52 protein-coding genes and 1 pseudogene (1 of these 53 cut by a window edge) are annotated in these 57,671 nt (G+C 58.0%); 44 read left to right on the top strand and 9 right to left on the bottom strand.

All coding sequences use genetic code 11. The features are described from left to right. Positions 1-1,018: the 5' portion of a tripartite tricarboxylate transporter substrate binding protein gene (locus FSY59_RS13780; protein ID WP_003050972.1), read on the bottom strand. Its footprint begins 17 nt before the window's first position; 1,018 of the gene's 1,035 nt are visible here — the first part of the coding sequence; it begins with the start codon at positions 1,016-1,018; its stop codon lies beyond the left edge, outside the window. Positions 1,019-1,316: 298 nt separating this feature from the next. Beyond that, positions 1,317-2,438: a 4-hydroxyphenylpyruvate dioxygenase gene (gene hppD, locus FSY59_RS13775; protein WP_003050974.1), complete on the bottom strand. Its 1,122-nt coding sequence runs from the start codon at positions 2,436-2,438 to the stop codon at positions 1,317-1,319. Between the two features lie 219 nt (positions 2,439-2,657). Here hppD and FSY59_RS13770 point away from each other — a divergent pair, with 219 nt between their 5' ends. The 10 genes from FSY59_RS13770 (at position 2,658) to FSY59_RS13725 (ending at position 11,814) form a co-directional block, all read left to right on the top strand. After that, complete coding sequence (locus tag FSY59_RS13770) at positions 2,658-3,140, top strand: Lrp/AsnC family transcriptional regulator (RefSeq protein ID WP_003050977.1); 483 nt, start codon at positions 2,658-2,660, stop codon at positions 3,138-3,140. Positions 3,141-3,283: 143 nt separating this feature from the next. Next, on the top strand, positions 3,284-4,006 hold the full coding sequence (locus tag FSY59_RS13765; RefSeq protein ID WP_148729143.1) for a GNAT family N-acetyltransferase: 723 nt from the start codon (positions 3,284-3,286) through the stop codon (positions 4,004-4,006). Positions 4,007-4,194: 188 nt separating this feature from the next. After that, positions 4,195-5,076, top strand: a complete 882-nt coding sequence (locus FSY59_RS13760) for an HlyC/CorC family transporter (RefSeq protein WP_003050982.1) — start codon at positions 4,195-4,197, stop codon at positions 5,074-5,076. Between the two features lie 206 nt (positions 5,077-5,282). After that, a complete protein-coding gene (gene lnt / locus FSY59_RS13755) occupies positions 5,283-6,872 on the top strand; it encodes an apolipoprotein N-acyltransferase (RefSeq protein ID WP_370458235.1) in 1,590 nt (529 codons plus the stop codon). A gap of 218 nt (positions 6,873-7,090) precedes the next feature. Then, a complete protein-coding gene (fabA, locus tag FSY59_RS13750) occupies positions 7,091-7,615 on the top strand; it encodes a 3-hydroxyacyl-[acyl-carrier-protein] dehydratase FabA (protein ID WP_003050986.1) in 525 nt (174 codons plus the stop codon). Then, positions 7,612-8,835, top strand: coding sequence for a beta-ketoacyl-ACP synthase I (fabB, locus tag FSY59_RS13745; RefSeq protein WP_148729142.1), 1,224 nt, complete (start codon positions 7,612-7,614; stop codon positions 8,833-8,835). The genes fabA and fabB overlap by 4 nt, the downstream gene beginning before the upstream one ends. A 79-nt stretch (positions 8,836-8,914) precedes the next feature. Then, entirely contained in the window at positions 8,915-9,502 is a 588-nt protein-coding gene (locus FSY59_RS13740) for an HAD-IIIA family hydrolase (protein WP_003050990.1), read from the top strand. Between the two features lie 131 nt (positions 9,503-9,633). Then, complete coding sequence (locus FSY59_RS13735; protein ID WP_003050992.1) at positions 9,634-10,374, top strand: 1-acyl-sn-glycerol-3-phosphate acyltransferase; 741 nt, start codon at positions 9,634-9,636, stop codon at positions 10,372-10,374. Positions 10,375-10,387: 13 nt separating this feature from the next. Further along, positions 10,388-11,371, top strand: coding sequence for a M48 family metallopeptidase (locus FSY59_RS13730; protein ID WP_043375300.1), 984 nt, complete (start codon positions 10,388-10,390; stop codon positions 11,369-11,371). Between the two features lie 26 nt (positions 11,372-11,397). Next, entirely contained in the window at positions 11,398-11,814 is a 417-nt protein-coding gene (locus tag FSY59_RS13725; RefSeq protein WP_148729141.1) for a rhodanese-like domain-containing protein, read from the top strand. A gap of 24 nt (positions 11,815-11,838) precedes the next feature. Here the strand turns inward: FSY59_RS13725 and galE are convergent, their stop codons facing one another. Both galE and lysM read right to left on the bottom strand, forming a co-directional pair. Beyond that, a complete protein-coding gene (gene galE / locus FSY59_RS13720; RefSeq protein WP_148729140.1) occupies positions 11,839-12,861 on the bottom strand; it encodes a UDP-glucose 4-epimerase GalE in 1,023 nt (340 codons plus the stop codon). Positions 12,862-12,943: 82 nt separating this feature from the next. Continuing rightward, complete coding sequence (lysM, locus tag FSY59_RS13715; RefSeq protein ID WP_148729139.1) at positions 12,944-13,414, bottom strand: peptidoglycan-binding protein LysM; 471 nt, start codon at positions 13,412-13,414, stop codon at positions 12,944-12,946. A 170-nt stretch (positions 13,415-13,584) separates the two neighbouring features. Here lysM and FSY59_RS13710 point away from each other — a divergent pair, with 170 nt between their 5' ends. The 5 genes from FSY59_RS13710 (at position 13,585) to rfbC (ending at position 17,897) form a co-directional block, all read left to right on the top strand. Further along, on the top strand, positions 13,585-14,358 hold the full coding sequence (locus FSY59_RS13710; protein ID WP_148729138.1) for a type III pantothenate kinase: 774 nt from the start codon (positions 13,585-13,587) through the stop codon (positions 14,356-14,358). Between the two features lie 67 nt (positions 14,359-14,425). Further along, positions 14,426-15,496, top strand: a complete 1,071-nt coding sequence (gene rfbB / locus FSY59_RS13705; RefSeq protein ID WP_148729137.1) for a dTDP-glucose 4,6-dehydratase — start codon at positions 14,426-14,428, stop codon at positions 15,494-15,496. Continuing rightward, entirely contained in the window at positions 15,493-16,398 is a 906-nt protein-coding gene (gene rfbD, locus FSY59_RS13700) for a dTDP-4-dehydrorhamnose reductase (protein ID WP_148729136.1), read from the top strand. Before rfbB ends, rfbD begins: the two co-directional genes overlap by 4 nt. 60 nt (positions 16,399-16,458) lie before the next feature. Beyond that, positions 16,459-17,349, top strand: coding sequence for a glucose-1-phosphate thymidylyltransferase RfbA (gene rfbA, locus FSY59_RS13695; RefSeq protein WP_148729135.1), 891 nt, complete (start codon positions 16,459-16,461; stop codon positions 17,347-17,349). Further along, positions 17,346-17,897 carry a dTDP-4-dehydrorhamnose 3,5-epimerase gene (gene rfbC, locus FSY59_RS13690; protein WP_148729134.1) on the top strand — a complete coding sequence of 184 codons (552 nt, stop codon included), beginning with the start codon at positions 17,346-17,348 and terminating at the stop codon, positions 17,895-17,897. Before rfbA ends, rfbC begins: the two co-directional genes overlap by 4 nt. Here the strand turns inward: rfbC and FSY59_RS13685 are convergent. After that, positions 17,894-18,760: a LysR substrate-binding domain-containing protein gene (locus tag FSY59_RS13685; protein WP_148729133.1), complete on the bottom strand. Its 867-nt coding sequence runs from the start codon at positions 18,758-18,760 to the stop codon at positions 17,894-17,896. The two genes, rfbC and FSY59_RS13685, sit on opposite strands and share 4 nt — an antisense overlap. A 346-nt stretch (positions 18,761-19,106) precedes the next feature. On the opposite strand from FSY59_RS13685, the pseudogene FSY59_RS13680 reads away from it, so the two are divergent. From FSY59_RS13680 to FSY59_RS13665, 4 genes and pseudogenes are all read left to right on the top strand, one after another. After that, a pseudogene (locus FSY59_RS13680) lies at positions 19,107-20,155 on the top strand (putative 2-aminoethylphosphonate ABC transporter substrate-binding protein). Positions 20,156-20,334: 179 nt separating this feature from the next. Then, the gene (locus tag FSY59_RS13675; protein ID WP_148729132.1) at positions 20,335-21,411 is read left to right on the top strand and encodes an ABC transporter ATP-binding protein; all 1,077 of its coding nucleotides are present in this window, start codon (positions 20,335-20,337) and stop codon (positions 21,409-21,411) included. A 2-nt stretch (positions 21,412-21,413) separates the two neighbouring features. Then, positions 21,414-23,174 (top strand): putative 2-aminoethylphosphonate ABC transporter permease subunit, encoded by a 1,761-nt coding sequence (locus FSY59_RS13670; protein ID WP_148729131.1) that lies wholly within the window; start codon positions 21,414-21,416, stop codon positions 23,172-23,174. 97 nt (positions 23,175-23,271) lie between these two features. Then, on the top strand, positions 23,272-24,387 hold the full coding sequence (locus FSY59_RS13665; RefSeq protein ID WP_148729130.1) for a TIGR03364 family FAD-dependent oxidoreductase: 1,116 nt from the start codon (positions 23,272-23,274) through the stop codon (positions 24,385-24,387). Between the two features lie 106 nt (positions 24,388-24,493). Here FSY59_RS13665 and FSY59_RS13660 read toward each other — a convergent pair whose 3' ends face one another. The 3 genes from FSY59_RS13660 to FSY59_RS13650 form a co-directional block, all read right to left on the bottom strand. Beyond that, complete coding sequence (locus FSY59_RS13660; protein WP_148729129.1) at positions 24,494-25,588, bottom strand: TFIIB-type zinc ribbon-containing protein; 1,095 nt, start codon at positions 25,586-25,588, stop codon at positions 24,494-24,496. An 88-nt stretch (positions 25,589-25,676) separates the two neighbouring features. Then, on the bottom strand, positions 25,677-26,060 hold the full coding sequence (locus tag FSY59_RS13655; protein ID WP_050873941.1) for a VOC family protein: 384 nt from the start codon (positions 26,058-26,060) through the stop codon (positions 25,677-25,679). Between the two features lie 29 nt (positions 26,061-26,089). Then, a complete protein-coding gene (locus tag FSY59_RS13650; protein ID WP_003051020.1) occupies positions 26,090-27,199 on the bottom strand; it encodes an SPFH and helix-turn-helix domain-containing protein in 1,110 nt (369 codons plus the stop codon). Positions 27,200-27,590: 391 nt separating this feature from the next. Here FSY59_RS13650 and glyQ point away from each other — a divergent pair, with 391 nt between their 5' ends. From glyQ to FSY59_RS13590, 12 genes are all read left to right on the top strand, one after another. Next, positions 27,591-28,529: a glycine--tRNA ligase subunit alpha gene (gene glyQ, locus FSY59_RS13645; protein WP_003051022.1), complete on the top strand. Its 939-nt coding sequence runs from the start codon at positions 27,591-27,593 to the stop codon at positions 28,527-28,529. Between the two features lie 97 nt (positions 28,530-28,626). Then, positions 28,627-30,741, top strand: a complete 2,115-nt coding sequence (glyS, locus tag FSY59_RS13640) for a glycine--tRNA ligase subunit beta (protein WP_148729128.1) — start codon at positions 28,627-28,629, stop codon at positions 30,739-30,741. A gap of 83 nt (positions 30,742-30,824) precedes the next feature. Beyond that, positions 30,825-32,252: a mannose-1-phosphate guanylyltransferase/mannose-6-phosphate isomerase gene (locus FSY59_RS13635; protein ID WP_148729255.1), complete on the top strand. Its 1,428-nt coding sequence runs from the start codon at positions 30,825-30,827 to the stop codon at positions 32,250-32,252. Then, positions 32,253-33,533, top strand: a complete 1,281-nt coding sequence (locus FSY59_RS13630) for a lipopolysaccharide biosynthesis protein (RefSeq protein ID WP_148729127.1) — start codon at positions 32,253-32,255, stop codon at positions 33,531-33,533. It begins immediately after the preceding gene. Continuing rightward, a complete protein-coding gene (locus tag FSY59_RS13625; protein WP_148729126.1) occupies positions 33,512-34,858 on the top strand; it encodes an oligosaccharide repeat unit polymerase in 1,347 nt (448 codons plus the stop codon). Before FSY59_RS13630 ends, FSY59_RS13625 begins: the two co-directional genes overlap by 22 nt. Beyond that, on the top strand, positions 34,855-36,036 hold the full coding sequence (locus FSY59_RS13620) for a glycosyltransferase family 4 protein (RefSeq protein ID WP_148729125.1): 1,182 nt from the start codon (positions 34,855-34,857) through the stop codon (positions 36,034-36,036). Before FSY59_RS13625 ends, FSY59_RS13620 begins: the two co-directional genes overlap by 4 nt. Continuing rightward, positions 36,026-37,063: a glycosyltransferase gene (locus FSY59_RS13615; RefSeq protein WP_148729124.1), complete on the top strand. Its 1,038-nt coding sequence runs from the start codon at positions 36,026-36,028 to the stop codon at positions 37,061-37,063. Before FSY59_RS13620 ends, FSY59_RS13615 begins: the two co-directional genes overlap by 11 nt. Continuing rightward, entirely contained in the window at positions 37,053-37,913 is an 861-nt protein-coding gene (locus FSY59_RS13610; RefSeq protein WP_148729123.1) for an SDR family oxidoreductase, read from the top strand. The genes FSY59_RS13615 and FSY59_RS13610 overlap by 11 nt, the downstream gene beginning before the upstream one ends. A 24-nt stretch (positions 37,914-37,937) precedes the next feature. Continuing rightward, the gene (locus FSY59_RS13605; protein ID WP_148729122.1) at positions 37,938-38,981 is read left to right on the top strand and encodes a polysaccharide biosynthesis protein; all 1,044 of its coding nucleotides are present in this window, start codon (positions 37,938-37,940) and stop codon (positions 38,979-38,981) included. 4 nt (positions 38,982-38,985) lie between these two features. Next, entirely contained in the window at positions 38,986-40,116 is a 1,131-nt protein-coding gene (wecB, locus tag FSY59_RS13600; RefSeq protein WP_148729121.1) for a non-hydrolyzing UDP-N-acetylglucosamine 2-epimerase, read from the top strand. Between the two features lie 15 nt (positions 40,117-40,131). After that, positions 40,132-41,322, top strand: coding sequence for a glycosyltransferase family 4 protein (locus tag FSY59_RS13595; RefSeq protein ID WP_148729120.1), 1,191 nt, complete (start codon positions 40,132-40,134; stop codon positions 41,320-41,322). A 2-nt stretch (positions 41,323-41,324) separates the two neighbouring features. Then, positions 41,325-41,825 carry a WbuC family cupin fold metalloprotein gene (locus FSY59_RS13590; protein ID WP_148729119.1) on the top strand — a complete coding sequence of 167 codons (501 nt, stop codon included), beginning with the start codon at positions 41,325-41,327 and terminating at the stop codon, positions 41,823-41,825. Here FSY59_RS13590 and FSY59_RS13585 read toward each other — a convergent pair. After that, entirely contained in the window at positions 41,811-42,920 is a 1,110-nt protein-coding gene (locus FSY59_RS13585) for a glycosyltransferase (RefSeq protein ID WP_148729118.1), read from the bottom strand. The genes FSY59_RS13590 and FSY59_RS13585 overlap by 15 nt on opposite strands. 150 nt (positions 42,921-43,070) lie before the next feature. Between FSY59_RS13585 and argB the strand changes: the two genes are divergently transcribed. From argB to FSY59_RS27540, 13 genes are all read left to right on the top strand, one after another. Next, positions 43,071-43,970 (top strand): acetylglutamate kinase, encoded by a 900-nt coding sequence (gene argB / locus FSY59_RS13580; protein WP_043006795.1) that lies wholly within the window; start codon positions 43,071-43,073, stop codon positions 43,968-43,970. Positions 43,971-44,127: 157 nt separating this feature from the next. After that, positions 44,128-44,847, top strand: a complete 720-nt coding sequence (locus FSY59_RS13575) for a response regulator transcription factor (protein ID WP_003051054.1) — start codon at positions 44,128-44,130, stop codon at positions 44,845-44,847. Between the two features lie 129 nt (positions 44,848-44,976). After that, positions 44,977-46,476 carry a sensor histidine kinase gene (locus FSY59_RS13570; protein WP_043375252.1) on the top strand — a complete coding sequence of 500 codons (1,500 nt, stop codon included), beginning with the start codon at positions 44,977-44,979 and terminating at the stop codon, positions 46,474-46,476. 175 nt (positions 46,477-46,651) lie between these two features. Next, a complete protein-coding gene (slmA, locus tag FSY59_RS13565) occupies positions 46,652-47,347 on the top strand; it encodes a nucleoid occlusion factor SlmA (RefSeq protein WP_019044025.1) in 696 nt (231 codons plus the stop codon). Between the two features lie 186 nt (positions 47,348-47,533). Then, positions 47,534-48,340, top strand: a complete 807-nt coding sequence (locus FSY59_RS13560; protein WP_043375246.1) for a TetR/AcrR family transcriptional regulator — start codon at positions 47,534-47,536, stop codon at positions 48,338-48,340. A gap of 75 nt (positions 48,341-48,415) precedes the next feature. Further along, positions 48,416-50,212, top strand: coding sequence for an acyl-CoA dehydrogenase C-terminal domain-containing protein (locus FSY59_RS13555; RefSeq protein ID WP_003051062.1), 1,797 nt, complete (start codon positions 48,416-48,418; stop codon positions 50,210-50,212). An 88-nt stretch (positions 50,213-50,300) separates the two neighbouring features. After that, a complete protein-coding gene (locus tag FSY59_RS13550; protein WP_003051064.1) occupies positions 50,301-50,744 on the top strand; it encodes a DUF2147 domain-containing protein in 444 nt (147 codons plus the stop codon). 192 nt (positions 50,745-50,936) lie between these two features. Then, complete coding sequence (locus FSY59_RS13545; protein ID WP_148729117.1) at positions 50,937-53,339, top strand: 3-hydroxyacyl-CoA dehydrogenase/enoyl-CoA hydratase family protein; 2,403 nt, start codon at positions 50,937-50,939, stop codon at positions 53,337-53,339. Between the two features lie 180 nt (positions 53,340-53,519). Beyond that, a complete protein-coding gene (locus FSY59_RS13540; RefSeq protein WP_003051067.1) occupies positions 53,520-54,716 on the top strand; it encodes an acetyl-CoA C-acyltransferase in 1,197 nt (398 codons plus the stop codon). Positions 54,717-54,730: 14 nt separating this feature from the next. Next, a complete protein-coding gene (locus FSY59_RS13535; protein ID WP_148729116.1) occupies positions 54,731-55,696 on the top strand; it encodes an alpha/beta fold hydrolase in 966 nt (321 codons plus the stop codon). A 37-nt stretch (positions 55,697-55,733) separates the two neighbouring features. Next, positions 55,734-56,567: an acyl-CoA thioesterase II gene (locus FSY59_RS13530; protein ID WP_003051071.1), complete on the top strand. Its 834-nt coding sequence runs from the start codon at positions 55,734-55,736 to the stop codon at positions 56,565-56,567. Positions 56,568-56,613: 46 nt separating this feature from the next. Further along, on the top strand, positions 56,614-57,408 hold the full coding sequence (locus FSY59_RS13525; RefSeq protein WP_148729115.1) for an enoyl-CoA hydratase: 795 nt from the start codon (positions 56,614-56,616) through the stop codon (positions 57,406-57,408). A gap of 34 nt (positions 57,409-57,442) precedes the next feature. Further along, positions 57,443-57,671 (top strand): hypothetical protein (locus tag FSY59_RS27540; protein ID WP_222864295.1); only part of this gene is annotated, 229 nt, incomplete at its 3' end.

Genomic DNA, 57,671 nt, shown 5'->3' with positions numbered 1-57,671 from the left:
GGGTGCGTTTGACGAGCTGTCCGTAGCGGGCGTGCTCGGCCTGCACCAAGCGGGCAAAGTCCTGCCGGCGCAGGTCGTCGCGCACCACGCCCATGGCATCGAAGTACTGCTGTACCTCGGCTCTTTGCAGCGTCTGCGCAAAAGCGTCCGACCAGCGTCTGGCCTGGCTGTCCGTAATTCCCGCGGTGGCAAAGAGGCCGAACCAGGTGGTCAGATTCATGCCCTTGATGCTGTCGTCCAGGCTGGGGACCTCTGGCAGAGCCGGCAGTGGCGAGCGCCAGGTCACGCCAATGGCCTTGAGTCTGCCGGCCCGCAGATGCGGCAGGGCCGAGGCAATATTGTCGAACATCAGATCGGCCGTGCCTTCGAGCAGAGCCGACAGAGCCGGTCTGGCCCCGCCGAACGGCAGATGCTGCAGCGGCACCTGGGTCAGCGACTGGAACCACTGGCCCGCGATATGGCCGATGCTGCCATTGCCCGCCGACGCATAGCGCAGTGCTTGCCGGTGCTTGGACATGAAGCGCAGCAGATCTTCGGGCGTATAGATGCGCCACTGCATGGCCAGCTCGCTGCGCATGACCAGCACGTGGGGCATGCGTGCCACCAGTGTCAGCGGCTGAAAGTCGCGCAGCGGATCGTAGGGCAGCTGGGGGTTGAGCCAGGGCAGGATGGCATGTGTGGCCACAGCGCCCATCAGCAGCATGGGTTCGCGCGCTCCCGCTCTGGCCACCATGGCCGCGCCCGTGGCGCCCCCCTCGCCCGGTACATTGAGCACATTGATGTTGCCCAGGGCCGTGGTTTCCTGCGTCAGCTTGCGCGCCGCACGGTCCAGCGGGCCGCCCGCTGTATAGGGTACGACCAGGGAGAGTTCGTTGCGGCTGCGGCTGGAATTCGACGGCAGGGCGCTCGCATCCCTGGCCGCATGTGCGCTGTTGGCGATCAGAGCGGTCGCTGATGCCACCGCCAGCGACAAGGCCTGACGGCGGGAAAGGTGCGAGGTACCGGCAGGCGCATCCATCCCCGGTGTTCTGCAGTCCTCTGGGGCTGTAGCGGGGGGCTGATGTGGTCGCGGCACTTGATCCTTCCGGGCGTTGAAGCTGGCTGCGACGGCCCACGTCAGACGTGAATGCGGCAGTGCAGCATGACGGAAAGTATAGGGACGGAAACCGGTCGCCACATGGTCCGTTTGACGGAGTGGTAACCATTGGTATCTTTTTGATGGAAGGCGTAGCGCCGGTGTCCGCGCCGGCCATGCCGCCAGCAGCCGGACGGAGCAGATGCAGGCCGGGAGGGCGCATGGTCGACTCCGCCGTGGCTCAGGTCTTGAGCACGCCGCGGCGCATCTGATCGAGCTCCATGGTCTCGAACAGGGCCTTGAAATTGCCTTCGCCAAAGCCGCTATTGCCCTTTCGCTGGATGAATTCGAAGAAGATGGGGCCCAGCTGGTTTTCGCTGAAGATCTGCAGCAGCAGTTCGCCGGGCTGGCCGTCCACCAGGATATTGCGCGCCAGCAGCTCGGCAATGGGTTCCTGCAGGTCCGGGATGCGCTTGGGCAGCAACTCGTAATAGGTCTCGCTGGTGTTCAGCAGCTTGATGCCATTCATCTGTAGACCGTCCACGGTGTCGTAGAGATTGGTCGAGCCCAGCGCGATGTGCTGTATGCCTTCGCCGTGGTACATGTCCAGGTATTCCTGGATCTGGCCGGCCTTGTCGTTGCCTTCCTCGTTGATGGGAATGCGGATCTTGCCGCAGGGGCTGGTCATGGCCTTGCTCTTGACGCCTGTGGCCTGGCCTTCGATGTCGAAGTAGCGGATCTCGCGGAAGTTGAAGATGCGCTCGTAGAACTCGGCCAGCTCGGCCATGCGGCCGCGGTAGACGTTGTTGGTCAGGTGGTCGATATAGGTCAGGCCCAGGCCCTCGGGGTGCAGATCGGCACCGGGCAGGGGCTCGAAATCCACGTCGAAGAAGCTGATATTGCCCAGGTCCCCGTCCTTGGCGCCATTCTTGCCGCGCCATTTGTCGATGAAATAGATCAGGGAGTCGCCAATGCCCTTGATGGCGGGAATGCTCAGTTCTCCGGGGGCGGCCTGCTGGGCGTAGCCCCAGGCACCCAGCGAGGTGGCGCGCTCATAGGCGTACTTGGCATCATTGACGCGCACGGCGATGGCACAGACGCTGGGGCCGTGCAGGCGTGCGAAGCGCTGGGCAAAGCTGTCGGGCTCGGCATTGATGATGAAGTTGATCTCGCCCTGGCGATACAGGGTCACGTTCTTGCGGCGGTGCTTGGCAATGGCCTGAAAGCCCATGCGCTCGAACAGCTGTCCCATGGCCACGGGATCGGGGGCGGCATATTCGACGAACTCGAAGCCGTCCGTTCCCATGGGGTTGTCCCAGGTCTGGAATGGGCTGGCGTTGCTTTGGGTCAGTGGGGCGTTCATGGCAGAGGTCTCCATCGGGAAGGGGCACAACACATGAAGAACAGGTGTCGACGATGGATTCACTGTAGGACAGGCAACTGGCAAGCTTCATGCAAAAATGCCTTGGCAGCAAACCTGCTGATGCATGAAAATTGCGCATGAATTCGATTTCATGCAATTTTAATGGTTATCAAGGGTTAACCATTAATAAAAACTGCGCTGTTTTTATAATCTGCCGCCATGAGTCCCATGCACACCATCGACAAACTGGATAAGGCGATTTTGCGCCGATTGCAGGCCAATGGCCGAGAAACCTATGACGTCATCGGGGAGCAGGTCGGCCTGTCGCCCAGCGCCGTGCTGCGCCGAGTCAAGCGGCTGGAGGAAAACGGTGTCATCGACCGCTATGTGGCACTGGTGCAGCCCGAGACCGTGGGCCTGGGTCTGACGGCCTATATCAATGTGCGTCTGGAAAAATACACCGAAACCAGCAAGCGCAATCCCATGGACGTGTTCCGCGCCAGCGTACAGACCTGGCCCGAGGTGGTGGAGTGTGTCTCCCTCACTGGCGAGATGGACTATCTGCTGCGGGTGGTGGTGGCGGACATGCAGCATTACAGTCGTTTCATCATGGACACGCTGCTCAAACACCCCAGCGTGCAGGACTGCAAAACCAGCTTTGTCATGGACCGGGTCAAGGTCACGACGGCCGTGCCGCTCTAAGCCTTCGCAGAGGTCCTTCATACGGACCATGGCCTAGCCGGAAATAGACGCTAAGGTGTTGAATTAACGCAAAATCCTTACAAGATTGTTGCAATGCAATATGGTGCTTGTGAAGATTCGGGTTTTTACCTATATTTCAGGCTATGAACCTCCCCAAAGACTGGTTGACATCGCCCTGGCAGGCTGGCTCCGGCTGGCTGCGAGACATGGGCAAGTCCCATGGCGCCGAGCGTCGCTCGCCGTCCTTGGTCCCCATCCGTTCGCTGAGTCCGCGCCATCGCGACCGCATCATCAAGCATCTGCTCAAGCTGGATGCGCGGGATCGCTATCTGCGCTTTGGCTATGCGGCCAACGACGAACAGGTGCGTCGCTATGTCGAGCAGCTCGATTTCGAGCGCGATGATATCTTCGGCATCTTCAACCGCCGCCTGGAATTGATCTCCATGGCGCATCTGGCCTTTGCCGGCCACCCCGAGCATGAGAAATGCGCGGAGTTCGGCGTCTCCGTGCTCAAGAGTGCACGCGGCAAGGGGCTGGGTGCACGTCTGTTCGCGCGTGCAGTGCTGCATGCGCGCAGCAAGAGCGTGAGCATGATGTTCATCCATGCGCTGTCCGAGAACACGGCCATGCTCAAGATTGCGCGCAACGCAGGCGCCACCGTCAAGCGAGAAGGCTCGGAATCCGAAGCCTATCTGGAGCTGCCGCCTGCCGACTTCGAGACCCATGTCAGCGACCTCGTGACCGAGCATCTGGGCGAGATGGACTATCAGCTCAAGAAGCAGGCCGTCAATTTCTGGACTTTTCTGGCTGGTGTGCAGGAAGTGCGCAAGGGTGTGCAGGAAGGCCGCCACAAATCAGGCGAGTAAGTAGGCTTGTGAAGCTGGCAACGCTGCAGCCCAACAAAGACAAGTGCAAGCAGCTATCAAAATAGCTTTGACCGAGCGCCCTCGGTGACAGCTAGTCATGGCTTTTGTGAGCTAGCACGTCGTCTGTCGACACAATCCGTTATTCTTGGGGACTTGTTTGACTACCGCACGTCCTGCACTCCAAGACAGTGTCCGACCCCCATCCTGCGCGACTTCCCGAGAAGGAAGACAAGCGAAGCTTCCTGCAAAAGGTGGCTGAGTTCATTCATCCGGCACCGGAATCTCCCGATGAACTGATCGAAACCCTGGCCGAAGCCGAAGACAACCAGGTCATCGGCACCGAGTCCCGCGTCATGCTGGAACGTGTGATCCGTATGGCCGACATGAGCGCCGGAGAAGTCATGGTGGCCGCGCCACGCATGGATCTCATCAATATCGACGCTCCGTATGAAGAAATCCTGCACCAGGTTCTCACCACGGCGCATTCGCGCTTTCCGGTCTACCAGGGCGAGCGCGAGAACATCATTGGCATTCTCATGGCCAAGGATTTGCTCAAGTTGCAGCGTTCTCCCACCCTGAACATTCGTGCTCTGGTGCGGCCCGCCGTCTTCGTGCCCGAGAGCAAGGGCCTGAACGACCTGCTGCGCGAGTTCCGCGCCAATCGCAACCATCTGGCGGTGGTCATTGACGAGTTCGGCCGTGTGGCCGGCTTGGTGACGATTGAGGACGTGCTGGAAGAAATCGTCGGCGAGATCGAGGACGAGTTCGACATTCCCGAGGACGAGGGCGATATCTTTGCCCTGGCCGACAACAGCTACCGCGTGGCGGGCGATGCCAGCATCGAGCATGTGAGCGAGGAGTTCGAAACCGCGCTGCATGCCAGCGACCCCGATGCCGAGTTCGACACCATCGGGGGCCTCATCGCGCACGAAATCGGACATATGCCCAAGCGCGGCGAGCAGGTTCACCTGGGCGGGCTGGAGTTCACTGTGCTCCACACCAAGGGCGGCGCGGTGCGCTGGTTCAAGGTGGTGCGCGATCCTTCGCCGGACAGCCTTGTTCGCAACTGATCGCGATTGGCGCAATTCCGGGTCAGGCCTGGTGTGATGCCGGTGGAAATACCGGTTGTACCTCTTGGTTTGCACAAGTCCTGGCCATACCTCGTATGCTTGAATTCACCCAACCACCCAGTTGGGTGTTTTGCTCTTGCCAGCCGATTCCTATGACCACCTCTGCCCCCACCGTTCAGACTGCTGCTGTCAGGCCTCATGGCTGGATGAGCGCGCTGTTGCTAGTCCTTGCAGGCGGCCTGCAGGCTCTTTCGCTGGCCTGGCCCTGGGCTCGCGGTCAGGGCGACGGCTGGTTGAGCCTGGTCGGAGGCTATGGTCGTCCGCTGTGGTGGCTGCAGATTCTGTCGCTGGCGGTGCTGGTTCATGCGCTGCTGGCTGCCCGCTCCGCGGCCCAGGCGGCAGGCCGGGCCTGGTTGTTTGGCACGGCATGGCTGGTGGCTACCTTCTGGTGGCTGTTCATCTCCATGCACACCTATGGCGGATTGGCTGCGCCACTGGCCGTAGCTGCCGTGCTGGCGCTGGCGGGCTTTCTGGGGGGCTATTACGCCGTGGCTGCATGGTGTTTCAAGCGTCTGACGCAGGTCCCGGCCGCGCTATCGACCCTGGTTTTTGCTGCACTGTGGACGCTGGCCGAACTCGCGCGCGGCTGGCTCTGGACCGGTTTCCCCTGGGGTGCCGCCGGCTATGCCCATGTGGAAGGCCCGCTATCCGTGCTGCCGCGCTGGATTGGCGTCTATGGCACGGGCTTTGTGGCTGCCTGGGCTGCAGTCTGGCTGGCGCTGCTGGTCTGGCGCGCGCAGACCAGGGCCGTGGTGCTGAAGTCTGTGCCGGCCCTGGCATCCGCATTGGTCCTGGGTCTGGTATGGGGCGGGCTGTGGTGGTCGCGCGACAGCGCCGTTGCTGCGCCCGGCCAGCAGCCCGGCATGAGCGTGGAGCTGCTGCAGGGCAATATTCCCCAGGATGAGAAGTTCGAGCTGGGCTCGGGCGTGGTGGTCGCACTGCGCTGGTATGCCCAGCAGCTGCATGACGCCAGTGCTCAGTTGGTGGTGGCGCCCGAGACCGCCATTCCGCTGTTGCCTCAGCAGCTTCCCGAGGGCTATCTGGATTTTGTGCGTGCACCTTTTGTCGCCAAGGACTCCAGTCGCGCGGCCTTGGTGGGGCTGCCGCTGGGCAATTGGGATCAGGGCTTTACCAACACGGTCGAAGGCTGGCTGCCCGGGCAGACCCAGCCGTATCAGTACGACAAGCACCATCTGGTGCCGTTTGGCGAGTTCATCCCTCCCATGTTCCGTTGGTTCACCGAGCTCATGAATATTCCGCTGGGCGACTTCAATCGCGGCGCACTGGGCCAGCCTTCCATGAGCTGGGCAGGCGAGCGCCTGTCGCCCAATATCTGCTACGAGGATTTGTTCGGTGAAGAGCTTGCGGCCCATTTCGGCAATGCGGTGACGGCACCCACGGTGCTGGTCAATCTGAGCAATATCGGCTGGTTCGGGGACTCCGTGGCCATTGATCAGCATCTGTCCATCAGCCGCATGCGTGCGCTGGAGTTCGAGCGCCCCATGTTGCGCGCAACGAACACCGGGGCCACGGTGGTGATCGATCACAGGGGGCAAGTGGTGAAAGCACTGGCACCGTTCGAGCGCGCGGTATTGCAGGGCCGGGTTCAGGGGCGCGACGGCCTGACGCCTTATGCACGCTGGGTACATGCCCTGGGCCTGCTGCCTTTGACTCTGCTGTGCCTGGCGCTTTGCGCGCTGGCCTGGCGGTCATCGAAAAGGTCGAGGAAGGCGTAGTGGCGCGCACGGAATAAGCCACGCTGACATCAGCGGCTGTGGCATTTGTGGCAGAGTCTTGGGCCTGAAAACGGGTATTGTGTCCCGGGTAGGGCTGCGAGCCTTGATAATCCCCGGTTGTACCGCCCGCAGTGGGCGCGCGCAGCGGGCGCGGATCCCGTCACCCAAATATAGAGTAACAGGTAGCTTGCACAGGCTGCCGCGGAGCAATTGAGAGAATGGCTGAATCTTTTTCCTACGAACAACTGATCGCGTCCGGCGAAGGCAAGCTGTTTGGTGCCGATAGCGGACGTCTGCCCCTGCCTCCCATGCTGATGTTCGATCGCATCACACATATCTCCGAGGACGGCGGTGCCCACGGTCTGGGCAAGATTGTTGCGGAACTGGACGTCAGGCCCGATCTGTGGTTCTTTGATTGCCACTTTCAGGGCGACCCCGTCATGCCCGGCTGCCTGGGTCTGGACGCCATGTGGCAGCTGATAGGTTTTTACCTGACCTGGCTGCGCCTGCCTGGTCGTGGTCGCGCCCTGGGTGCTGGTGAAGTCAAGTTCACCGGTGAAGTAGGCCCCGATGTCAAACTCGTGACATATGAAATTGATATCAAGCGAGTGATCAAGCGCAAGCTGAACATGGCCATCGGCGACGCACGCCTGCTGGCCGACGGTAAGGAAATTTACGTGGCCAATGACCTGCGCGTGGGTCTGTTCCTGCGTGAAGGTGATGCCAAGGGAACGGCAGCATGAGCAAGAAGCGGGTAGTGATCACCGGCGCGGGCATTGTCTCGTGCATCGGCAATGATCTGGCAACGGTGGAGGCCTCGCTGCGCGAGGGCAAGAGCGGCATCAAGGCCATGCCCGAGTTCACGGAGCTGGGCATGCGCTCGCAGGTGGCAGGCATTCCCGAGATCGATATCGAGGCGCGCATCGACCGCAAGCAGCTGCGCTTCATGGGCGATGCTGCGGCTTATTCACAGATCGCTCTCGAAGATGCGATCCAGCAAGCCGGTCTCACGCCCGAACAGGTGAGCAACCCGCGCACCGGTCTCATCATGGGCTCGGGCGGCGGCTCGCCGGCCAATCAGATCGAGGCAGCCGATACGCTGCGTGAAAAAGGTATCCGCCGCGTCGGCCCTTACCAGGTCACACGCTGCATGAGCTCCACGGTGTCGGCCTGCCTGGCCACCAACTTCAAGGTCAAGGGCATCAACTACTCCATCACCTCGGCCTGCTCCACCTCGGCCCACTGCATCGGTGCAGCAGCCCAGCAGATCGCCTGGGGCATGCAGGATGTGATGTTTGCCGGCGGCGGCGAAGAGCTGTCCTGGGGCATGTCGCTGCTGTTCGACGGCATGGGAGCCATGTCCAGCAAGTACAACGAGACGCCCGAAAAGGCTTCGCGTGCCTATGATGCCCACCGCGACGGCTTCGTGATCGCCGGCGGCGGCGGTGCCGTAGTGCTCGAAAGCCTCGAGCATGCGCTGGCACGCGGTGCCAACATCCTGGCCGAAGTGGTGGGCTTTGGTGCCACCAGCGACGGCGAGGACATGGTCGCTCCCTCGGGCGACGGCGCCATAGCCTGCATGAAGCAGGCCATGGAAACCGTGGATGCGCCGATTGACTACATCAACACCCATGGCACATCGACCCCTGTGGGCGATATGCAGGAAGTGCGCGCCATGCGCGAGCTGTTTGGTGCCCAGGTGCCGGCATTCTCGTCCACCAAGTCGCTGACCGGCCATTCGCTGGGTGCGACCGGTGTGCAGGAAGCGATTTACTGCCTGATCATGCTGAACAAGGGCTTTATCGCCGGCTCGGTGAACGTGGACACGCCTGACCCGCTGCTGGGCGATATGCCTCTGGTCACCCGGACCCGCGATGCCGAGCTCAAGACCGTGCTGTCCAACAGCTTTGGCTTTGGCGGCACCAATGCCTCCCTGGTGCTCAAGCGCTGGGAAGGCCAGTAAGCTGGCATCCTTGGATCGCAAGCCCGCTTGGCCTTGAGGTAAGCGGGCTTTTTTCTGTCATCGACTACCGTCATATCCCATGAAGATCGCAATTCTTGACCGTGATGGCACCCTGAACCAATGGGGTGCCCAAGGCTTCATTGGACGGCCCGATGAATGGGTTGCAGTCCCCAGTGCACTGGAGGCGGTTTCGCGTCTGAACCGTGCCGGCTGGCATGTGGTGGTTGCCACCAATCAGCCGGGACTGGGCCGCGGACTGTTCGATGTGATCGAGCTCAATGCCGTGCATGCCAAGATGCACCGGGAGATGGCCGCTGTCGGCGCGCGCGTGGAAGCCGTGTTTTTTTGCCCCCATGCTCCCGATGAAGACTGCCAGTGCCGCAAACCCGGCGCAGCGCTGTTCGAACAGATTGCCGATCGCTACGGTGCGGAAGGCCATGAGATCTGGGCCATTGGTAGCGGTGTCGAGCATTTGCAGGCGGGCCAGGCTCTGGGTGCCCATCTGGTGTTTGTGGAGTCCACTGCCAGGCCCGAGTGCAGCAGCGATGCCGATCTTCCCGAAGGCAGCGAGCGCTATCCCGACCTGGAGGCCGTGGTGAATAGGCTGCTGCCGCTTGGGGGGGGTGAAGATGCTCAGCCCCTGGATTCGGCGCCTGCCCCACATTGAGTTCTGGTTTCAGGTCAAAATAGATTCAACTGCTTGAAAGAGCAGCGTAAGCTGCTATGTTTCTTGTCGATAACCGTGCCAAATCAATGGGCCAGGCTTCAGGTCTGCGCTCACGTTCTTCGATTGCTGTCATGTCCCTGATTCGCTCTGTCCTCCACATGCTGTGGATGGCCATTACCGTTATTCCCTACACTTTCGCGGTGCTGCTGGCCAAGTGGACCAGCGGCTCGTCGACCAAGGCTTACAGCGCTGCCCGCGCTTGGCTCAAACTTTCGGTGGACAGCGCCCGTGTGATCATGGGAGTGCGGTATCAGGTGCAGGGTATGGAAAACCTGCCTGCCGATCCCAAGCAAGGGGTGGTGCTGCTGGTCAAGCACCAGTCTACCTACGAGACTTTTCTGATGCCTGCCATCATGCCGCGTCCGCTGGCCTATGTGTTCAAGAAGGAGCTGCTGAAGGTGCCGTTCTTTGGCTGGTCCATCGGTGCACTGGACATGATTCACATCGACCGGGCCCAGCGTTCGCGCGCCTTTCACAAGGTGGTGGAGCAGGGCAAGCGCCTGCTCGATCAAGGCATCTGGGTCATCATGTTTCCCGAAGGCACACGTGTCAATCGCGGAGAAGTGGGAGAGTACAAGACCGGCGCCGCCCGTCTGGCCATCATGACGGGCGCGCCCGTGGTGCCGATTGCCGTTACCTCGGCCAAGTGCTGGCCGCGCAAGGCATTCATCAAAAAGCCTGGCGTGGTGGATGTGTCCATCGGCAAGCCCATTGCTTCAGCGGGTCGCAAGCATGATGAACTGATGGCCGAAGTCGAGGCCTGGATAGAGTCCGAAATGCAGCGCCTGGACCCTGAGGCTTATCGTAAATAAAGCAAAACTGCCCATGTCCTCAGGCGATAGCTTGCAGCAAGCTTGGCAATGGCTGGTGCCGCCTGTGGTGGGGGACGGGCGGGGCGGGCTGATGCCGCGCAAGCGCCGACCCTCCGGCACTGAGGCCACTGCACAGCGCTCGGAGCAAGCCGAGCTGGAATTGGAGAAGATTCAGCTTTTAGCGCCTGCCAGTGTTCCGGTGGAAGCCATCGATCTGGAAAAGAATGAGCCCGCCACATTCCTGGCGCATCCGGCGGCCAGCCACAGTGCCCGTCTGCAAGGGAGTGACGTGGCTTATCTGCTGCGCCGTTCGGCGCGCCGCAGCATTGGCTTCAGCGTAGGCCAGCAAGGGCTTGAGGTCACCGCTCCGCAATGGGTGGCCATGCCCGAGATCGAATCAGCGCTGCAGACCAAGGCAGGCTGGATTGTGCGCAAGCTGCAGGAGGCCGGCCAGCGACAGCAGATCAAGCAGGAGGCACGCATTCTCTGGCAGGACGGGGGCGTGCTGGACTATCTGGGGCAGCCCATGAGCTTGCGGCTGACAGGAGGTGCATCATCTCTGCTGGCGACTCACCAGACGCATCGAGAGCAGGGGGCCGATGGTTCGCAAAGCCTGCATCTGCCTTTGCCAGCGCAGGCTCCGGCGGCTCAGGTGCGCGCAGCCGTTCAGGCCTGGATACTGCGCGAGGCTCGTAGCTATTTCACGGCTCGCATGCTGCACCATGCGGCCACCATGGACGTGCGCTGGAATGCGCTGCGCCTGACAAGTGCCAGCACACGCTGGGGCAGCGCCAACAGCAGCGGGATCATTCGCCTGAACTGGCGGCTGATGCAGCACAGCCCGCAAATCATCGACTATGTGGTGGTGCATGAACTCGCGCATCTGCACCACATGGACCACAGCCCACAATTCTGGGCGGTGGTGGCACAGGTTCTGCCCGACTGGAAGCAGTTGCGCAGAGCATTGAGAGACAGGCCTCTGCCCGTGTGGGAATAGCGGCGATGACCAAGACAGGAAACGAGATGAGCAATACGACCCCTATTCAGCCCGCTGCCGGCTATGCGGGCGATGTGCCGCCAGAGCTGGCCTGGCAATGGCTGCAGGCTGGCGAGGCGGTTCTGGTCGATGTGCGCACCGATGCCGAGCGTGAGTGGGTGGGCAAGGTGCCGGGCGCTGTCGCCGTGGCCTGGAAACAATGGCCAGGCATGGCCGCCAACCCGAACTTTGATGCCGAGCTGCGAGCTGCAGTCCCCGAGGGCCGGAAAGTGGTGCTGCTGTGCCGCAGCGGAGTGCGCTCAGTGGCCGCGGCCCAGCGCGCAGCCGGTCTGGGGATCGAGGCCTACAACATTCTTGAGGGTTTCGAAGGCGATGTGGATGCCAGCGGTCAGCGCGGCCAGCTTGGAGGCTGGCGCAAGCGCGGCCTGCCCTGGCATCAGTAAGGTGCAGGGCTTGGGCCGCTGCCTCTAGTCCGGCCGGTAGCCGTTGGGGTTCTGGCTTTGCCAGCGCCAGGTGTCGGCGCACATGGTGTCCAGATCATGCTCGGCTTGCCAGCCCAGGGTTTTGAGGGCGTGATCGGGGTCTGCATAGCAACTGGCCACATCTCCGGGGCGCCGGTCTGTGATCGCATAAGGCAGGGTCTTGCCGCAGGCTTTTTCGAAGGCATGCAGCACTTCCAGCACGCTGTAACCATTGCCTGTACCCAGGTTGATGGTTAGCAGCTCTGGCTTGGCCAGGCCGGCCAGCTTTTCGAGCGCCTTGACGTGACCTCGAGCCAGGTCCACGACATGAATGTAGTCACGCACACCTGTGCCATCCACAGTGTCGTAGTCACCACCGAAGATCTGCAGTTTTTCACGGCGGCCCACGGCGACCTGCGCCACAAAAGGCAGCAGGTTATTGGGAATGTCTGAGGGGTCTTCACCAATCAGGCCGCTGGCATGGGCGCCAATCGGATTGAAGTAGCGCAGCACGGCCAGCGACCATTGGTAATCGGAGTGGTAGAGGTCAGACAGAATCTCTTCCACCATCAGTTTGCTGCGGCCATAAGGATTGGTGGCCGAAGTGGGATGCACTTCATTGAGTGGCAAGTATTGCGGCGATCCATAGACTGTCGCCGAAGAGCTGAACACCAGATTACGCACACCGTGCTTTTTCATGGCGCGCAGCAGCACCAGGGTGCCGTTCACGTTGTTGTCGTAGTAGTCCACCGGCTGGCTAACGGATTCGCCCACGGCCTTTTTGCCGGCAAAGTGCACAACGCTGTCAATGTCATGCTCCCGCAATGCCTGCTCGAGCGCCGCCTGATCGCGTACATCGCCATTGATCACGGCAATGGTGCGTCCAGTGATTTGCTCCACGCGGCGGATGGCTTCAGGATGGCTGTTGCTGAAGTTGTCGAAAATAACGACTTCATGGCCTTGGCCTAGCAGTTCAATGGCGGTATGACTGCCGATATAGCCGGCGCCGCCTGTGAGCAGAGTTTTCATAAGCCGCAGTCTAGCTTCGCCAGGAATGGAAAAAGCGCTCCTTCGAGCGCTTTTGTGCGTAACAGTATTTGCGGGGCCGTCTTTACAGCGTCGGGATACGCAGCTTCTGGCCGGGATAGATCCTGTCCGGGTTGCTGAGCATGGGCTTGTTGGCTTCAAAAATCACGTTGTACTTGTTGGCGTCGCCATAGTACTTCTTGGAGATGGCCGACAGAGTGTCGCCGCGCACCACATCGTGGTACTGGGCTTCCGGCTCGGGGTTGGTCACCGTCATCAGGTTGTCCACGGATTGGACATTGGCCACATTGCCGCAGCACAGCGTCACTTTTTCCTTGATGGCCTGAGTGGGGGCGGTCCCGTTGACCGTCACCTTGCCTTGAGAGCCATCGAACTGAACCTGCAGGTCGGATACGCCAAGATTCTGGGTGTTGATATAGCTGGCGATCGCTTGAGCCGCCTTGGCATTCAAGTCTTCGGCCGATGCAGCAGCATGTGCGTCGCTGCCGCCAAACAGTTTTTCTCCGGCTTCCTTGATGAAACTGAACAGACCCATGGTTTCGACTCCTCAAAAGTGGTGGAAGAAAGCGGTTCACTTTAACGGGAAATCAAAATGAATTCTTGCAGGATATGGACTGAGCGCTTTCTTTGACAATTTCCTGCCCGCTTGTAATGAATGTGACAAGAGGCTGTCTGGCACGGGGAAAAGTGCTGATAATCCGCCGCATGACATTTTTGGCCATAGACATTGGCAACACCCGTTTGAAGTGGGCCATGTATGAAGATCATCGCCCGGGTGCTGCCTTGCTGGCCCATGGAGCGGAGTTCCTGGAACATATCGAGCGCCTGGCAGAAGGTGCCTGGGCAGGCTTGCCGGCTCCCGAGCGCATGCTGGGCTGCGTGGTTGCCGGCGAGACGGCAAGGCGCAGGGTGCACGAGCAGATCGAACTCATGCTGGGCTGGAATCTCGAGCCTCAGTGGGTCGTTCCTTCCGTTGCAGAAGCCGGCGTGACCAATGGCTACGACCATCCCTCCAGGCTGGGGGCGGATCGCTGGGTGGCTATGATTGGTGCGCGTCACCACATGTTGCAATTGGGAGAGGCCAGGCCCTTGATCACGGTTATGGTGGGCACCGCAGTGACGGTCGATGCCATGGACGCGCAAGGCCATTTTCTGGGCGGCCTGATCATTCCAGGGCATGGCATCATGCTCAGGGCCCTGGAAGGTGGTACTGCGGGCCTGCATGTGCCTACCGGTGAAGTCCGATGCTTTCCCAAGAACACCAGCGATGCGCTGACCAGCGGCGGCACTTATGCGATTGCAGGTGCCGTGGAGCGCATGTACCAGCATCTGGCAGAACACTGCGGCGCAGAGCCCATGTGCATCATGGCGGGCGGTGCCGGCTGGAAAATGTCTCCCAGCATGACCCGACCTTTTGAGCTGATCAACAACCTGGTCTTTGATGGCCTGCTGGTAATGGCTGATAAGCGCTGGGCTTGAGTGTGCCAAGCTCGATTGTCATAGGTTGGGCTTTATCGCGATCACCGAAACCGACAGGCGGCTCTCTATGATTCTCGTGACAGGCGGTGCAGGCTTTATCGGTGCCAACTTTGTTCTCGACTGGCTGGTGCATGGGGATGAGCCCGTGGTCAACATCGACAAACTGACCTATGCGGGCAATCTGGAGAATCTGGCCAGCCTGAACGGCGATGCCCGCCATGTGTTTGTGCAGGCCGATATCGGCGACAGTGCAAAGCTTGCGCAATTGCTGGCGCAGCACCAGCCTCGCGCCGTGGTGAACTTTGCGGCCGAGTCGCATGTGGATCGCTCCATTCATGGTCCCGAGGATTTCATCCAGACCAATGTGGTGGGCACTTTCCGCCTGCTGGAAGCGGTACGCGCCTATTGGCATGGTCTGCAAGGCGAGGCCAAGTCCGGCTTCCGCTTTTTGCATGTCTCTACCGACGAGGTCTATGGCACGCTGGCGCCGACCGATCCAGCGTTTACCGAAGAGCACAATTACGAGCCCAACAGCCCGTACTCGGCCAGCAAGGCAGCCAGCGACCATCTGGTGCGGGCCTGGCATCACACCTACGGCTTGCCGGTGCTGACGACCAATTGCAGCAACAACTATGGCCCGCTGCATTTCCCGGAAAAGCTGATCCCGCTGGTCATTGTCAATGCGCTGGCGGGCAAGCCGCTGCCCATCTACGGCGACGGCATGCAGGTGCGTGACTGGCTCTATGTGCGCGACCATTGCAGCGCCATCCGCCGTGTTCTCGAGGCCGGCCAGTTGGGCGAGACCTATAACGTGGGCGGCTGGAACGAGAAGGCCAATATCGATATCGTCAAGACCGTGTGCAGCTTGCTCGACGAGTTGCGCCCGCGCGCCGACGGCAAGACCTATGCCGAGCAGATCACCTATGTGACCGACCGTCCCGGCCATGATCGCCGCTATGCGATCGATGCACGCAAGCTGGAACGCGAGCTGGGCTGGAAGCCTGCCGAGACCTTCGAGACCGGCATTCGCAAGACCGTGCAGTGGTATCTGGCCAACCCCGAGTGGGTGGCCCATGTGCAGTCCGGCGCCTACCGCGACTGGGTGCAGAAGCAGTACACCGACGAGGCATCGGCATGAGGCTGTTGCTGCTGGGCAAGAACGGTCAGGTCGGCTGGGAGCTGCAGCGCAGTCTCGCGCCTTTGGGCGAGGTGATTGCGCTGGATCGCCAGAGCGTGAATGTGGATGGAAACAGCCTGTGCGGCGATGTCGGCGATCTGCAGACGCTGGCGCAGACCATTCGCAGCGTGCGCCCGGATGTGATCGTCAATGCCGCAGCGCATACGGCGGTGGACAAGGCCGAGGGCGAGCCTGATCTGGCTTGGCGCCTGAACGCCGAGGCGCCCGAAGTCATGGCGCTCGAAGCCAAAAGCCTGGGCGCCCTGCTGGTGCACTACAGCACCGACTATGTCTTCGACGGCTCCGGCAGTGCGGCACGCAAGGAGGGCGATGCAACGGGGCCGCTATCGGTCTATGGCCGCACCAAACTTGAAGGCGAGCAGCGGATAGCGGCCACAAACTGCCGTCATCTGATTTTTCGCACCAGCTGGGTCTATGCGGCGCGTGGTGGCAATTTTGCCAAGACCATGTTGCGTCTGGCGCAGGAGCGTGAAGCGCTCAGCGTGATCAACGATCAATGGGGCGCGCCGACCGGCGCCGATCTGATCGCCGATGTCACGGCCCATGCCGTGCGCCATATGAGCGCTCATGAAGGCGATGGCGGTCTCTACCATCTGGTCGCGTCAGGAGAGACCAACTGGCATGCCTATGCCAGCCATGTGATCGAACGCGCACAGAACCTGCGACCGGATCTGGACTGGAAGGTGCAAAGCATTGCCGCCGTGCCGACCACGGCCTTCCCGACACCGGCCGCGCGACCCTTGAACTCGCGTCTGGATACGCAAAAGCTGCAAGCGGCCATGCAACTGCATTTGCCTGCATGGCAGTATGGCGTGGAACGCATGCTGCGCGAGATTCTGTAATTTCAAAAATCGCTTCGAGCGCTGATTGGTAAAGCGTTGGAAGCCATCCATTGATTCATCATGACGACAAAGCGCAAAGGCATCATTCTGGCTGGCGGCTCCGGCACCCGTCTGCATCCTGCCACCCTGGCCATCAGCAAACAGCTGCTGCCGATCTACGACAAGCCCATGATCTACTACCCCCTGAGCACGCTGATGCTCGCGGGCATCCGGGATATTCTGGTCATCAGCACGCCGCAGGATACGCCGCGCTTCGAGCAGTTGCTGGGCGATGGCAGCCAGTGGGGTCTGAACCTTCAATATGAGGTGCAGCCCAGCCCGGACGGTCTGGCCCAGGCCTTCCTGATTGGCGAAAAATTCCTCGACGGCGCTGCCAGTGCTCTGGTGCTGGGGGACAACATCTTCTACGGTCATGACTTCCAGTCACTGCTCAAAAAGGCGAACACTCGGAAGGAAGGCGCCACGGTGTTTGCCTACCATGTGCGAGATTCCGAGCGCTATGGTGTGGCCGAGTTCGATGCCGACGGCAAGGTGCTGTCGCTCGAAGAAAAGCCCAAGCAGCCCAAGAGCAACTATGCGGTCACCGGCCTGTACTTCTATGACGAACAGGTCGTGGAGCTGGCCAAGCAGGTCAAGCCTTCGGCGCGCGGCGAGCTGGAGATCACGGATCTCAATGGCTTGTATATGCAGCAAGGGAAGCTCAATGTCGAGCTGATGGGCCGAGGTTATGCCTGGCTGGATACCGGCACCCATGACAGCCTGCTCGAAGCGGGGCAATTCATTGCCACCTTGCAGCAGCGCCAGGGCCTGAAAGTGGCCTGTCCGGAAGAAATCGCCTATCGCCAGAAATGGATTGATGCCACTCAACTGGAGAAGATGGGTCAGGCCCTGGTCAAGAATGGCTACGGACAATATCTGCTGCAGGTACTCAAGGAAAAGGTGCGCGTATGAAGTTCACGCCTTTGGCCATTCCCGATGTCTTTCTGATCGAGCCCACGGTGTTTGGGGATGCGCGCGGTTTTTTTCTGGAAAGCTTTCGCCAGGACCTCTTCAACCAGGCCACGGGGACGAACTACGAGTTCATTCAGGACAACCACAGCCGCAGCAGCAAGGGCGTGCTGCGCGGGCTGCATTATCAGCTGCCGCCCCATGCCCAGGGCAAGCTGGTGCGTGTGATCTCGGGCGCGGTGTTTGATGTGGCCGTGGATATCCGCCGCAACTCGCCCACTTTTGGTCAATGGGTGGGCGCGGAGCTCAGTGCCGAGAATCACCACCAGCGCTGGATCCCACCGGGCTTCGCCCACGGCTTTGTGGTGCTCAGTGACTCGGCGGACTTTGTGTACAAGACCACGGCCTATTACGCGCCGGAGTCGGACCGGGGCCTGCTCTGGAACGACCCCGACATTGGCATCGAGTGGCCCCAGCTCGATATCGCTTTTTCCTTGTCCGAAAAGGACAGGAATCAGCCCGCATTCAAGCGGGCCGAACTGTTCGACTAGCGCTTTCTTGATTCGGCCATCTGCAGAAACGGCTGAATCAGTTGCGCATCGCATCGCTCGCGCAGGCAGTACAGGTATTCGGGCAGACAGGGCACCTCGCCTTTCAGATCAAGCACGACGAGGTCCGGGTGGGCCGATGCTTCGTGCCGCGCAAAAATGCTGATGCCCATCTGGCGGATCACGGCTTCGCGTATGGATTCGCGGCTGGCAATTTCCAGAATCCGCTGTGGGCTGACCTGGGCGGCTTCCAGCATCTGCTCGGTCATCTGCCGGGTCATGGAGCCGCGCTCGCGCAGGATCAGCGTGTTCTTCGCCAGATCCCTGATATCGACGGACTTCTGCCCGGCCAGCGCATGCCGCCGGTGCACGACCAGGGCCAGCGGGTCGCGCCCCAGCTCTAGGCGCAGCAGGCGCGGGTCGGTGTCCAGATGCGATGAGGTTGCCAGATCCACCTGGTACTCGGCCAGCGCCTGAATCATCTGGCGCGAATTGCCATTGACGATGCTGACCTCCACCAGTGCGTATTGCTGCTGATAGCGCTTGACAATGTCCAGTACATAGTAGGGTGCGGTGGCGCCTATGCGCAGCTGGCCCTGGTTGACATGGCCCGACTGGCGCAGCGCCGATTCGATCTGGGCCGACTGCAGCAGCAGCTTCTCTATCCCGGGCAGCAGCTTCAGGCCCGCATCGGTGATGGCCAGCCTTCCGCTCTGGCGCGTGAACAGCTCGACCTCATATTGCTCCTCCAAGGCCTTGATCTGCGCCGTGACCGTGGGCTGGCTCAGCCCCAGCTGGCGCGCAGCTTGCGTGATGCTGCCGAGACGGGCGACCCAGAAAAAGGATTTGAGCTGTGTGGCAAACATGACCAAGTCTTCAAGAAAGCGGTCCCCGGATTTCAACATGAACCCTGCAGCCGGCAATGCGGATGGATTGCTTTGATTTCAATAGCTTCTTACGCTTATATGTGTTTGTATTTGGATGGTTTTATATATAAATATGAGACAGATAAAGCGAAATATGCTTTTGAATCAATAGCATTTCGGTGGTGAACACTGGTGCGGTGCGCTGACTACAAAGTTTGCTGATGACATCCTTGGCAGATTTCAGTTCTGTGACACCAGCGTTTCATAGTGAGTTTCTACAGTTCCCTCATGTCGCAAATGACCGCGTTGGTCAGGCGGCAAAGATCAATCCAAGGGACTGTTATCCATGCGTCACGCTTTTGCACCCGCCACTCGCCGCTTCACCTTGAGCGCTTTTGCCACGGTTGCCACGGCCTTGTTGGGCCTGGCTTCCGCCGCCCAGGCCAGGACCGATCTGCTGGTGTATTCGGCCCTGGAGGCCGACCAGATCAAGGCCTATAAAGCGGCTTTTGAAAAAGCCCACCCCGAGATCGAGCTGAAGTTCGTGCGTGACAGCACAGGCATCATCACCGCCCGCCTGCTGGCCGAAAAAGCCAATCCCCAGGCCGATGTGATCGGGGCGTGGCCGCCACTTCGCTGATGCTGCTGGACAAGCAAGGCATGCTGCAGCCCTATGCGCCCAGGAACCTGGCCAGGGTGCGCTCCAGCATGCGCGATGCAGCAGCCACGCCGAGCTGGGTGGGCATGGATCTGTGGTCGTCGGCCGTCTGCTTCAACACCGTGGAAGGCCGCAAGCGCAAGCTGCCCATGCCTGCGAGCTGGGCCGACCTGACCAGGCCCGAATTCAAGGGCGCGATCACCATGCCCCACCCGGCGTCCAGCGGCACGGGCTATCTGATGGTGGCCGCCTGGCTGCAGATGATGGGCGAGGACAAGGGCTGGGCCTATATGGATGCGCTGCACCAGAACATCGGCGTCTACACGCACAGTGGCTCCAAGCCCTGCCGCCAGGCCGGCGCGGGCGAGTTTCCCGTGGGCCTGAGCTTTGAATACCGCGCCAACAAGACCAAGAAGGATGGCGCGCCCATCGACATCGTCTTCCCCCGGGAAGGCCTGGGCTGGGATGTGGAAGCCACGGCCATTCTGAAGACCAGCAAAAAGCAGGAGGCCGCCAAGGTCCTGGCCGACTGGGCGGTGACGCCCGATGCCAACAAGCTCTACGCCGCCAACTTCGCCGTCCTGGCATTGCCTGAGGCCCAGGAAAAGCACGAGTTCATTCCGGCCGATCTGGAAAAGCGCCTGGCCAGAAACGACTTCAACTGGGCAGCGGCCAATCGCGATCGCATTCTTTCCGAATGGAGCCGCCGCTATGAAGCCAAGGCGGAGAAGAAGTAACACCCCCTGAGGCGCTTCGCCTTGGCGGCGCCGTGCCTTCCCCCTCTCTGGCGCTGCGCGCTGGTGGGGGACACTGCCCTCGCTGCGGGGCGGCCCTTGCTCGGCAGTTCTGAGCTGGGTCAGCGCCAGTTCTACGCAGCAGGTCTCTGAAATTTTTTGCACGTTGAAAGTGATTGCAGATGCTGCGCATAGACCATATTGCCAAGCAGTACAAGGAAACGCCGGTGCTGCGCGACATTGACCTGTTGGTGGAGGGGGGCGAGTTCGTCAGCCTGCTCGGCCCTTCGGGCTGCGGCAAGACCACGCTGCTGCGCATTCTGTGCGGCATCGAGCAGGCCGATGCGGGCTGCATTGTGTTTCAGGGCGAGGACATCACACGCTGGCCCGCCGCGCGCCGGGGCTTTGGCGTGGTGTTCCAGAGCTACGCACTGTTTCCGAACCTGACGGCGGCCCAGAACGTGGCTTTCGGCCTCAAGGGCCAACCCGTGGCGCAGGTGCAGGCCCGGGTGCAGGAGATGCTGGCTCTGGTAGGCCTGGGCGCGCAGGCGCAGCGCTACCCGGCGCAATTGTCGGGCGGCCAGCAGCAGCGCATTGCGCTGGCCCGCGCACTGGCGCCGAGCCCGCGTCTGCTGTTGCTGGACGAGCCGCTGTCCGCACTGGATGCCCAGGTGCGCACCGAGCTGCGCAGCGAAATCCGCCAGTTGCAGCGTCAACTGGGCATTGCCTGCGTGATGGTCACGCACGACCAGGAAGAGGCGCTCTCCATGGCAGACCGCGTGGTGCTGATGCACCAGGGGCGTATCGAGCAGCAGGGCTCGCCCGAGCAGCTCTACGCCGAGCCGGTCAGCCACTTTGCGGCCGGTTTTGTGGGCCGCATGAATTTGCTGCCCGCCGTGGCCGAGTCGGGCGATGCGGTGCGCGTGGGCGAGGGGAGGCTTGAATGCTGCACTGCCGGCTTTGAGGCCGGTGATGCCTTGCTGGTGGGCGTGAGGCCCGAAAGCGTGGTGCTGCACCCGGCCCAGCCCGCAGCACTGCCCAATCTGTTCCGGGCGCGGGTGGTCGAGACCTCGTTCCTGGGCTCGCTGGTGCTGGTGCGCGTGTTCAGTCCCACGCTGCAATGCCAGATCGATGTGCAATGGCCACTGCGCCATGACGCGCGTCTGCCCGACTGGCTGCAGGGCGAGGTGCTGGTTGAGTTGCCGGCTGCTGCGCTGCAGTCGCTGGCAGCACCCGAGCTTCTGCGAAAGGCGGCATGAGCATGGATGCCTCTTCTTCTGCGCTGCCCGTGGGGAGCTATGCGCCCGCAGCGGCATCGTGCCAGCAACACAGCATCAGCCCTGCGGCGCCACGGAAAACGCGATTCTTCCATTGGGAAAAGCTCTGGCTGGGCGCGCTGGTGCTGGGCCTGCTGGGCGCGCTGCTGGTGGCCATTGCACTGCCCGTGGGAGCGCTGCTGGGCCGCAGCTTTGTGTCGGCCGATGGCAAGTTCTCGGGCCTGGCCCAGTACCTCGCCTACGCGCAAACGCCGGGCGTAGGCCAGTCGCTGTTCAACAGCCTGTGGCTGTCGGCCGTCAGCAGCACCTTGTGTGTGGCCCTGGCCTATGGCTATGCCTATGGCGTGATGCGCAGCTGCATGCCGCTGGCCAGGTTCTTTCGCGCGATCGCCCTGGTGCCTCTGCTGGCGCCGTCGCTGCTCATGGCCATCAGCCTGATCTATCTTTTTGGCGCACAGGGTCTGCTCAAGAGCTGGTTGGCGGGCGGCAAGGCCTACGGCCCGTTTGGCATCATTCTTGGCTCGGTGCTGTGGACGTTTCCGCATGCGCTGATGATTCTGTGCACCACGCTGGCCTCGGGCGATGCGCGCCTGTATGAGGCCGCCGCCACGCTGGGCGCGGGCCGCTGGCGCAGCTTCTGTCAGGTCACGCTGCCAGCCAGCCGTTACGGGCTGATGATTGCCTGGTTTGTGGTGTTCGTTCTGGTGGTGACTGACTTTGGCGTGCCCAAGGTGATTGGCGGCAACACGCAGATGCTGGCCACCGATATCTACAAGCAGGTGATTGGCCAGCAAAACCTGTCCATGGGTGCCGTGGTGGCCATGCTGCTGCTGGTGCCTGCGGGCCTGGCCTTTGCTGCCGAGCGCCATTTGCGTGTCCGGCAGGCCGCTGCCATGAGCGTGCGGGCCGTGCCTCTGGTGCCGCAGCCCTGCGCGGTGCTCGACCGCGCGCTGCTGGTGTATTGCAGCCTGATGGCTTTGGCGCTGCTGGCGATGATGGGCATGGCCGTGCTGGCATCCCTGGTCAGCTTCTGGCCCTACAACCTGAGCCTGAGCTTCAAGCACTACCAGTTCGACATGATGGACGGCGGCGGCTGGGCCAGTTACGCCAACTCGCTGACCATGGCCGTGGCCACGGCAGTGACCGGTGCGTTGCTGAGCTTTCTGAGCGCCTATCTGGTGGCCAGGCCCACAGGCTGGGTGCGCGCGCGCCAATGGCTGCACGCGGTGGCCACGCTGCCCATGGCGGTGCCAGGGCTGGCGCTGGGTCTGGGCTATATCCTGTTCTTCAATGCGGGCGGCAATCCGCTGCACTTTCTGTATGGATCCATGGGCATTCTGGTGCTGTGCTCGGTGGCGCATTTCTTCTCGGTGGCACACATCACCCAGCTCACCGCCTTGCAGCAACTGGACGCCGAATACGAGCGCGTGGCCGATTCCATGGGCGTGCCGTTCTGGACGCTGCTGTGGCGTGTGCATCTGCCCGTGTGCCTGCCTGCGGTGATGCAGGTAGCGGGCTACTTCTTCGTGAATGCCATGACCACGGTGTCGGCAGTGGTCTTCTTGTACTCGCCCGAAACCACACTGGCCTCGGTGGCCGTGCTGGCCATGGATGACGCAGGCGACATCGCTCCCGCCGCCGCCATGGCCACGCTGATCTTTGCCACTGCAGCCGCGGGTCGCCTGCTGATTGCGCTGCTGGATGCCTGGCTGCAGCGGCGTACCCAGCACTGGCGCCAGCGCTGAGGACTTTCTCCACATCACGTGATTCTCCGAACGTCTCTCGCTGCATCGCCTGGGCGCTGCGGCAGGGACTTGGCTTGTCTGCTTTTTCTGTAACGCTATGAAAAACTACGATCTGATCGTCGTCGGCGCCGGCATTGTCGGCCTGGCCCATGCCTATACCGCTGCCACGCGCGGGCGCTCCGTGCTGGTGATAGAGCGCGACGGTGCCTGCCTGGGCGCCTCGATTCGCAACTTTGGCTTTGTCACCATCACGGGCCAGCGCGCCGGTGCCCATTGGCGGCGCGCCATGCGCTCACGCGATGTCTGGGCCGAGATTGCGCCCAAGGCCGGTATCGATGTCCTGCATTCCGGCCTGTGGCTGACGGCGCGCCGTCCTGCTGCCGCTGCAGTGCTTGAAGCCTTTATGCACACCGAAATGGGCGCAGGTTGTGAACTACTGACGCCAGCCCAGGCCGCAGCGCGCCATTCGGCGCTGCGCACCGACGCGCTGCAGTCCGTGCTCTACAGCCCACATGAGCTGCGTGTGGAGTCGCGCACGGCCATCCCGCAACTGGCACTGTGGTTGCAGCAGGCGCTGGGAGTGGATTTCGCCTATAGCGAAAGCGTGATGGAAGTGGCAACGCCGCGCGTGACCACTTCGCGTGCCAGCTATCACGCCGAACGCGTGGTGGTCTGCAACAACGCCGATCCAGGCGGGCTGTTCGCGAGTGAATGGACTGACAACCAAGTGCAGCTGTGCCAGTTGCAGATGTTGCGCGTGCAGCCGCAAGCAGGCTTCAAGCTTGAGGGATCGGTCATGGGGGATCTGAGCCTGGTGCGCTACGAGGGCTATAGCGCGCTGCCCGAAGCCGCAGCATTGCGCGCCGAGCTGGAGCGCGAGGAGGCGCAAAGCCTGAAGCACGGCATCCACCTGATTGCCGTTCAGAGCGCCGACGGCTCGCTGGTAGTGGGCGATTCGCATCACTACGGCAGCGCGCCCCAGCCTTTTGCCGGCGAAGCCGTCGACCAGCTCATGCTGCGACATATGAACGAGGCACTGCATATCGACAACGCCCAGGTTGTGGAGCGCTGGACGGGCATCTACCCCTCCAGTGCCGAAGCCCCTTGTTTTGTCAAAGCACCCGATGCAGCGACACGCGTGGTGGCCGTGACCAGTGGCTCGGGCGCGAGCACGGCTTTTGGTCTGGCCGAGGAAGTCTGGATGGCCTGGTAACTGCTACGAGTTGAATAGCTGCTAGCGCTCGCAGGCTGTCATATTTCAAGAAAATGAAATCAAAAACTATATCTGAAAAGCGCAAGCAGCTATCAAAGCATGAGCGTCACTGCTGCACGAACAGTGGTGCAATCAGCATGACGAGCACGATGGCGGCCAGCACGGCAAACAGGATCTTGACCCAGCTGTAAGGCCGTTCGCCCGCAATCTGGCCGGTGTAGCCATTGGCCACGATCTGGTAGGTCTTGCTGCCATAGGTGTAGCCGACCAGCCAGACCGGCACCAGCGTGTGCTTGAAGCTGCGGCCCGAGTATTGGCGCTGGACCTGCAGATTGCGCTGCGTGTCGCCCGGCACCTCGCGCGAGCACATGCTGCGCAGCTGGCTGTCCATGTCTTCCTCGTTGATCCTGGCGGCCTTGGAGAGGTCCACCTGGTAGCGCTCCACCGTCCAGCCGCGCACGAACTCCGGGCTGTAGGGCTTGAGGTCGGTGGTGGTCGGGAAGGGCTCCACCTGGCGCAGCAGATGGGCGTGCACGCCCACGGTGCCGGGCACCAGCTCATCGTCGAAGAAATGCTGCAGGCTGCCCGATGCCGGCTCCCAGCGCACATGCTGGACCTGGCGGGTCTGCAGATTGCCGTTGCCGTCGCGATAGGACTCGGTGGTGTAGTAGTAATAGCCGGCCTCTGCCCACCAATGGGCGCTGGCATGGGCGTCAAAGGTCCAGTAGGGCAGATAGACGCCGTGCAGTGTGTCCGTCAGCGCGGCGCTCTTGAGCTTGCTGGGAGCAAACCAGCGGCTGCCATACCACTGGCGGATCTTGTCGCGAATCTGGCCGTCGCTGATCTTGAACGGCAGGATGCTCTGCGGCGTGATGGCGTCGCTGCGCTCCTCGTGGGCGACGATGGCCGGCGAGCCACAGAAGTCGCAGCGCTGGGCCACGTGCTTGCCGAGAAACACCGAGATGGCGCGGCAGTTCTGGCACTGCACCTCATAGCGCTCGTCCGAGCCCCAGCCGCGACCGCTGGCCGGGTTGCGCAAGGCCTCGGCCAGATCCTGCTCCACGACGGCACGTCCCGGCTCGGGCTGTGTCTGCTCGCTCCAGGGAACGATGGTGCCGCAGTAAGGACATTTGAGCGACTGGGCCTTGGCATTCCACTCCAGATTGCCACCGCATTCGGGGCAGACATGCTTGCCCACCATGGAGGGGGGCGCCGTCTCGGAGACAGGCGTGAATGCAGATCCGGAAGAGCGAGAAGAGGAAGCGGGTGTGGCCACGGCAAAAACGGGTTCAGGCGGCAGCAGCGGCGGGATGGGTTTCGTAGAAGGTCACGCAGTTGCCATCTGCGTCGAGAAGACTGAATTCCCGGGTGCCCCAGGGCTGCTGGCGCAGACCGCCATTGGGGTGAACCGCATTCTCGGCCAGACACTGCGCATGCAGGGCGGCAATCCCCACCACCTGGATGCGGCAGCTGGTCTGCCTGGGAATCTCCGGGTCCTGGCAGGCCCAGAAATGCAGCTCCAGCCCGCCCAGCGAGACGATGCCGTACTCGCCGGGCTGGGCGTGGACGGTTCTGGCGCCCAGCACGCGGGCGTAAAAGGCCACGGTGCGCTCCATGTCCAGCGATGCCAGCACCGGAGTGGTGCTGATGAAAACCGGTTTGTGTTCATTCATGACGTGCACCCGAGGCCATGGATTGCGGATCAGCCGCGCAGGAATTCGTCCAGCGCAGCCTGGGCGATTCGCCACTGGCTGCCGATCTGGCGGGCCTTGAGGTTGCCGGCCTGGATTTCGGCCAGCACATCGGCTTCGGCCACGCCCAGCACCTGGGCGGCCTGGGCGGGAGTCAGCACCTGCAGGCCGGCGGCGACCGGGGCAGCAGGCGTCTGGGCGGCCTGGGCTGCCGCCGGGGAGAAGGGGTCTGCCACTGCAGCGGCTGGCGTGCCTGCCGCACCGCCGCCCTGCATGCCCTTCATCATTTCCTGGGCCATGCCGAAGCCCATGGCCATGGTGGCCGGAATGGTGGCTGCGGCAGCGCCTTCGCCGCCGTTGGCCATGGCCTGGCCCATCTGGTACTTCACATAGTCGTTGAGGTTGCCGATGGCGCCCATGCTGGAGCGCTTGTCGATGGCCTGCTCCACTTCGGGCGGCACGGAAACGTTTTCCAGCAGGAAGCTGGTGATTTCCAGGCCGTATTTCTCGCTGACGGCCGGGTTGATGAGCTGCAGCAGCGCGTCGCCGAGCTCGCTGTAGCGCTGGGCCACATCGAGTGCCGGTACCTGGGCCTTGGCCAGGGCTTCGGAGAAGATGCTGACGATGCGCGAGCGCATGGTGTCGGCAAACTCGTCGATGCGGAAGTTCTGGTCCGTGCCCGCCACTTCCTTGAGGAACAGGGCGGCGTTGGTGATGCGGAAGTCATAGGTACCGAAGGCGCGCAGACGGATCACGCCAAAGTCCTTGTCGCGCATCATGATGGGGTTGGAGGTGCCCCATTTGTTGCCCGTGAACAAGCGCGTGTTGATGTAGTAGACATCGCACTTGAAGGGAGAGTTGAAGCCGTACTTCCAGCCGCGCAGCGTGGACAGGATCGGGATGTTCTGCGTGGTCAGCAGATAGCGGCCCGGGTTGAACAGGTCTGCGAACTGGCCTTCGGAGACGAACTGCACCTGCTGCGACTCACGCACGATGAGCTGGGCGCCGTTCTTGATTTCCTTGTCTTCATCAGGCCAGCGATACGACAGCGTGTCGCGCGAATCATCGGTCCATTCGATGATTTCGATCAGTTGCTTGGTGATGATTTTCATGAAATCCATGACGTGCTCCGAAAGAGGATGACGGGAAAGGAATCATTCTAGGAGGCAAACCGCAGCAGCCGGCATCCGGGATGCATGGCAGTTGCGCGGAAATTGTTAAAAAGTGAGCGCACTGCGCTCGCTATCCAATAGTTTCAGGATCGATTGATGTTGCATCTGTCTATTCATGCGTGGTAAGTGCTAGCGTTTTATTTTTCACAGTTTGAAATCACCGGCCGGGGCCGTTTCGTGAAAATGCCCGCTGTGGGGCCGCGCAGACAGACTACGTCCGTGATCAGTGGCACAGACTTAGAATCTACCGCTTATGCGGTCGATACCGCCCAGAACACCTCTTAATGAAGATGCCGCCCGCAATCGCCACTGATTGCTGGCGCGCGAACGTATACAAGTCATGCTGACCTTCCAACAAATCATTCTGAAACTGCAGTCCTACTGGGCCGAACAGGGCTGTGCATTGCTCCAGCCCTATGACATGGAAGTCGGCGCCGGCACTTCGCACACCGCGACCTTTCTGCGCGCCATCGGCCCCGAGCCCTGGAAGGCTGCCTATGTGCAGCCCAGCCGTCGTCCCAAGGACGGTCGCTACGGCGAGAACCCCAACCGCCTGCAGCACTACTACCAGTTCCAGGTGGTGCTCAAGCCCGCACCCGACAATATTCTCGAGCTCTACCTGGGCTCGCTCGAAGCCCTGGGCTTCGATCTGAAGAAAAACGACATCCGCTTTGTCGAGGACGACTGGGAGAACCCCACGCTGGGCGCCTGGGGTCTGGGCTGGGAAGTCTGGCTCAACGGCATGGAGGTGACCCAGTTCACCTACTTCCAGCAGGTCGCCGGCATCGACTGCAAGCCCGCCACGGGCGAGATCACCTACGGTCTGGAACGCCTGGCCATGTATCTGCAGGGCAAGGAATCGGTGTACGACCTGGTCTATACCGACGGCCTGTCCTATGGCGACGTGTTCCACCAGAACGAAGTGGAGCAGTCCACCTACAACTTCGAGCATTCGAATGCCGAGTTCCTGTTCAGCGCCTTTGCGGCCCATGAAGGCACGGCCAATCAGCTGATCGATGCCCAGCTGGCGCTGCCCGCCTATGAGCAGGTGCTCAAGGCCGCCCATACCTTCAACCTGCTGGACGCCCGTGGCGCCATCTCGGTGACTGAGCGCGCTGCCTATATCGGCCGCATCCGCAACCTGGCCCGTGCCGTGGGCAAGAGCTATCTGGACAGCCGTGCACGTCTGGGCTTCCCCATGGCTTCCAAGGCCCATGCCGACGAGGTGCTGGCAGAACTGGCCAAGGCCGCAGAGCAGGCAGCCAAGAAGGCCGCCTGAACCTGCCTGAGCCGCTTTCACGCTACCACCGTCCCATATTCCAAAATTTCAGCAGCCAGCCTTGATCTGACAAGCGCTGACTGCTATCAGAATCATCATGAACGCATCGAATCTACTGGTTGAACTGTTTGTCGAAGAGCTGCCTCCCAAGGCGCTGCAAAAGCTGGGTGACGCTTTTGCTGCCGTCATCTTCGAGCAGCTCAAGGCCCAGGGACTGCTGGCATCGACCGAGTCGCGCCTGACGGCCTACGCCTCTCCCCGCCGCCTGGCCGTGCACATCACCGAAGTGCTGCCCCAGGCCGAAGACAAGGCGGTCTCGCAAAAGCTGATGCCAGTCTCCGTGGCGCTGGATGCCGAGGGCAAGCCCACGGCTGCACTGCTGAAAAAGCTGGCGGCCCTGGGTGCCGACGAATCCGCCGTGGCCGCTCTGAAGCGCCAGGGCGAAGGCAAGGCCGAAGCCCTGTTCTACGAATCCACGGCCAAGGGCGTGTTGCTGACCGATGGCGTGCAAAAGGCTCTGGACGAAGCGCTGGCCAAGCTGCCCATCCCCAAGGTCATGCGCTACCAGTTGCAGGACGGCTGGACCAGCGTGCACTTTGTGCGTCCGGCCCACGGTCTGGTCGTGCTGCATGGCACCCAGGTGCTGATCGGCGTGAAGGCCCTGGGCCTGACGGCCGGTGCCGCCACCCATGGCCACCGCTTTGAAGCCGCTGTGGACCCCGTGGTCATCCAGAACGCCGACAGCTATGCCGAGCAACTGCGCGAAGAGGGCGCCGTGATCGCCAGCTTCACCGAGCGCCGTGCCGATATCGCCCGCCAACTGCAGGCAGCTGCCGAGCGCATTGGCGGCGGCGTGATCCCCATCGACGACCCGGCCCTGCTGGACGAGGTGACGGCCCTGGTCGAGCGCCCCAACGTGCTGGTCTGCGAATTCGAGAAGGAATTCCTGGCCGTGCCCCAGGAATGCCTGATCCTGACCATGAAGGCCAATCAGAAGTACTTCCCGCTGCTGGACGCCAACGGCAAGCTGACTCACCAGTTCCTGATCGTCAGCAACATCCAGCCCCAGGACGCTTCGGCCGTGGTCGGCGGCAACGAGCGTGTGGTGCGCCCGCGTCTGGCCGACGCCAAGTTCTTCTTCGACCAGGACCGCAAAAAGACCCTGGCCAGCCGCGTCGAGCAACTGGACAAGGTGGTCTACCACAACAAGCTGGGCACGCAGGGCGAACGCATCGCCCGCGTACGCGCTATCGCCAAGAGCATTGCCCAGCAACTGGGCAACTCCGAGCTGGGCCGTCTGGCCGATCAGGCAGCCATGCTGGCCAAGACCGATCTGGTCACCGACATGGTGGGCGAGTTCCCCGAGCTGCAAGGCATCATGGGCCGCTACTACGCCCAGAACGACGGCCTGGATGTGGCCGTGGCCGACGCCATCGAAGACCACTACAAGCCCCGCTTTGCCGGCGACGAACTGCCGCGCGGCGATGTTGGCGTGATCGTGGCCCTGGCCGACAAGCTCGAAACCCTGGTCGGCATGTTCGGCATCGGCAACCTGCCCACCGGCGACCGCGATCCTTTCGCCCTGCGCCGTCATGCGCTGGGCGTGATCCGCATGCTGGTCGAAAAGGATCTGGAGCTGGATCTGGAAACCCTGCTGGTCAGCACCCTGCCCGCTTTCGGCGACAAGATCCAGGACGCTACGCCCCAACTGGTCGAATTCATCTACGACCGCCTCGCCAATATGTTCCGCGAACAAGGCTATAGCGCCCAGGAAGTGGAAGCCGTGCTGGCCCTGCAGCCCCAGCGCCTGTCCGACGTGCAAAAGCGCCTGGAAGCCGTGCGTGCCTTTGCGACCCTGCCCGAAGCTCCAGCCCTGGCGGCGGCCAACAAGCGCGTGGGTAACATTCTGAAGAAGGCCGAAGCTGACGTTCAGCCCCAGGTGAACGACGCGCTGCTGCTGGAACAGGCCGAAAAAGACCTGTATGCGGTGCTGCAGCAGGTGGCACCGAAAGCTCAGCAACAGTTTGCAGCAGGTGATTACACCGCCAGCCTGCAAACCCTGGCAGCATTGCGTGCTTCGGTCGATGCGTTCTTCGAACAAGTCATGGTCAATGCGGAAGATCCAGCCCTCAAGGCCAATCGACTGGGTTTGCTGGCGAGTCTGCACATTGCAATGAATCGAGTGGCTGATCTGGCAAGAATTGCTGTTTAACGAAGTTCCAATGACCACCTTTTTGGGTAGTCGCACAGTTTTTAGATACCCACAACGAGACGCATTTGTTCATGGATAAAAAGATGATTGTTCCCGTTGTTCTGTCCGGCGGCGCTGGCACACGGTTATGGCCTGTCTCTCGTGAAGGCTTCCCCAAGCCCTTTATGAAACTTGCAGATGGCGAGAGCTTGCTGTTGAAGACCTACCGTCGTGCAGCAGCGGTCGCTGAGGGCAGCGCGCTGATGACAGTCACCAACCGGGACTACTTCTTTATGAGTAAGGACGAACTGTCCTTACTTGGACAAGGAGCTACAGGGAAATTCTTGTTGGAGCCTGTGGGGCGTAACACTGCGCCTGCGATTGCGTTGGCGGCAATCGCTGTTACTGCGGAGTACGGTCGAGATGCGGTGATGTTGGTCATGCCTGCAGATCATTTGATTCAAGACCAAGAACGCTTCGTCGAAGCTGTTTCGGCTGCGCGGATTAGCGCAGAGGCCGGAAAACTTGTGACTTTTGGCATTGTTCCCAGCACGCCAGAGACTGGATTTGGCTATATAGAAACTGGTGAAGCATGTGCCGCAGGTTTTAAAGCGGCACGTTTTGTGGAAAAGCCGTCTTTAGACATCGCGCGCGAATACGTCTCCTCTGGAAATTTTTTGTGGAACTCAGGGATGTTCTGCTTTCAAGCAGGTGTATTTCTTGATGAACTGGCATTACATGCTCCCGATGTCGAAAATGCAATCCAAGTATGCTGGAATGCTATGGAGAAAGGGAAAATTCATGGAGAGATGCTCGATATTCCCGCGCAAGCGTTTAGTCAAGTACCAGATATTTCGATTGACTATGCAGTCATGGAACGCTCCAATAATGTCGTAGTAGTTCCCGCCAATATCGGCTGGAATGATATTGGATCTTGGGCTGCGGTTAGCGATTTGTCCACTCCTGACCAAAATGGAAACCGATCGACATGTGATGATGTCGTGTTTGTTGATAGCCATAATACTTATGTGCACAGCCATGAGCGTCTAGTGGCTACGGTCGGTGTACACGACCTGATGATTATCGATACGCCAGATGCATTGTTGGTTGTCAACACTTCGCGCGCGCAAGACGTAAAGAAAGTCGTCGCTAATCTGAAAACAAAAGGACATCAAGCCTATAAATTGCATCGCACAGTAAGTCGCCCTTGGGGTAGTTACACAGTGCTTGGGGAGGGGGGCCGTTTCAAGCTGAAGCGTATTGAAGTCAAGCCGGGTGCGAGCCTAAGTCTGCAAATGCACCATCATCGAAGCGAACACTGGATTGTGGTAAGTGGTATGGCTAAGGTCGTTAATGGCGACAAAGAGTTTTTCGTGCGCGCAAATGAATCTACCTATATTCCGGCGGGATGCCAGCATCGATTGGAAAATCCCGGGATGCTAGACTTGGTAATAATTGAGGTTCAAAGCGGAGACTATTTGGGAGAGGATGACATTGTCAGATTTTTTGATCAATACGGAAGAGTTAATTAGGTGCCTAAAGTAGTAAAGCAATCGGTTATCTCGGATGGACTCTGGTTATTGATTTTAAGTATATTTGCTGGTGCAGGTCAGTTAATAGGGGTTAGACTTTTAACTGAAATATCTCCTGCGGAAATATTTGGACAATTTAGTTTAATACTCGGAATTATTATACTTATTGCTAATGGATTCGTTAATCCAACAATGCAAGCAGTGTTTACCTATTATCCGAAGTTTTCAAAGAAAGGAGAAGTTAATGACTTGTGGGAAATAACGCAAAGTCAAGTATCGAGGCTACTGTTTTTTTTGTCACCCGTATTGTTAATTTTATCAATAGCGTGCCTGCTATTTGGCTACCTGACGATAATTGATTTAATTTTTGTTGTATTTTTGATTTTTTTTGAAGTCTTGAGACTTGAGCATGTGACCTTTCTCAATGCAAAGAGGTCCCATAAAGTCAGTTCAATTTGGATTGTCTGTGATTCATGGTTGCGCCCCTTATTCGGTGCGGGAGTTGTATATATTTTTGACAGCAGCTTGACGGCTTTGCTTGCAGGGTCATTGGTTGGTGCTGTTCTATCATATTTCTTTGTGAAGAGCTTTCTAGATAAAGATTTTAAAATAAGAATAGTCAAATCAAAAATTGAAGGCAATTCTCTTAATCAAGAAATATGGATATATACATTGCCTTTGTTGCCTCTGGGGATAATTGGCTGGATTTCAGGAATGTCTGACAGATATATTATAGGGGGCTTGCTAACTGCAACTGATGTGGGTTTGTATGTGGCTATTTACAGTCTGGCAAGCAAACCCATATTAATGATGGGATCGGTCGTTGAGTCAGCAATAAGGCCTGTTTATGTTGCAGCTGTAATTGAGAAAAATTTTAGGCAGCAGAATAAATATATTATTGCGTGGGGTTTTTTGATTACTGCCGGGGTATCTGTCGCTCTCCTTACTGCATACTTCTTCCAGTCCTATATTGCACGTTTATTTCTGGGAGAGAGTTATAGAGATGCTGCACATTTGCTCCCTTGGATTATTGCTGGTAATGGATTACTTGTTCTATCCTATGTGGCGAATAGAATTTGTTATACGCATAAAAATACCAGAGCTATTTTGGTAACTGAATTTTTTGGTGCTCTTATATCTGTTGGTGTGGGCATTCTATTTATATATCATTATGGATTAAGTGGGGCTGCGATAGCGGTTCCGATCTATTTTGGGGCGCAGTGCCTTATCGCTTTTCTATTTGCGAAAAAACATATAAAATGGAAAGTAAAACAGTATTAATAAGGGCTAATTATAGTGGTGGAACTATAATTTTTCTGTTGCTTCCCATATTTTTTATATTTTTACTTTCATTTTATGCGGATAGTCTGTATCCGTATTTTTTTGTTGTGTTTTTGCTTTTTTTTCTATTGTTTATAATAAAAAAAGGTGATGTATTCGATATTTTGTTTTATATAAGTGTGACTTTGTTTGTTGGGGTTCCTTTGATTTCTTTATTGAAGTGGGGGAGCTTTAATACTTTTATTGGTGGTGATTTCCGTGAAATCTTTGTAGAAAGGAAAACAGTTAATTATTCAATATATTATCTGATTTTATGTATTTTCGGATGGTGGATTGGATCTATAGTGAAATTTAAAATAAAAACAATAAAAATTAATTCTTTGCAACCGGACTTTGTTGTGAGAAGCGCTATTGTTTGGTTTTTCGGGTCGCTATTTTTTATGATTTTGATTAGTTTTTTGTTTGATTATAATATTGCGGGGCGCTCGACAAATCTTGGGAATTCAGGAATTTACTATTATGCATTTCCGATAGATTATTTGGCATGCCTCATAAGTTTTGCCATCGGTTTTGATGATGCTTCTTTTTTGAAGTACAAAAAAACGCTGTTAATTTTGATTTCTGGCTACGTACTATATAAATTGGCATGTGGCTGGAAAAGTCCATTGCTAAATATCTTCTTATCTTTTTTCTTTGGATATGCTTCAAGGAAGAAATACAAGGAAATTTATAAGTTAATTCTTCCGTTAGTAATATTGTTGCTGATTTATGTATTTTTGTTGAATCCCATTGCTAATTACGTCCGGGGAGGCGATGGTAGTACTTCATCCAATATTTATGATATTAATCCATTCTCCAATAGATTGACTGAGGGAACGTTCTTTGGTGTTTCTTTAATTGAAAATAATTTAGTTAGGGGTGTTTTTTCTTTTGGATATTTGATTTTTGATTTTTTGGAAAGGATAGTTCCTGGAAATCAATTTAACCAGAAGCCATTGGACTTCTATATTGCCCAAGAGTTACTAGGTCAACACGATTCGGTGCAGAGTACATTTGCGCCTGGAATTCTAGGAATGCTTGCAATTCTAGACGATGCACTTTTATGTGTTATCTATGGATTTTCATTTAGATTTTTAATTAATTTCTTAATATTGTTCGTATGTAAATCAAATAATATACTTTTAAAGTATTGCTTGTTAGGGAATCTTCCCGCATTAATTATATATCTATGTGCAGATGGGTATTATGGGGGGGTTGAAAAGATGATTATATTCTCCATAATAATATACGTATTTAGCTATTTTGCAGGTCAGAGGAAAATATGAAAGTACTTTTTGTCGTCGATGAATTTCCATTCCCTGCTAGAAATGGCGTGACTATCCCGGTTGCGAACTTCATTAAGCAATTTCATTCGAGGGGATATTTGGTTGACTTACTGTATTTTGATACAGGCGACAATTATCCGATTGATGCTGGTCTAATGCCATTCATTAATTATTTTCATAGAGTTCTATTAACACGAAAAAATAAATTCAGAGGCCTCTTCAATGAATTGCGTGGACATGAAGCAATTTTCGAGAGCTGGAATTTAGCTGGTGAGAAAGAGCCTCATCAATTTCTCACGTCTTATGATTTGATATGGGCTAGTCCAATTCGTCCTTTTGCTCTGTGGTTAAAATTCAAGAATGAATTACGAATAGACGCGAAAGATACGATTGCATCAGTTAATGATTCCTATGAATTAACTTTGCGTGCTCTATCAAAGAAAAAGAATAATTTCTTACTCAGGAAGCTTTATAGTTTGAGAGCTTCTGCAATGTCTTCTATTGAGAGTGGCTTGTTGGAGAAGGCGAGTTTTGTGGCTGTTCAGTCTCAGAAGGAAGTCGATTTCTTTGAAGAGAAAAATAATAAGAAACTCAACGTAATCGAACTCAAAAATGGTGTTTCTGAGAATTATTTTTTCGGTAATTCAGATAAAGAATATGATTTAATATTCGTTGGGACTTTGGATGATTTCTATAAAAATTCCTTAAATTGGTTTATTAATAATGTTTATTCTAAATTGAGTAAACCTCGTCCATCTTTTATAATTATTGGCAAAGGCGCAACGAATAAAGACATAGAATTATTTAAGAGTTTATCGATAGAATACATACCTTTTGTTGATGAACTGGATTCATTCTATTTTAAATCCAAGATACTTGTTGCCCCTATATTCAAGGGCTACGGGACAATCAATAAGGTGCTTGAAGCGATGGCTTCAGCATGTGTTGTTGTTGGCGATGAGACCGCGTTCAATGGGATTGAGGGATTTTTGGATTCTACTCATGGACTGGTTGCCAACTCCGAATCTCAATTTATTGAAAAGATTAAGCTTGTTCTGGAAAATAAAGAACTCGCAAGGGAAATTGGGGAGAGTTCAAGAAATTTAATGATGAAAAATTTTTCATGGAATAGCAGAGTGGAGAAATTCTTGGCGTTGAATAAAGTATATGAAAAATAATAATATAGTATTTGCTCCAAATATCCATGCTGGTGGAGGTGCTGTTCTATTGAATGATTTAATCAAGAGCGCTAAAAGCTATGAGATAAGATATTACTTGGATTGCCGATTTAAGAAAATAATTTGTATTGATGCAGATGATAAAAATATTACTTGGGTAAGGACAGGGATTTGGGGGCGGCTTCTTTCCGAGGTGGATCTTTGGATGTCCTCTTCTAAGGGGGCAAGGGTCTTATGCCTCAATGGAATTCCTCCATTAATAAGTAGTAATGCTGGTATTTTTTTGTTTATTCAAAACAGAATTATTATAGATAAAGTTGACTTAAGTAAATTTAAGCTAAAAACCAGAATTCGTATCTCGATTGAAAAATTATTGTTTTCTTTCTTAAAAAAGAAAGTAAATACTTTCTTTGTGCAAACGGCTTCAATGAGAAATCTTCTTTTAAAGAGGGTTAACCAAAAAAGACAACACATAAAAATTTCACCATTTGGATATCTGAAGGTAGATCACTCCAGGAATATAAAAAATGACTGGGACTTTGTTTATGTCGCCGATGGTGAGGCGCATAAGAATCATTGTAATTTATTTTTAGCTTGGAAGATATTGAGTGAAGAGGGGATTTATCCGAAATTGGCTATTACATTAAGTGATAGGGATTCACGGATCAAGACTTTGCTCGATGATTTGATAAAAGAACACAAACTAAAAATTGTTGATTTGGGCTTCGTTCCACACAAGGATATAAGTTCTTTGTATAAATCATCTCATGCCTTAATATATCCTTCTCTTCTGGAGTCTTTCGGATTGCCGTTGGTGGAAGCCAGTATTTTAGATGTACCTATTGTGGCATCAGAGCTTGATTATGTTCGAGATGTTTGTGCTCCTGTTCAAACTTTTGATCCGAAGTCTCCTTTGTCAATAGCTCGTGCAGTCAAGAGGTTTATGCAATATAAAGAGCCAGATTTTTGCTTCGATTCCCCTGCTGCTTTCCTACATCAAGTGTTTGAGGTGAGACATGACGTATAAAATTCTTGTAATTGGAGCTTCTGGAATGCTGGGAAGTTCTATTTTTAGATTCTTATCACAGTTTTCTTCTTATGAGGTTTGGGGGAGTGTGCGTTCCTCAGATTCTTCTTTGTTATTTCCTAAAGCGATGCGATCGAGGATCGTTTCGGGTGTGGATGTTGAGAGTTCAGATAGCCTGATTGGTTTATTCTCCTCTGTCAAACCAACTTTGGTTATTAATTGTGTAGGTTTGGTAAAGCAGCTATCGGTGTCGAAAAATGCATTGGCAGCAATTCCAATAAACTCTCTATTGCCACATCGTCTGGCTTCTATGTGTGAGATGGTTAATGCTCGACTAATACACTTCAGTACTGATTGTGTATTCTCTGGATATCGAGGGATGTATACTGAAGGTGATATCCCTGACGCTCAAGATATGTATGGCCGAAGTAAATTGTTGGGAGAGGTTGACTATCCACATGCAATTACTCTAAGAACTTCAATCATTGGCCATGAGTTGAGTGGCGCGCGTAGTCTTGTTGGGTGGTTCCTTTCTCAGCAAGGGGCTGTGAAGGGTTATCGTCGCGCGATATTTTCTGGTCTTCCTACCGTAGAAATTGCGCGCCTAATCCATAATCACGTTATTCCCCACCCAGAAATTAGTGGTCTTTATCACGTGTCAGCCGAGCCAATCAATAAGTTTGACTTATTGGAGATAGTGGCAAAGGTTTATCAAAAGGATATAGAAATCCTACCAGATGATCATTTGCTTATTGATCGCTCATTGGACTCAACGCGATTTCGCAATGCGACAGGGTTTCAGCCAGCTCCTTGGCAGGATTTAGTGCAAGCTATGCACGATTTTCATTAATATCAATATTCAGAAGATTAATCTATGTTCAAAGATAAAGTCTTGTTGATTACCGGTGGGACCGGTTCATTTGGTAATGCAGTGTTGCGTCGATTCTTAAATTCTGATCTTCGGGAAATCCGTGTCTTCAGTCGCGATGAGAAGAAGCAGGACGACATGCGCAAGCGATACAACAGTCCAAAGCTGAAGTTCTATATTGGCGATGTACGTGATGCACGCAGCGTGGAGCAAGCCATGCGCGGCGTAGACTATGTTTTTCATGCTGCGGCGCTCAAGCAGGTGCCTTCATGCGAATTTCATCCGATGCAGGCAGTACGAACGAACGTACTAGGCACGGAAAACGTGCTGGAAGCCGCCATCCAGGCTGGCGTCAAGCGTGTGGTCTGCCTCAGCACTGACAAGGCTGTGTATCCCATCAACGCCATGGGAATCAGCAAGGCCATGATGGAAAAGGTCATGGTCGCGGCTAGCCGTAACCTGGAGAATACCAATACTGTTATTTGCGGCACTCGTTATGGCAATGTGATGGCCTCACGAGGCTCGGTGATTCCTCTATTTGTGGATCAGGTGCTGGCAGGAAAACCAATTACAGTGACGGATCCATCCATGACCCGTTTCATGATGACACTGGCGGATGCTGTGGATTTGGTTCTTTATGCCTTTGAGCACGGCAACAACGGCGATATCTTTGTACAAAAAGCACCGGCTGCGACGATTGACGTGCTGACCACTGCAATTCTGGATCTCATGCAAAAGCCAGATTATCCTGTGCATGTGATTGGAACGCGTCATGGAGAGAAGTTATATGAGGCGCTCTTGAGTCGTGAAGAAATGGCCTGTGCCCAGGATATGGGGGACTATTTCCGCGTTCCACCAGATGGCCGTGATCTGAATTATGGTAAATATTTTGAAGAAGGTGAGCAACGTCGCACACAAAGTGCACACGGAGAAGACTACAACTCCCACAACACAAACAGACTGGATGTAGAGGGAATGAAGGCGTTGCTGCTGAAGCTTGATTTCATGCAGCGCATTGCGCGTGGTGAGCAGGCCGTTGCGGAGGATTGATAACATGAAAAAACTAAAAGTGATGACGGTAGTGGGTACACGCCCAGAGATCATCCGCCTCTCGCGTGTGATGGCGCGAATCGATGAATACTGCGACCACGTTGTGGTGCATACTGGTCAAAACTATGACTATGAGCTGAATCAGATCTTCTTCGACGACCTTGGGATACGTAAGCCTGATCATTTTCTGAATGCAGCTGGCGGTGGTGCTGCCGAGACCATCGGGAAGGTGATCATCGCGGTCGATGGTGTGTTGGCAACAGAGAAACCTGATGCACTGTTGGTGCTGGGGGATACCAACAGTTGCATGGCAGTGCTGCCTGCCAAGCGGCGCAAGATTCCGGTATTCCATATGGAGGCCGGTAACCGCTGTTTTGATCAGCGAGTGCCGGAGGAGATCAACCGTCGTATCGTTGATCACACGGCTGATGTAAATCTGACTTATAGCTCTATTGCACGGGAGTGTCTTTTGAGTGAAGGTTTGCCGCCGGATCTTGTGATCAAGACGGGTAGTCCGATGGCTGAGGTTCTAACTCACTATCAGCCTCGAATCGAAGCATCTGATGTGCTTGGGCGCTTGGGGCTGACGGCCGGTCAATTCTTTGTGGTTAGTGCGCATCGCGAAGAAAATGTCGACTCTGATGTTAACTTCCGTAAACTGGTGAACTTGTTGAATTCGGTTGCGGAGAAGTACGAATTACCTGTAATTGTTTCTACGCACCCGCGTACACAGAAACGAGTAGATGCAATAAGCGCGACGTTTCATCCCAAGGTGCAATTGCTCAAGCCGCTTGGCTTTAGTGACTACATCAAGCTTCAGCTATCGGCGAAGGCTGTCCTGTCGGACAGCGGCACGATTACTGAAGAGTCATCCATTCTGAACTTTCCTGCATTGAACCTGCGCGAAGCACAGGAACGTCATGAAGGCATGGAAGAAGCTGCGGTGATGCTGGTTGGCTTAGAAGAGGACCGAGTGTTGCAAGGACTGGCGATCTTGCAGGATCAGCCGCGCGGCGACGCACGACTGTTGCGCCAAGTAGCAGACTACAGCATGCCAAATGTAAGCGACAAAGTGCTCCGTATCATTCACAGCTATACTGATTATGTGAATCGGGTAATCTGGAAAAAGTACTAAAACTGGTTTTGATTGATGAAAATAGCCCTGATCGCTGACACTTTTCCTCCATTGCGGAGTTCAGGGGCTGTTCAGCTCAGGGATTTGTCGCGCGAGTTTGCTGCGCAAGGCCATCAATTGACGGTAATTCTTCCATCATGGGAGATCAAGGAGGACTTTCTTCTTGAGGAGATGGAAGGCTTTCAGGTCTTGAGGCTGAAGTCCCCCAAAACCAAGGACGTCAATTACGCAAGAAGAACCTTGTCAGAATTCCTGATGCCATTTTTCATGAAGAGGGGCTATAAAAAGTCCCCTTTGCGTCACGAAAAATGGGATGGCATTGCTTGGTATGCCCCTTCCATATTTCATGCGCCTTTTGTCAATGACTTGAAGAAAGCCAGTGATTGCAAAGGTTATTTGATAATAAGAGATATCTTCCCTGAATGGGCTGTTGATATGGGATTGATGGGAAGGGGACCTATTTACCGTTTCTTCAGCGCAGTGGCCCGCTATCAATATTCTGTGGCCGATATCATCGGCGTTCAAACTCCTGGGAACATCGCATATTTTGAGGATTGGAAGAAGGGCCAGGGAAAAAAGCTGGTGGTGCTTCAGAACTGGCTTGCGGATACGAAGCCGGGTAGTTGCTCGATATCGATCAATAGGACGACTCTGGCCGGTCGAAAGATATTTGTGTATGCAGGGAATATGGGCGTCGCTCAGGGAATGGATATCCTGATAGATCTGGCAGAAAAACTTAAAGATCGTCGCGATATTGGATTTTTGTTTGTTGGTCGTGGTAGTGAGGCCAAAAGGCTGGCTGAGGAATCTCGGAGAAGGTCTTTGGATAACATGGAATTCAAGGATGAGATCCATCCTGATGAGATTCCTGCACTTTATGAGCAATGCTTCGCAGGTATTGTTTCTTTGGACCAGAGGCATAAATCCCACAACATTCCCGGGAAATTTCTTTCATATATGCAAAGCGGCATTCCCGTTCTGGCAAACATAAACCCTGGCAATGATCTTGCGGAGATCATAAGGAGCGAAGGTGTTGGTGTGGCTTGCGAGAGCGCTGACATCCTGGACTTAGAGCGAAAGGCTAATGCTTTGATCAATTCTGTCGAGACGGATGCCGATTTTCAGAAAAGATGTAGAGCTGTATATGAAAAAATGTTTTCGCCTTCGCAAGCTGTGAGACAAATCGTTCAGGAACTAGAAAGATAATAATGTCGGTACGAGTTTTCTCTGGGGATTTGATGGGCTCATTGATAGATGAGGCTAAATCCAATCCCAGAAGGCGAAAGCACAAGAACCTGCACGCTGACTATCAGGAGGCATGCCAGCGATTCTTCAATGCGATTGAGCCCGATAGCTATCTAAGGCCTCACTGCCACGGCCCCTACCAGGGGGCAGAGACTCTGATTGCCATCAAGGGTTTGCTGGCTTTCATGGTGTTTGGAAGCAAAGGGGAAGTGCAGGCTGTTCACCTATTCGGCGCAGGAAATCACGCAGAGGAGCTGGACGTGGCCGTGGGGGTCGAGGTTCAGCCGGGGCAATGGCACACAGTCATTTCACTTGAAAGCGGCTCTATATTGCTCGAAATGAAGGGGGGCCCCTTCGATCCTGACGCTCCGAAGTATTTCGCTTCCTGGGCTCCCGAGGAAATGACTCAGGAAGGTCAGATTTACCTGGAGGCCTTGAAGAAGCATGTGTCACTTCCTGGGTAGCCATCTAAAGAATGCCAGCTTTCGATAGAACATCAAATAGCATAAAGAGCTGAATATGAAAGACGCGGCAGTCAATAGTTTGCTTTGATAGGTCAGGACTGCCAATGTGCAGGGGATTGCTGCATAGATCCAGAGAAAAGGCGCGGTTAACCCATTTTGCATAGGCTTTGAAAAATTGGAGAATATTTTTCGTGCCCAGCGTTTGTTGGCCAGAGAGTGCAGGTGAAAGAAGTCCGGCTCAGTTGGACTATAGCCTTCTCGTAGAGATCGCCGCAAAATGCTAAAGCCTACTTCAATAATAGGGTAAGAGCAAATCAGCAGGCTGGTCCATGGGGAAACAGAATGATTGCGTTCAGGAAGTAGAACGGCAATCCATGCCAATGTGAATCCCAGAAAATAGGCCCCGCCATCCCCCAAAAATATCTTTCCCTTTGGCCAGTTGACAAAAAAGAAACCAGCAACAGCGCCCGCAATGATCAAGCAGGTAAAGGCAAGAGGGATATCCCCCACCAGCCTTGCGATGATACCGAAGGCGGCAAGAATAATCATTGCGGTGCCCGCTGTAAGACCGTTCAGGCCATCGATGATGTTGATGGAGTTGGCAACCCCACCAACAGCGATGGCTGTAAATATCACGGAGATGATGGTAAAGCCCAGTAAGAAATCAAGGCCAGGAATATCGACGTGGGTGAGCGATGTTCCTGTGATGCCCCAGCCTAGAACGCCAGAGGCCATGGTGGCTAGGAGACGGATTTTTACCGATACTTTTTTTGTCAAATCTTCCAAAAGGCCAAAAATGAAAGCGGGTATCCCTGCCATGAGGATGGCACTGAGAATCATTCTCTTCTCTGCGGCAGCTGCATCATGGCTCGAGGCTGCGAAACCTGCAAAGACGCCTATGGCAATACCGATGCCTCCAATTCGTGGAGTCGGGGTGGTGTGAACCTTCTGTACCCCACTACTAGAGTCCATGGAAAAGCTCCCATGCCATTTTTGGGTGGTAACCAGCAACACGCAAGTAATAAACGAAGCCAAACCTGCAAGAAACGCGTCATACCTGAATAACTCTTGAACAGAGAAAATAATCGAATTCATGGAGTGAGTGGATGTGGAATCGTTTTAAGTTTTATATCGAGAGGGTAGCTGACTCGGGGAAGTTGGCATCTTGCTCGTCTCCAAGAGCATTTGCGGCACAATGCAGCCCATCTGACTTGAACATTGTCCCACGGGACAGAGCCTTGATCTATGACCACCATTGACACCACCACCCAGATCGCACCCCGCGACAAAGCTGAAATCCTGGCGCAAGCGCTGCCCTACATCCGCAAGTTCCATGGCAAGACCATGGTCATCAAGTATGGCGGGAACGCGATGACCGATCCTGCCTTGCAGGCCGACTTTGCGGAAGATGTGGTGTTGCTCAAGCTGGTGGGGATTAACCCTGTGGTGGTTCATGGTGGTGGACCTCAGATCGAGGCGGCGCTGGGCCGTCTTGGCAAGAAGGGTGAATTCATTCAGGGCATGCGTGTCACGGATGAAGAAACCATGGAAGTGGTGGAGTGGGTGCTGGCCGGCGAGGTTCAGCAGGACATCGTGGGTCTGATCCATCAGGCGGGTGGCAAGGCCGTGGGCCTGACGGGGCGTGATGGCGGCTTGATTCGTGCCAAGAAGCTCAAGATGCTGGACAACAAGGATCCAAGCATCGAGCACGATGTGGGTCAGGTGGGCGATATCGTTGCGATTGACCCCAGCGTGGTGAAGGCGCTGCAGGACGATGCTTTCATTCCGGTGATCAGCCCTATCGGTTTTGGTGAAGAGAACGAAAGTTACAACATCAACGCTGACGTGGTTGCAAGCAAACTCGCAACAGTGTTGCAAGCTGAAAAGCTGGTGCTTTTAACCAACACTCCGGGTGTGCTGGACAAGGCGGGCAATCTGCTGACGGATCTGACAGCGCGCGAGATCGATGGTCTGTTTGCCGACGGCACGATTTCCGGCGGAATGCTGCCCAAGATTGCCGGCGCCCTGGACGCTGCCAAGGCCGGCGTGAATGCGGTGCACATCATCGATGGACGCGTGCCGCACTCCATGCTGCTGGAAATCCTGACCGACCAGGCGTATGGCACGATGATTCGCAGCCATTGACGAGCCTGTCTGGCCCTGACATGTGCTTGTGCTTGCCGGCTGACTTTTCGCAGAAGGCGTTAACATCGCTGCAGGGCTTTCCCGGGCGGAGCCGTGCTCGAGACTCTGCCGCAAGCCGCCTTTGGGCGGCTTTTGTTTTTGAGCGAGGTAGGACTTTATGCGTTTGCTTCTGGTGGAAGATGATGTGATGGTGGCCAGCGGTATCAAGCTGGGTCTTTCCGATGCCGGTTATGCAGTGGATTGGGTGGGCAGTGCCGAGCGCGCACTGGAGGTGCTGGCCCAGGAAGCGTTTGACGTGGCGGTGATCGATATCGGCCTGCCGGGCATCAATGGCCTGGAGCTGACGCGGCGCCTGCGCAGCAGCGATGTGGAGAGCAAGGCCATGCCGGTGCTGATCCTCACGGCGCGCGATGCGTTGCAGGATCGGGTGCAGGGCCTGGACTGGGGCGCCGACGACTATATGGTCAAGCCTTTCGAGCTGCCCGAGTTGCTGGCGCGCCTGCGTGCGCTGATGCGCCGCTCCCAGGCGGCGACTTCGGCGGTGCTGAACTTCGGCTGCATCGAACTGGATACGGCGGGCCGTCGCGCCGGCGCACGCCAGCTGCCTCAGGAAGGCGAAACCGAAGGTCGCCTGCTGCCCATCGATCTGGGGCCGCGTGAATGGACGGTGCTGGAGTATCTGCTGCTCAATGCTCCCAAGCCCGCCAGCAAGGAAAAGCTGCTGCAGGCCCTGACCGGCTGGGACCGTGAAATCACCCCTAATGCCGTGGAAGTTTATGTGTCCCGCCTGCGCAGCAAACTGGAGCCGCATGGCGTGGCCCTGCGTTCCATTCGCGGCTTCGGTTATCGGCTGGAGCTGATGCCCGAATCTGTTTGATTCTCTATTTGATAGCTGCTTGCGCCCGATTGATATGGGATTTGGTTATTTATATAGCTGAACTGGTTATTAATGAAGCGCTTGCAGCTATGAAAATGGAATACTCAAAGTTTCATTAAATAAGCATTAATGACCGCCAATCTGCGTTTTCGGCTGCTGGTTCTGCTTTTGGTGCCGCTGATGCTGCTGGCGGCCATGGGCGGCTGGTTCAGCTACAGCGCCGCGGACGAGGCGTCCACCCAGCATGACCAGCGTTTGCTGCGCCTGCTGCCGGCCCTGGCCGACTCGGTGCTCGCGCCTTCGATTGCGGACGGCACGCCGCCGCTGGTGTCGCTGACGCCCAGTGTCGAAGATTTTTTGCGCAATCAGGGCGACGAAGCCGGCTATGCCGTGGGCGATCTGCAAGGCAATGTGGTGGCCGGGGATGCCTGGATCAGCTTCGATGTGCCGGCGACCGGCACGGCGGAATTCCATAGCCAGGAGCATGACGGGGTGACCTATCGCGTTGCCGTGCTCAAGGCCGAAACCTATGGCGCCGGCGAAATGGTCGTCATGCTGGCTGACAGCAGCGATGTGCGCCAGCAATGGGTGCGCCAGCTGCTGATGCATGTGCTGCTGCCCAATCTGCTGCTGATCGCCGGCGCGGCCGTGGCCATTTACTGGTCGGTGAGCCGGGCCTTCAAGCCGCTGCACAAGCTGACCCAGGCGGTGGAGCGCCGCTCGCCGCGCGATCTGAGCCCGATTGACGAGCAGACTTCGCCGGCCGAGGTGCGGCCCCTGGTGCGCTCGCTCAATCGTCTGTTCTCGCTGGTCAATGCGCAGGCCGAGGGCCAGCGCCGTTTCGTCGCCGATGCGGCTCATCAGCTGCGCACGCCGCTGGCGGCCCTGCAGACCCAGGTGGAAGCCTGGGCCCTGAGCGGGCAGGAGGCCAGACGCCTGGCCAAGCGGACCGGGGAGCCGGCACAGGTCGTGCTCACGGTGGAGCAGATCGAGCAATTGCGTGATGCAACGCGGCGCACCTCGCAGCTGGCGCGTCAGTTGCTGGCCCTGTCGCGTGCCGATGCGCGCAATGCCGAGGTGCAGCCGCTGCAGGAGGTGGATCTCAAGGAACTGTGCGAGAGCATGCTCGAGACCTTTATCGATCGCGCGTCGATCAAGGAGCTGGACTTCGGTCTGGAGGTCGAGCCGGCATCGGTCTGGGGCCATAGCTGGTTGTTGCGCGAACTGGTTTCCAACCTGGTGGAGAACGCCATCAAATACACGCCCCGAGGCGGCAGCGTCACCTTGCGCTGCGGTCTGCGCTCGCGGCCCGTGGGCACGGACGACGCCACCCTGCTGCAGATGGCGGGCGTGCAGCAATGGGCTTTTGTCGAGGTAGACGATGACGGACCCGGCGTGCCCGAGGAAGAGCGTAGCCAGATTACCCAGCGCTTTTATCGCGCTCAGGGCGTGGTCGAAGAGGGAACCGGTTTGGGCCTCGCAATTGCGGACGAAATAACGCAATTGCATCAAGGTGTACTGAGTTTTGCAGATGGAAGTTTCGGTAAAGGCTTATTAGTAAGACTTGAAATTCCGGTTCAATCAGTTTCAGAAGGCATTCATGCGGTATCTGAAGCTCTCAAAGGTTAATTTCTCGGTTACGCTTGCGTGTTGGTGAGAGCGGGGGTGAAAGTTGGGGTGGAGACCGCAAGCCTGCTGTTTATTAAGGTTGGTTTGACGCACCTGACGCCTGCCGGTAAGGATAGTCGTGTGCTTAACAGTGCAACTGGCTGTGAGAAAATTGCTAATAAATACTGAGTCGCCTATGTCTGAGTCTGAAGTCCTGTCGCCTGTTTCCAATATTGAAAATCCCGCGGAGGACAGTCCTGCCGCTCCCGCCATGGCTCCCGCGCGCAAGCGTCCCAAGCCCGGCGAACGCCGCGAGCAAATCCTGCAGGCACTGGCCTCCATGCTGGAAAAGCCGGGTGCCGATCGCATTACCACGGCGGCCCTGGCAGCCCATTTGAGCGTGAGCGAGGCAGCGCTGTACCGTCACTTCGCCAGCAAGGCCCAGATGTTCGAAGGCCTGATCGAGTTCATCGAACAGTCCGTCTTCACGCTGGTGCAGCAGATCGTGGGCCGCGATGTGCCCGAGGCTGCGCATGACCCGATCACAGGCGTGCGCAATGCCAACCGCGTGGTGGCATTGCTGCTGCAGTTCGGTGAAAAGAATCCCGGCATGGTGCGCGTGATGGTCGGCGACGCCATTGTTTTCGAGCACGAACGTCTGCAGACCCGCATGAACCAGTTCTTCGACCGCATCGAGTCCACCTTGCGTCAATGCCTGCGTCCCGCGGCCGGCGCCATGGGTTCTGCTGCGCCGACGGCCGAGGCATCGGTCGCGGCCAGTGTGCTGACTTCATTTGCGCTGGGCCGTCTGCAGCGCTATGCCCGCTCGGGCTTTCGCCGTCTGCCTACCGAGCATTTGGATGCCAGCCTGGCCATGATGGTGGTGGTCTGAGTCCCTTCCCGGACACTTCTTCAAGAACGCCGCAGTCCCCGGACTGGCGGCGTTTTTTATGGCTATCGAGCAGACAGAGCCGGTGAAAAACCGAGCAAGAAAAGCCTAAGTATTTACCCTTGACGAAGTCAAAACGGGCTGGAAACTGTGCAAAATAGAACGAACGTTCGTTTTATTGAGAGTTTCATGGCCTCGTCTCCCGTTTCCCGTTCTTCCACTTCTCCCGCAGCCAGGGACGCGGCGCATAGGGCCGGCCGTTCGGGGCAGCACGGAGAGGCCGGGCCCGCGAAGACCAGCGCAAAGTCTCGCAAGCTGCACGCCCCGGCGCAAGCTGCGGTTAGCCCCAGTAAGGCTGTCGAGGCCGCCGCCGTCCGGTCTGCGGGCCGCTCGCTCGCCAAGGGGCAGCAGACCAAGGCCACGATTGTGGAGGCGGCACTCAATCTGGCAACCCATATCGGGCTGGAAGGCCTGTCCATTGGCGCGATTGCCGAGCTCACGGGCATGAGCAAATCCGGCGTGTTTGCCCATTTCGGCTCGCGCGAGGAATTGCAGATTTCCGTGGTGCACGAGTACCACGACCGTTTCGAGCAGGAAGTCTTCTACCCGGCCATCGAGGCGCCACGCGGCATTCCGCGTCTGCGCGAGCTGTTTGGCAACTGGATGAAGCGCACTTCCATGGAGATCGATTCCGGCTGCATCTATATCAGCGGGGCGGTGGAGTTCGACGATCGTACGGGGCCGGTGCGCGATGCGCTGGCCGAGTCCGTCAGCACCTGGTTGGCCGCCATGCGCCGCACCATCGTGCAAAGTCAGGAATGCGGCGATCTGCGTGCCGATGCGGACGCCAGCCAGTTGCTGTTCGAGATTCACGGCCTGATTCTGGCCCTGCACTACGAGGCCCGCTTTCTGCACAGCGAAGGCTCGATCGAGCGGGCCCATGCAGGCTTCAACAATATTCTGGCGCGCTATGCCAGCGAGCCGCCGGCCGCCTGAGGCCGTCCGCAACCCGCGTCAGTTCACAACCCAAAAGCAAACCGTTCAACGCGCAACCCTCACAGGAGACGACCCATGCCCAGCTACAACCCGCCACTGCGTGACATGCAATTCCTCATGCACGAGGTCTTCAAGGTCACCGAGACCTACCAGCAGATTCCCAAGTACGCGGAGGTCGATGCCGACACCATCAACGCGGTGGTCGAGGAGGCGGGCAAATTTGCGGCCAATGTCGCGTTCCCCTTGAATATCTCCGGCGATGAAGAGGGCTGCACGCTGAACAAGGAGACCCACGAGGTCACCACGCCCAAGGGCTTCAAGCAGGCGTATGCGCAGTTCATCGAAGGCGGCTGGCCTGCTCTGTCCTGCGATCCGGAGTATGGCGGCCAGGGCCTGCCCTTCGTGCTCAATTCGGCGCTCTATGAAATGCTCAACAGCGCCAACCAGGCCTGGACCATGTATCCGGGCCTGTCGCATGGCGCCTATGAGGCCCTGCATGCCTACGGCACTCCGGAGCAGAAGAAGATCTACCTGGGCAAGCTGACCAGCGGCGAGTGGACCGGCACCATGTGCCTGACCGAGCCCCATTGCGGCACCGACCTGGGCATGTTGCGCACCAAGGCCGAACCTCAGGCAGACGGCAGCTACAAGATCACCGGCAACAAGATCTTCATCTCGGCCGGCGAGCATGACTTCACCAGCAACATCGTGCACCTGGTGCTGGCGCGTCTGCCCGATGCGCCCCCCGGCTCCAAGGGCATCAGCCTGTTCGTGGTGCCCAAGTTCAAGGTGAATGCCGATGGCTCGCTGGGCGAGCGCAATCCCATCTTCTGCGGTGCGCTGGAGCACAAGATGGGCATTCACGGCAATGCCACGGCCCAGATCAATATCGACGGTGCCATCGGTACCCTGGTGGGCGAGCCCAACAAGGGTCTGCAGGCCATGTTCGTGATGATGAACGCGGCCCGCCTGGGCGTGGGCAACCAGTCGCTGGGGCTGACCGAAGTGGCCTACCAGAATGCGCTGGCCTATGCCAAGGACCGCCTGCAGATGCGCAGCCTGTCGGGCGTGAAGGCCAAGGACAAGCCGGCCGATCCCATCATCGTCCACCCCGATGTGCGCCGCATGCTGCTCACGGCCAAGGCCTATGCAGAAGGCGGTCGCGCGTTGTCCACCTTCTGCGGTCTGCTGCTGGACAAGGAGCTGCACCACCCCGACGAGAAGGTGCGCAAGGACAGCGGCGAGCTGGTGGCATTGCTGACGCCCATCGTCAAGGCCTTCATCACCGACAACGGCTGGACGGCGACGACGCTGAGCCAGCAGGTCTTCGGCGGCCACGGCTTCATCAAGGAATGGGGCATGGAGCAGTTTGTGCGCGATGCGCGCATCAACATGATCTATGAAGGCACGAACGGCATCCAGGCGCTGGATCTGCTGGGCCGCAAGATCCTGGGCAACCAGGGGGCGACGCTCAAGAAGTTCGGCAAGCTGATCGCCCAGCTGGTGGAGGAAGAAGGCGTCAACGAGAAGATGAGCGAGTTCATCACGCCCATCGCCGTGCTGGGCGAGCAGATGACCAAGTTCACCACCGAGATCGGTTTCAAGGGCATGCAGAACCCCGACGAAGTCGGCGCCGCCGCCGTGGACTATCTGCGTGTGGCCGGCCATCTGGTCTTCGGCTACCTGTTTGCCCGCATGGCCCAGGTGGCGCTGCGCGAGATCGCGGCCGGCAATGCTGATCCCTTCTACCAGGGCAAGCTGCAGACCGCGCGCTTTTACTTCGCCAAGCTGTTCCCCGAGACGGCGACGCTGATGCGCACTGCTCGCGCCGGCAGCCACTCGCTGATGGACACCGACGCGGCCCTTGCCTGATGTTCCGCAGGCGCGTGCTGTTTTTGCTATTTAAAGAGTAGCTGCATGCGCTTATTCATCCCTTGTTTTGAATATGAAGGACTCGGAAATGAAGAAGATAAAAGCGGTAGCAGCTCTTGTATTGGTAGCGGGCAGCCTGTCGGCCGCCTGGGCGCAGATGTCGCCCGTAGGTACCTGGCGCAGCATGGATGAAAAGGAAAACACGCCCAAGGCGCAGGTGAAGATCTCCGAGGCCGGCGGCGTGGTCACGGGCAAGGTCGAGGCCCTGCTGCGCAAGGGCGCGGACCCGAATGCACTGTGCACCGAGTGCAAGGACGAGCTCAAGGACAAGCCCGTGGTGGGCATGACGCTGATCAGCGGCGTCAAAAAGGTCGAAGGCAGGGAGGTCTGGGAAGGCGGCAGGATTCTCGATCCCGAAAACGGCAAGACCTATGCCGTGCGCCTGACGCCCATCGACGAAGGCCAGAAGCTGGAAGTGCGTGGCTCCATTGGTCCTTTCTGGCGTACCCAGACCTGGATCCGCGTTCAGTAATTGAAATGAAGCCCCCTGAGTCGCTGCACCTGGACGCTTGCCCCGCTCTTTCGCGCTACGCGCTGGTGGAGGGGGGGCAGCCCTCGCTGCGGGGCGGTGCGGCCGGCTCAGGCCCTTGCTCGGCTGCCCTGACCTGGGGCGCGCCAGTTTCATGCGCTGTGCGCATTATGAATAACTGAAATGAATGCAATCATGTCCCGATTCAATGTGAAAAAAGTCGCTGTGCTGGGCGCGGGCGTGATGGGTGCGCAGATCGCCGCCCATCTGGTCAACGTCAAGGTGCCGGTCATTTTGTTCGACCTGCCCGCCAAGGAAGGCTCCAAGAGCGGCATTGCAGAGCGTGCCATTGCCAATCTGAAGAAGCTCAAGCCTTCGCCGATCGGCGTGGCCGAGGATGTGGAGCTGATCCAGCCGGCCAACTACGAAGAGCATATGAAGCTGCTCAAGGGCTGCGATCTGGTGATCGAGGCCATTGCCGAGCGCATGGACTGGAAGCTGGACCTGTATCACAAGATCGCGCCCTTCGTCGCCAAGCATGCGCTGCTGGCGTCCAATACCTCGGGCCTGTCGATCACCAAGCTGTCCGAGGCCTTGCCCGACGCCATCAAGCCGCGCTTTTGCGGCATCCACTTCTTCAACCCGCCGCGCTATATGCAGCTGGTGGAGCTGATCAACACGCCCACCACGCAGGCCGAGGTGCTGGACCAGCTCGAAGCCTTTGTCACCAGCACGCTGGGCAAGGGCGTGGTCCGTGCGCACGACACGCCCAACTTCATCGCCAACCGCATCGGTATCGCCGGCATGCTGTCCACGATGAAGGAGGTCGAGAACTTCGGCCTGTCCTTCGACGTGGTGGACGACCTCACGGGCAAGAAGCTGGGTCGCGCTTCCTCGGGCACCTTCCGCACTGCAGACGTGGTGGGCCTGGACACCATGGCCCATGTCGTCAAGACCCTGCAGGACAATCTGAGCCTGGAGACCGATCCCTTCTATGGGAGCTTCGGCACGCCGCCCGTGCTGGCCAAGCTGATCGAGCTGGGCAACCTGGGCCAGAAGACCAAGAAGGGCTTCTACAAAAAGGTCGGCCGCGACATCTTCCAGTTCGAGCTCGACAGCGAGGACTACATTCCCGCAGGTGGCAAGGCCGATGAGGTTTACGGCCGCATGCTCAAAAAGCCCGCTGCAGAGCGCCTGAAGCTGCTGCGCAATGCCGAGGGCAAGGAGGGCCAGTTCCTCTGGGCCATTTTGCGCAACAGCTTCCACTATGCCGCCGTGCATCTGCAATCCATTGCCGACTGCGCACGCGATGTGGACCAGGCCATGCGCTGGGGCTTCGGCATGAAGCAGGGCCCGTTCGAGCTGTGGCAGGAAGCCGGCTGGCTGGAGGTGGCCAAGATGGTCCAGGAGGACATCGACGCCGGCAAGGCGCTGTGCAAGGCGCCGCTGCCCCAATGGGTCTTCGAAGGTCCGGTGGCCGAGGCCGGCGGAGTGCACACCGGCAATGGCTCGTGGAGTCCTGCGCAGAACAGGTTCGTGCCGCGCCGTGTGCTGCCGGTGTACGAGCGTCAGTTGTTCCCCGAGAAGCTGCTGGGTGAAACCGATCTGCCCGACTGGCAGACGGCTGGCACGACGATTGCCGAAACCAGGGCGCTGCGCACCTGGACGCTGGACGGCAAGGTCTTGATCGCCAGCATCAAGAACAAGATGCACGCCATCAGCCCCGAAGTCATGGAAGGTCTGATGGAGGCGGTGGATACGGCCGAAAGCGACTTCGACGGCATGGTCATCTGGTCCGGCGATGCGCCCTTCAGCGTGGGCGCCGACCTGGAGGCCACCATGCCTGCCTTTGTGATCGGTGGAGCGGACGCCATCGAGAGCATCGAGCAGGAGCTGCAGAATCTGATGCTGCGCCTGCGCTACGCACAGGTGCCCGTGGTGTCTGCCATTCACGGACTGGCGCTGGGCGGTGGCTGCGAGATGGCGGTGTACTCGGCGCGTCGCGTCGCCCATATGGAAAGCTATATCGGTCTGGTGGAAGTCGGTGTGGGTCTGGTGCCCGGCGCCGGCGGCCTGACCTATATCGCGCGCCGTGCTGCCGAAAATGCCGCCACCAGCACCGGCAAGGATTTGCTGCCCTTCCTGACCGAAGGCTTCACGGCCGCGGCCATGGCCAAGGTGGGCACCAGCGCGCTGGAGTCACGCAAGCTCGGCTATCTGCTGGACAGCGACATCGTCGTGGCCCATAAGGACGAGGTGCTGTTCGTTGCCATCAACGAGGCCAAGGCCATGGCGGCCGGCGGCTGGCGTGCGCCGCACAAGCGCAGCTTCCCCGTGGCGGGCCGCAGCGGCCAGGCCACGATCAAGGGTTCGCTGGTGAATATGCGCGACGGCGGCTTCATCAGCGAGTTCGACCAGCATATTGCGGGCCTGATCGCCAATGTGGTCTGCGGCGGCGATGTCGATGCCGGCACGCTGGTGGATGAGGCCTATCTGATGAGCCTGGAGCGCAAGGCTTTCTGTCATCTGATTGCTCACCCCAAGACCCATGAACGCATTCTGGGCATGCTCAATACCGGCAAGCCGGTACGCAACTGATTCGATATGAGCATCCCCCTGAGTCGCTGCGCGCCTTCCCCTTTCTCTCGCTTTGCGGGAAGGGGAACGCCAGCAACGCTGCGGGGCGGCCCTTGCTCGCTGGCTGCGGGTATGCGCCGCGAAGTAATTGAAGCCTTGCACACAGGTTGAAGAGCTAAGAGACAACCAAGGAATTTGGTCATGAAACAAGTACAAGACGCCTATATCGTTGCTGCCACGCGCACGCCCATCGGTCGCTCGCACAAGGGTTTTTTCCGCAACTACCGTCCCGACGATCTGCTGGCCACCACGCTCAAGGCGGCGCTGGCCCAGGTACCTGGCCTGGACCCCAAGGCGATCGAGGACATCGTCTGCGGTTGTGCGATTCCCGAAGCCCAGCAGGGCCTGAACGTGGCGCGTATCGGTGCTGTCCTGGCGGGACTGCCCACCAGCATCGGCGGCATCACCGTCAACCGTTTCTGCGCCTCCGGTCTGTCGGCCGTGGCCATGGCAGCGGACCGCATCCGCGTCGGTGAAGCCGATGTGATGGTTGCTGCGGGCGTGGAGAGCATGAGTATGGTGCCCATGATGGGCAATGCGCCCAGTCTTTCGCCCAGCATCTTCGAGCGCGATGGCGATGTGGGCATTGCCTACGGCATGGGCCTGACGGCAGAGAAGGTGGCCCAGCAGTGGAAGGTCTCACGAGAGGCGCAGGATGCGTTTGCACTCGAATCGCACCGCCGCGCGATCGCCGCGCAGCAGGCCGGCGAGTTCGCAGCCGAGATCACGCCGATCGAAGTCACGGACCGTACGCTGAACATCGCCACGGGCGAAACCGTGGCCAGCACGCGCACCGTGAGTCTGGACGAAGGCCCGCGCCCCGATACCAGCCTGGAAGGCCTGGCCAAGCTGCGCACCGTGTTTGCAGCGCGCGGCACGGTCACTGCGGGCAATAGCTCGCAGACCAGCGACGGTGCGGGCGCGTTGATCATTGCCAGCGGCGATGCCGTCAAGCGCTTTGGCCTGACGCCGCTGGCGCGCTTTGTCAGCTATGCCAGCAAGGGCGTGCCGCCCGCCATCATGGGCATTGGCCCCATCGAGGCCATTCCCGCCGCGCTGCGCTACGCAGGTCTCAAGCAGGACGATATCGACTGGTTCGAGCTCAACGAGGCTTTTGCGGCCCAGTCCCTGGCCGTCATCAACACCCTCGGTCTGGACCAGAGCAAGGTCAACCCCATGGGCGGTGCGATTGCACTGGGCCATCCCCTGGGGGCAACCGGTGCCATCCGTGCCGCCACCGTGGTGCATGCGCTGCAACGCAAGCAGCTCAAGTACGGCATGGTGACCATGTGCGTGGGCATGGGTCAGGGCGCGGCAGGCATCTTCGAGCGCGTCTGAACGCCACAGCCGCCATGCATACCGCCCAGTCGCAAGCCTCTGTGCCGGTTCCGCTGCAAGCTGCCGTGCAATGGACGGAGATGGCCTTGCCCATCTCCGTGGGTTCGGCCCATCTGGCGCTGCGCCAGTGTCAGCCCAGGGCGGTAGCGCCGCTGGCGCAGGTGGTGGTGGCTGGCGCCATGGGCGTGCAGCAAAGCTATTACCAGGCCTTTGCCCGCTGGCTCGCGGAGCAGGGCTATGGCGTCACCACCTTCGACTACCGTGGCCATGGCCTGTCGCTGCAGGTGCCGCTGCGCGACGCCAGGGCCGACTTGCTGGACTGGGCCAGGGACTGCGAGCTGGTGGCAGCGCAGCTCAAGCAGCAGTTTCCCGAGCAGCCGCTGATCTGGATCGGCCATAGCGTGGGCTCGCAACTGCCGGGGCTGGCTTCCATCCCCCTGCCCATCAACGGCTTGCTGTCCGTGGGCAGCGGCAGCGGCTACTGGCGCGACAACGCGGCGCCCACCCGGCGCATGATCAGGCTGTTCTGGTGGGGTGTCGCCCCGCTGGTCACGGCTTTGTACGGCGCGTTTCCCGGACGCAAGCTGGGCATTGTGGGCGATCTGCCGGCAGGCGTGATCTGGCAATGGCGTCGCTGGTGCCTGAATCCTCTGTACGCCATGGGGGTGGAGGGGCGCTGGGCGGCCGAGGCCTATGCAGCAGCCCACTACCCCTTGCATGCGCTGTATTTCGAGGACGACGAAATGATGTCGCTGGCCAGCGTGCAAGCGCTGGTGGATTGGTACAAAAGCGCGCCCAGCACGCTGGAGCGTGTGGACCCGGGACTGGCTCCTGCCGGACGCATAGGCCATCTGGGGTATTTCAAGGAAGAGATGCGCGAGCTGCTGTGGCAGCCCCTGCTGCCCTTGCTGCAGAGCTGGCGCAACGGTGATCGCGGCCCAGGCAAACCCTTGTTCGGGCCGCATGAGTCACCTGTTTGACGGCTTTCATTCCCGCCCTTGGACAACACTGCCAATCATGAGCACAGACCTACACCCCTTTGATCGTGCCGTGGCGCTGAGCGCTACGGGAGTGCCCAATCAGTACCAGGGAACGGCTTCGCCCGATTACTGGAATATGGTCGGCCCTTATGGCGGTATCACGGCGGCCAGCCTGGTGCAGGCCATTCAGCAGCACCCGCAGTGCCTGGGCGATCCGCTGTCCATCACCGTCAACTATGCGGCAGCCGTGGGGCCGGGCGCTTTCGAGATCGACGCCAGGCCGGTGCGTACCAACCGCTCCACCCAGCACTGGCTGCTGACCATCACCCAGCCCGATGCCGAAGGCCAGCCGCAGATCGTGACCACGGCCACGGCCGTGACGGCGGTGCGCCGCCAGACCTGGAGCGTCAGCGATATGCCCATGCCCGAGGTCCGGGCTGCTGCCGAGGTGGAGCGCGTGCCGCCGCTGTTCAAGGCCTCCGAGTGGCTGACCCGCTACGAGATGCGATTTGTGGACGGCATCCTGCCGCGCGAGGAGGACGGTGCCGAGCGCGACAGTCTGACGCGGCTCTGGGTGAGAGACAATCCGCCGCGTCCGCTGGATTTCGCGTCGCTGGCTGCGGTCTCCGACGTGTTCTTTCCGCGGGCGTGGCTGCGCCGTTCCAGGCGCGTGCCGGCGGGCACGGTGTCCATCACGGTCTACTTCCATGCCGGACGCGAGGAACTGGCCGAAGCGGGCGACGGACTACTGCTGGCGCAGGCGCGCGGGCAGGAGTTTCGCAACGGCTTTTTCGACCAGACGGCCCAGCTGTGGAGCCAGTCCGGCCAGATGCTGGCAACCAGCCACCAGATTGTTTACTACAAGGAATAGCGCGCCGAAACCGGCAAGCTGTTCACATCACTCACAAGGCAAGACCATGAGCAATACCGAGGATAGCCAGGACATCCTGGTACACACCGAAGAGGGCGTGTGCACCATCACCTTCAACCGAGCGGCGAAGAAGAACTCCTTCACCGAGGCCATGTACAGACAGATGGCGGATGCACTGGCGGCCGCCAAGCTCGACGCAGGCGTGCGCGTGGTGGTGTTTCAGGGCGATATCGCCATCTTCAGCGCAGGCAACGATATTGCGGACTTTCTGAAGCAGGCGGCCACCCCCGACGCCATGGGGGCTGATGCCCCCGTGTGGCATTTTCTGCAGGAGGTCTCGGCCTTTCCCAAGCCGCTGATTGCTGCGGTCTGCGGCCCGGCCGTGGGCATCGGCACGACGCTGCTGCTGCACTGCGATCTGGTCTATGCCGGCGACAACGCCGCGTTCTCGCTGCCCTTCATCAACCTGGGCGTATGCCCTGAAGCCGCTTCCAGCCTGCTTCTGCCCCAGATGCTGGGCTACCACCGTGCCGCCGAGGCCTTGCTGCTGGGCGAGCCATTCATGGCGGAAGCCGCACTGGAGGTCGGTCTGATCAACCGCGTGGTGCCTCCCAGCGAATGCAATGCCGTGGCTCAGGCCCAGGCCAGAAAGCTGGCGCGCAAACCCCTGTCCTCGCTGATCGAGACCAAGCGCCTGATGAAGGGCGGTCAGGCCAAGGCAGTGGGCGAGCGTATTGTGGAAGAGGGCGCGGTCTTCGCCCGCATGCTGCGTGAGCCCGCGGCCAAGGAAGCCCTGACAGCCTTCATGGAAAAACGCCACCCTGACTTCAGCCAATGCTGAAGTCAGGCATTGCGGCAGCAAGACGAGCGCAGCGATGGGTGGCGGTTTCGCCAAAAACGCCACCCTGACTTCAGCCAATGCTGAAGTCAGACATTGCGGCAGCAAGACGAGCGCAGCGATGGGTGGCGGTTTCGCCAAAAACGCCACCCTGACTTCAGCCAATGCTGAAGTCAGGCATTGCGGCAGCAAGACGAGCGCAGCGATGGGTGGCGGTTTCGCCAAAAACGCCACCCTGACTTCAGCCAATGCTGAAGTCAGACATT

Origin of the sequence: Comamonas sp. Z3 (genome assembly GCF_008121565.1) — a bacterium.
In the GTDB taxonomy this organism is placed as follows: Bacteria; Pseudomonadota; Gammaproteobacteria; order Burkholderiales; family Burkholderiaceae_C; genus Comamonas; species Comamonas brasiliensis.
This window is presented reverse-complemented; position numbering and strand designations above follow the sequence as displayed.

Coding starts and splice junctions, on each gene's coding strand:
- FSY59_RS13590 (WP_148729119.1), top strand. CDS start 41,325: ATGTCGGTACGAGTTTTCTCTGGGGATTTGATGGGCTCATTGATAGAT.
- FSY59_RS13530 (WP_003051071.1), top strand. CDS start 55,734: ATGAGCACAGACCTACACCCCTTTGATCGTGCCGTGGCGCTGAGCGCT.
- FSY59_RS13595 (WP_148729120.1), top strand. CDS start 40,132: ATGAAAATAGCCCTGATCGCTGACACTTTTCCTCCATTGCGGAGTTCA.
- slmA (WP_019044025.1), top strand. CDS start 46,652: ATGTCTGAGTCTGAAGTCCTGTCGCCTGTTTCCAATATTGAAAATCCC.
- FSY59_RS13675 (WP_148729132.1), top strand. CDS start 20,335: ATGCTGCGCATAGACCATATTGCCAAGCAGTACAAGGAAACGCCGGTG.
- rfbC (WP_148729134.1), top strand. CDS start 17,346: ATGAAGTTCACGCCTTTGGCCATTCCCGATGTCTTTCTGATCGAGCCC.
- FSY59_RS13535 (WP_148729116.1), top strand. CDS start 54,731: ATGCATACCGCCCAGTCGCAAGCCTCTGTGCCGGTTCCGCTGCAAGCT.
- FSY59_RS13605 (WP_148729122.1), top strand. CDS start 37,938: ATGTTCAAAGATAAAGTCTTGTTGATTACCGGTGGGACCGGTTCATTT.
- lysM (WP_148729139.1), bottom strand. CDS start 13,414: ATGGGTCTGTTCAGTTTCATCAAGGAAGCCGGAGAAAAACTGTTTGGC.
- rfbB (WP_148729137.1), top strand. CDS start 14,426: ATGATTCTCGTGACAGGCGGTGCAGGCTTTATCGGTGCCAACTTTGTT.
- FSY59_RS13725 (WP_148729141.1), top strand. CDS start 11,398: ATGAGCAATACGACCCCTATTCAGCCCGCTGCCGGCTATGCGGGCGAT.
- fabA (WP_003050986.1), top strand. CDS start 7,091: ATGGCTGAATCTTTTTCCTACGAACAACTGATCGCGTCCGGCGAAGGC.
- FSY59_RS13655 (WP_050873941.1), bottom strand. CDS start 26,060: ATGAATGAACACAAACCGGTTTTCATCAGCACCACTCCGGTGCTGGCA.
- FSY59_RS13635 (WP_148729255.1), top strand. CDS start 30,825: ATGATTGTTCCCGTTGTTCTGTCCGGCGGCGCTGGCACACGGTTATGG.
- FSY59_RS13710 (WP_148729138.1), top strand. CDS start 13,585: ATGACATTTTTGGCCATAGACATTGGCAACACCCGTTTGAAGTGGGCC.
- glyQ (WP_003051022.1), top strand. CDS start 27,591: ATGCTGACCTTCCAACAAATCATTCTGAAACTGCAGTCCTACTGGGCC.
- FSY59_RS13585 (WP_148729118.1), bottom strand. CDS start 42,920: ATGAATTCGATTATTTTCTCTGTTCAAGAGTTATTCAGGTATGACGCG.
- FSY59_RS13575 (WP_003051054.1), top strand. CDS start 44,128: ATGCGTTTGCTTCTGGTGGAAGATGATGTGATGGTGGCCAGCGGTATC.
- rfbD (WP_148729136.1), top strand. CDS start 15,493: ATGAGGCTGTTGCTGCTGGGCAAGAACGGTCAGGTCGGCTGGGAGCTG.
- FSY59_RS13670 (WP_148729131.1), top strand. CDS start 21,414: ATGGATGCCTCTTCTTCTGCGCTGCCCGTGGGGAGCTATGCGCCCGCA.
- FSY59_RS13730 (WP_043375300.1), top strand. CDS start 10,388: ATGTCCTCAGGCGATAGCTTGCAGCAAGCTTGGCAATGGCTGGTGCCG.
- FSY59_RS13615 (WP_148729124.1), top strand. CDS start 36,026: ATGAAAAATAATAATATAGTATTTGCTCCAAATATCCATGCTGGTGGA.
- FSY59_RS13650 (WP_003051020.1), bottom strand. CDS start 27,199: ATGGATTTCATGAAAATCATCACCAAGCAACTGATCGAAATCATCGAA.
- galE (WP_148729140.1), bottom strand. CDS start 12,861: ATGAAAACTCTGCTCACAGGCGGCGCCGGCTATATCGGCAGTCATACC.
- FSY59_RS13660 (WP_148729129.1), bottom strand. CDS start 25,588: ATGGTGGGCAAGCATGTCTGCCCCGAATGCGGTGGCAATCTGGAGTGG.
- FSY59_RS13740 (WP_003050990.1), top strand. CDS start 8,915: ATGAAGATCGCAATTCTTGACCGTGATGGCACCCTGAACCAATGGGGT.
- rfbA (WP_148729135.1), top strand. CDS start 16,459: ATGACGACAAAGCGCAAAGGCATCATTCTGGCTGGCGGCTCCGGCACC.
- FSY59_RS13625 (WP_148729126.1), top strand. CDS start 33,512: ATGGAAAGTAAAACAGTATTAATAAGGGCTAATTATAGTGGTGGAACT.
- FSY59_RS13545 (WP_148729117.1), top strand. CDS start 50,937: ATGTCCCGATTCAATGTGAAAAAAGTCGCTGTGCTGGGCGCGGGCGTG.
- glyS (WP_148729128.1), top strand. CDS start 28,627: ATGAACGCATCGAATCTACTGGTTGAACTGTTTGTCGAAGAGCTGCCT.
- FSY59_RS13570 (WP_043375252.1), top strand. CDS start 44,977: ATGACCGCCAATCTGCGTTTTCGGCTGCTGGTTCTGCTTTTGGTGCCG.
- FSY59_RS13665 (WP_148729130.1), top strand. CDS start 23,272: ATGAAAAACTACGATCTGATCGTCGTCGGCGCCGGCATTGTCGGCCTG.
- FSY59_RS13620 (WP_148729125.1), top strand. CDS start 34,855: ATGAAAGTACTTTTTGTCGTCGATGAATTTCCATTCCCTGCTAGAAAT.
- FSY59_RS13525 (WP_148729115.1), top strand. CDS start 56,614: ATGAGCAATACCGAGGATAGCCAGGACATCCTGGTACACACCGAAGAG.
- FSY59_RS13735 (WP_003050992.1), top strand. CDS start 9,634: ATGTCCCTGATTCGCTCTGTCCTCCACATGCTGTGGATGGCCATTACC.
- FSY59_RS13765 (WP_148729143.1), top strand. CDS start 3,284: ATGAACCTCCCCAAAGACTGGTTGACATCGCCCTGGCAGGCTGGCTCC.
- wecB (WP_148729121.1), top strand. CDS start 38,986: ATGAAAAAACTAAAAGTGATGACGGTAGTGGGTACACGCCCAGAGATC.
- FSY59_RS13540 (WP_003051067.1), top strand. CDS start 53,520: ATGAAACAAGTACAAGACGCCTATATCGTTGCTGCCACGCGCACGCCC.
- FSY59_RS13685 (WP_148729133.1), bottom strand. CDS start 18,760: ATGTTTGCCACACAGCTCAAATCCTTTTTCTGGGTCGCCCGTCTCGGC.
- hppD (WP_003050974.1), bottom strand. CDS start 2,438: ATGAACGCCCCACTGACCCAAAGCAACGCCAGCCCATTCCAGACCTGG.
- FSY59_RS13550 (WP_003051064.1), top strand. CDS start 50,301: ATGAAGAAGATAAAAGCGGTAGCAGCTCTTGTATTGGTAGCGGGCAGC.
- argB (WP_043006795.1), top strand. CDS start 43,071: ATGACCACCATTGACACCACCACCCAGATCGCACCCCGCGACAAAGCT.
- FSY59_RS13610 (WP_148729123.1), top strand. CDS start 37,053: ATGACGTATAAAATTCTTGTAATTGGAGCTTCTGGAATGCTGGGAAGT.
- fabB (WP_148729142.1), top strand. CDS start 7,612: ATGAGCAAGAAGCGGGTAGTGATCACCGGCGCGGGCATTGTCTCGTGC.
- FSY59_RS13770 (WP_003050977.1), top strand. CDS start 2,658: ATGAGTCCCATGCACACCATCGACAAACTGGATAAGGCGATTTTGCGC.
- lnt (WP_370458235.1), top strand. CDS start 5,283: ATGAGCGCGCTGTTGCTAGTCCTTGCAGGCGGCCTGCAGGCTCTTTCG.
- FSY59_RS13560 (WP_043375246.1), top strand. CDS start 47,534: ATGGCCTCGTCTCCCGTTTCCCGTTCTTCCACTTCTCCCGCAGCCAGG.
- FSY59_RS13555 (WP_003051062.1), top strand. CDS start 48,416: ATGCCCAGCTACAACCCGCCACTGCGTGACATGCAATTCCTCATGCAC.